Source organism: Microbacterium sp. (genome assembly GCF_047972865.1).
Classification (GTDB): domain Bacteria; phylum Actinomycetota; class Actinomycetes; order Actinomycetales; family Microbacteriaceae; genus Microbacterium.
Genome location: NZ_JBKEAY010000051.1, coordinates 1 through 47,172 on the forward strand (window position 1 = coordinate 1; position 47,172 = coordinate 47,172).

The following is a 47,172-nucleotide window of genomic DNA, read 5'->3' on the forward strand; positions in this document are numbered from 1 at the left end:
CCGGGCAGGGACTCGATGATCTCGGCCTGCGGGTGAGCGCGGAACGTTGAACGGGTCTGAGCGTCGACGCCGCTGACCCGGTCGTCCAGCGCCAGTAGCTGGGCGGCGAGGTCGGCGACGATTCCCGCAGCGACGTGCTCGCCGGGAACACTGGTGTGCTGCAGCTTCGCCGCAGCGACCGCGAGGGCGGCGATGTTCCCCGCGGTGCGCACTTTTCGGCGGGTGAGCCAGCTGGTCAGTCGCGCTGGGCCGAGTCGGCGGATCGCGGCCGGGGTCTGGTAGCCGGTCAGCAACACGGCAGCGCCACGGCTGTGAGCGAAGTCGAACTCCCGCTCCAGCGCTGGGAAGTAGCCGGACAGCACATCTCGGAGCCGGTTCACGATCCGCACCCGATCCGCGATCAGGTCGGCGCGGTGAGTGACCAGCAACCGCAACTCCACCACGAGCTCCGACGGGACGTCGACGTCGGCCAGATCGGTCCGGTGGCGGGCGGTCTCGGCGATCACGAACGCGTCCCGCGCGTCGGTCTTCGCCTCCCCGCGGTAGGCGGTCGCCATCTGGTTCACGACCCGCCCTGGCGCGTACTTCACCTGCTGGACGTGCGCGGCCAGCAACGGCAGCAGCAGCCCAGCCATCGTCCCGGTCACATCAACCGCCCACGTCACGTCGACCGCCACCGACGTGACCCGGGCGATCGCGTCCAGGATCGACTGCTCGTCGTTGACCACTTTCGAGGTCCAGACCGTCGCACCGTCGTCGTCGATGAGACACACCCAGTGGTGCCCCTTTCCGACGTCGACGCCGGACCAGCCGCGAGGGATCGGATCGTTCATCATCGTGCTCTCCTTCGAGTCGTGAACATCGTCAAACGACCCGAAGGGACTCCTCGCCGGCAGATCCGTAAACAGCGACCGAAACGCGCATCTCAATCAGCGGTCAAGGCGCCCCGGAAAGTCGAGCGGCCAGTCCACCGGAGCCACCGAAACAGCAATCAAGGCTCAGCCACACCCGACTCTCCCGGGCCGCTCCCGAGCTTACGGATCAAGGCTCAACGTCAGTCGCTGGTGTCGGTCGGCGGCCGTTCGCGGCGACGGCGGCGGCGCACGACCCACACGATCCCCGCTGCAACGGCGGCGATCGCCAGCCAGGGGAGCGCGAAACCGAGTGCAACGACCAACCCGTTCACCACCGCGATGAGGCCGTTCCAGCCCGCGGTCAGTCCGTCGCCGAAGCGCGCCGGGTCGGCCTGAGAGGCAGGAGCCTTCTCGTTCAGGTTGACCGTCACCGTCGACATCGCGACGGTGCGGTCCAGTTGGGCGAGCTGCTGCCGCGCCGAATCCAGCTCGGCCTGACGCTGCGCGAGCGCCTCCTCGGCGGCCAAGAGGTCGCCGACCGAACCGCTTTCACCCATCAGCTCGGTGAGGCGAGCCACCGAGGTCTCCAACGCGGCCACACGCGCGCGCAGATCGCGCGCACCGTCGGTCACATCCTGACGATCGACCTGCGTCGCCGTGACGGTGCCGAGCTCACCGAGCGCCGCCGTGAACGAATCCAGTTCGCCGGCCGGTACGCGCACCGTCACCCAAGCCGCAACACCCGGCGATTCAACGGTGCTCACCCCGCCGTCCTCGGGAATCGCGTTCTCACCGTCGGCGAGCACGTTCATCGACTCCACGTACCCCCCGACGGCTCGCGCTGCGGACGAGACCTCGTCCGCAGCCGCCGCCGGATCGGTGACCGTGAGCGTCGCCCACGATGTCACGGCGACCTCGCGGCCCCGCGTGTCTGCCGAATCCACCGGCGTCGCGGACGCATCGCCGTCCGCCGCCGCCGAGCCCGGCGCGTCGTACGCGCTCCCTCCCCGGGCGGGGGCGCTCTCCGTGGCGCCACCGGCGGTCGACGACGCCCCGGCGCCTGCCAGAGTGGCCAGCACCGTGGGCCCCGCCAGCGCGACGACGGCCACCGAGGCCGCCGCGACCAGTCCCGCCCACGCTCGCCGATACCGCGACGCTACGCGACGACGCGGCGGGGTGTTGGGGCGAACCGCGGGCGAGAGGGTCGGCCCCGGGGCATGTGCGGCTACGGGGCTCGCTGCAGTCTCCTCGCGAGCGATGGCCGCGAAGATCGCATCCTCCATCGCGGCGACTCGCCGGTCACTGAGCGGGGGCAGATCCACATCATGGCGGGTCATGCTTCCTCCGATCGAACGGTCGTGCGCAACTGATCGCGCACACGGGAGAGTCTGTTGCGGACAGCGCCGTGGGAGATGCCCAGCCGTTGCGCGGCCGACTGGTAGCTGTCGCCCTCGACGGCGCAGAGCCGGAAGATCTCGCGGTCGATCTCGGCGAGGCCGGCCAGCTCGGTCAGGATGCGGTCGGCCAGGCGCGCCGCGATCACCTGTCCCTCCACGTCCGACGTGGCCTGCAGGGTGTCCTCGACCGCCGCGAGCGTGTGCGCACGATCGCGGGCGAGCCGACGGACCCGATTCGCGCTCTGGAAACGGCAGATCGTCACCAGCCAGGGCAGCAACGACTCGCTCTCCAACACCAGCTCCGGCAGTTTCCGCCACGCCGTGAGGAAGGTCTCCTGCGTCACCTCCTCGGCATCGGCGGCCGCCCCGAGCAGCCCGTGGGCGAGCCAATACACCGGGCGCACATACGCGCGGTACAGCGCACGGAAAGCACTCTCGCTCCCGCTCGCGGCGGCGGCGACGAGCTCACGATCGGTGCGTTCTTCGGTGGGGTCCATGATTCCCTCTGCGTGTGGCGCCATCGTTCATGAGTGTCGCCGTCCGCCTCACCGTCTCACACGATTCGCCCGTGCGGTATCTTGGTGCGTGCGAGAGGGAGTATCCCATCCTCGCGCACCCGCCATCACGGGCACCGCGGTCGGAGCCTCGGGTGCGCGCCACGCGTCGCGTGGGGGAGAGACTTTCGAGACCCGCCGTCCCTCCGAAAGGCCTCTATGGACCTCCCCGTCTGGTTCGAGATCGGCTCGCTCGTCGTGCTCACGCTCATCCTCATCGCCGATCTGCTGCTGATCCTGAAGCGTCCCCACATCCCATCGACCCGCGAGTCGACGCTCTGGGTCGTGTTCTACGTCGTGCTGGCACTCATCTTCGCCGCGCTGATGTGGGTGTTCGCTGGCGGCGAGTACGCGGGGCAGTTCGTGGCGGGCTGGCTGACCGAATACAGCCTGTCCATCGACAACCTCTTCGTGTTCGTGCTCATCATGGGCCAGTTCTCGGTACCGCGCCGCTACCAGCAGGAGGTGCTGATGGTGGGCATCATCATCGCGCTGGTGCTGCGTGGGCTGTTCATCCTCGCCGGCGCGGCGATCATCGAGCAGTTCAGCTGGGTTTTCTACATCTTCGGCGCGTTCCTGGTGTGGACCGCGTGGCGACAGGCGTTCCCCGGCGGAGACCACGACAGCGACGTGCAGCGGGAGAACTTCCTGGTGCGGGTGCTGCGGCGCTCCATCGACATCACCGACGAGTACGACGGCGCGAAGATCCGCACCGTCGTCGACGGCAAGAAGATGTTCACCCCCATGATCATCGTGTTCGCCGCGATCGGGATGACGGACCTGCTGTTCGCGCTGGATTCGATCCCGGCGATCTTCGGCATCACCCAGAGCGCGTTCATCGTCTTCACCGCGAACATCTTCGCGCTGATGGGGCTTCGGCAGCTCTACTTCCTGCTCGGCGACCTGCTCGACCGCTTGAAGTATTTGCACTACGGCATCGCATTCATCCTCGCGTTCATCGGCGTCAAGCTCGTGTTCCACGCGATGCACAACAACGAGTTGCCGTTCATCAACGACGGTGAGCACCTCACCTGGGTCCCCGAGATCTCCACTTGGCTCTCGCTCGGGGTCATCGTCGTGTCGATGGTGGTGGCGACCGTCGCGAGCCTCATCTCCTCCCGCCGCGACGAGGCGGCCGCGAAAGCGTCGTCCGCGGCCGAGCCCGCGGACGACGAGGGACACGCCTGAACAACGCCCCGACGGGTGGAGCCGTCGCCCAGCGGGCCGGTGGTAGTCTGGCCCGATGCGGATTGCGTTCCTCCTTCTTGGCAGCCGCGACGAGTGTCACTGAGCCCTCCTCGTCGCGGGGTCTTTCGCGGGCACATCCGACGTCGAGAGAACGAGAGCAATGAGCACGAACATCCCTGATCGCCCGCGCACACTGGCTGAGAAAGTCTGGGACGACCATCTGGTCGTCGCCGGCGAGGACGGCCAACCCGATCTGATCTACATCGACCTGCACCTCGTGCACGAGGTCACCAGCCCGCAAGCGTTCGACGGGCTGCGGGCCGACGGCCGCCCCGTGCGGCGGCTCGACCTCACCATTGCCACCGAAGACCACAACACTCCGACGCTCGACATCGACAAGCCGATCGCCGACATCACCAGCCGCACGCAGATCGACACCCTGCGACGCAACGCGGCGGAGTTCGGCGTGCGGCTGCACTCTCTCGGCGACGCCGAGCAGGGCATCGTCCACGTCGTCGGTCCGCAGCTGGGCCTCACGATGCCGGGGATCACGGTCGTCTGCGGCGACAGTCACACCTCGACTCACGGCGCCTTCGGTGCGATGGCGTTCGGCATCGGCACCAGCGAGGTCGAGCACGTGCTGGCCACCCAGACCCTGCCGCTCAAGCCCTTCAAGACCATGGCGATCACCGTCGAGGGCGAGCTGCGGCCCGGCGTCACCGCAAAAGATGTGATCCTCGCCGTCATCGCCAAGATCGGCACCAACGGCGGCCAAGGCTACGTCCTCGAATACCGCGGTTCCGCGATCCGTTCCCTGTCGATGGAGGGTCGGATGACGATGTGCAACATGTCGATCGAAGCCGGCGCCCGGGCGGGCATGGTCGCCCCCGACGAGACGACGTTCGCCTACCTCAAGGGCCGCCCGCACGCGCCATCCGGCCAGGACTGGGACGATGCAGTCGCCTACTGGCGCACGCTGCCCTCCGATGAGGGCGCCGTCTACGACGCCGAGGTGTACCTCGACGCCAACGAGCTGGAACCCTTCGTCACGTGGGGCACCAACCCTGGCCAAGGCGTCTCACTGAGCGACAGCGTTCCCGACCCGGCATCGTTCAGCGACCCGAACGCACGCGCCGCCGCAGAACGCGCACTGGCCTACATGGACCTGGCCGCCGGAACGCTGATGAAGGAGATCCCGGTGGACGCCGTCTTCATGGGATCGTGCACCAACAGCCGCATCGAGGACCTCCGCCAGTTCGCCGCCGTGATCGAAGGCCGGACGAAGGCCGAGGGCGTCCGCGTCATGGTGGTGCCCGGCTCGGCTCGCGTGCGCCTGGAGGCCGAGGCCGAAGGGCTCGACAAGATCTTCACCGATTTCGGTGCCGAGTGGCGGTTCGCGGGCTGCTCGATGTGCCTGGGCATGAACCCCGACCAGCTCGCGCCGGGGGAGCGGTGCGCCTCGACGAGCAACCGCAACTTCGAGGGCCGCCAGGGCAAGGGCGGCCGCACCCACCTGGTCTCCCCGCTCGTGGCGGCGGCGACGGCGGTGCTGGGCCGCCTCGCCAGTCCCAGCGATCTGCCGGTGACGGCCGGAACGGAGGCCTGACATGGAGAAGTTCACGGCACACACCGGAATCGCGGTCCCGTTCACGCGGTCGGCCGTCGACACCGACCAGATCATTCCGGCCGTGTACCTGAAGCGGGTCACCAAGACCGGATTCGACGACGCCCTGTTCGCCAGCTGGCGCCAGGACCCCGAGTTCATTCTCAATCAGGCCCCCTACCAGGGAGCCTCGATCCTCGTGGCCGGTCCGGACTTCGGCACCGGCTCCAGTCGCGAACACGCCGTATGGGCGCTTCGCGATTACGGCTTCCGCGTCGTGCTGAGCCCCCGCTTCGCGGACATCTTCCGGGGCAACGCCGGCAAGCAGGGCCTGGTGACCGGTGCCGTGACCGAGAGCGACGTCGAGGCGATCTGGGCCGCGCTGTACGCCGCGCCCGGGGCCGAGATGACGGTGGACCTCGAGTCGCGGACGGCGCAGATCGGCGAGCTTCGCGTCGATTTCGAGATCGATGATTACACTAGGTGGCGGCTCCTCGAAGGGCTCGACGACATCGGGCTCACGATGCGCAACGAAGACCGCATCGCAGAATTCGAGCAGCGCCGAGAGGCGTGGCGCCCGCGAACGCTTCCGGTCCGATAGTCGAACGCGCTCACACGGCGCACGAGGCAGGACGCAAGCCCTCTCAAGAACCAGCGAGGTTTATCGGATGGAATCACTCGTGAGCGAATCGTCGATGCCGGCGACCCCCGTCCAGGGGCACTCCCTCGTCATCCGCGGCGGACGCCCGCTGTCGGGAACCGTCGACGTGAAGGGGGCGAAGAACCTGGCCACCAAGGCCATGGTCGCCGCCCTCCTCGGCGACTCGGCGAGCGTCCTGCGTGACGTGCCGGACATCAGCGACGTGTGGGTCGTCCGATCGCTGCTGGAAGCTCACGGTGTGCGCGTCGACGCCGTCGAAGACGGAGCGCTGCGCCTGGACCCCTCCGGCGCGGTCTCCGCGCACATGGAGGAGATCGATGCGCACGCCGGCGCCTCCCGCATCCCGATCCTGTTCTGCGGGCCGCTGCTCCACCTGCTCGGGCAGGCGTTCATCCCCGACCTCGGCGGATGCCGCATCGGCGACCGGCCGATCGATTTCCACCTCGACGCCCTCCGCGCCTTCGGCGCGGTGGTGGAGAAGCTCCCCACCGGGATCCGGCTGTCCGCGCCAGGCGGGCTTCGCGGCGCGAACATCGAGCTGCCGTACCCGAGCGTGGGCGCCACCGAGCAGGTTCTGCTCACCGCGGTGCGGGCCCAGGGCACGACGGAGTTGCGCAACGCGGCCATCGAGCCGGAGATCATGGACCTCATCGGCGTGCTGCAGAAGATGGGTGCGATCATCTCCTACGAGCCGAACCGAGTGGTCTTCATCGAGGGCGTGGACCGTCTCAGCGGCTACGACCACCGGTGCATCTTCGACCGCAACGAAGCCGCGTCGTGGGCGTGTGCGGCGCTGGCCACCGACGGCGACATCTTCGTCGGCGGGGCCAAACAGCAGGAGATGCTCACGTTCTTGAACGTGTACCGCAAGGCCGGCGGCGTCTTCGACATCGCGGAGGACGGCATCCGTTTCCGCCGCGGCCCGGAGCTCAAGCCGGTCGTGGTTGAAACCGACGTGCACCCCGGCTTCATGACCGACTGGCAGCAACCGCTCATCGTGGCTCTGACGCAGGCGCGCGGCACCTCCGTGGTCCACGAGACCGTCTACGAGAACCGGCTTGGTTTCACCCGAGCGCTGGTCCAGATGGGGGCCGACATCGTCGTGCACCCGCAAGGGATCGATGCGCCCGGCCGGCGGGTGCCGCGCCGCAAGCTGGAGCAGGCCGCCGTCATCAACGGGCCCACGCCGCTCCACGGCGCCGACGTGCAGGTGCCCGACCTGCGGGGCGGCTACAGCTACGTGATCGCCGCTCTCGCTGCCGAGGGGGAGTCCACCGTCCGCAACATCGACATCATCCGCCGCGGCTACGCGCGCTTCCTCGACAAGCTCACCGCCCTCGGTGCGGATTTCGACGTCCTGGGCTGACCGCCGTGTCTGCGTCCCCCCGTCGCAGGGCGTCCCCCGAGAAGGCGCGTCCGAGCGCGTTCTGGCCCGCGGCCCTGCTCGTCATCCCCGCCGTCGGGTGGTTCGCGCGGCTGCGCGTCACCGGCGCGGAGCACCTGCCCGCCGACGGCCCGTACGTGCTCGCCCCCAATCATTACAGCGAGTTCGATCCACTCATCCTCGCCGTCGGCACCTGGCGAATCGGCCGGGCTCCACGGTTCCTGGCGAAGGAGAGCCTGTTCCGGGTACCGGCGCTCGGGTTGCTCTTGCGCTCGACCGGCATGGTGCCGGTGCCGAGGGCGTCGACGGCGGCCGGCGCGAAGCAGAGCATCGCGCAGGCCGAGGCGCTCGTCACCCACGGACGCGGCGTGATCGTCTACCCCGAGGGCTCCCTCACCCGCGACCCTGAGCTGTGGCCCATGCGCGGCAAGACCGGAGCGGTGCGGCTCGCGCTGGCCGGTGACATCCCGGTGATCCCGGTCGCGACGTGGGGGGTGCAGCACATCCTGCCGCGGTACGGCAGGCTCCGGCTGTGGCCGCCGCGCAAACGGGTGGAGATGCGGCTTGGCCCCCCGGTCGACCTCGCCCAGTGGAGGGGTCGGACCACTCCGGGAAACCTCGCCGCGGCCACCGACGCGGTCATGGCGGCCATTGCCGACCTCCTCGGCGACCTGCGCGGCCAGACCCCGCCTACGCAGCGGTGGAACCCATCCGTGCACGGGCAGAACGAGACGGGGCGTCTTGAGCCGTAGACAGGATGCCGCGCGCCCGCGCATCGCGGTGATCGGTGCGGGAAGCTGGGGCACCACCTTCGGAAAGGTGCTCGCCGACGGCGGCGCGCACGTGGTGATGTGGGCGCGCCGGGCCGAGCTCGCGCACGAGATCGACGAGGCCAAACGCAACAGCCAGTACCTCCCGGGCGTGAACCTGCCCCGGTCGATGTCGGCGACCCGCCACCTGTCGGAGGCGCTCGAGGGCGCCTCGCAGGTCTACCTCGCAATCTCCAGTCAAGCGCTGCGGCAGAACCTGAAGGCCGTCCGCCCGCTCCTGGCACGCTCCGACGCCCCGGTCGTGTCGCTCATGAAAGGCGTCGAGCGCCGCACCGGTCTGCGCATGAGCCAGGTCATCGAGCAGGAGCTGCACTGCGATCCGGCCCGTATCGCCGTCGCCAGCGGGCCCAACCTCGCGCTGGAGATCGCCCGCGAACAACCGACCGCGGCGGTGATCTCCTCCAGCAGTCAGGACACCGCCGACGCGGTGGCCCGACGGGCCCGCAACGCCTACTTCCGCACGTTCGTGAACACCGATGTCATCGGGACAGAGTTCGGGGGAGTCCTCAAGAACCTGATCGCGGTGGCGATCGGCATCGTCGACGGCGTCGGCTACGGCGAGAACACGAAGGCATCGATCATCACCCGCGGACTCGTGGAGATGACCGACTTCGCGGTCGCGCAGGGGGCCCACCCGGAGACGCTGCAGGGCCTCGCGGGACTGGGTGACCTCATCGCGACGTGCCAGTCGCCACTGAGCCGCAACAATACCGCCGGGCGTTTGCTGGGACAGGGCTACAGCTTCCAAGACGTGGTCAAGCAGATGGACCAGACCGCGGAGGGGCTGGCGTCGGTCGCGCCCGTCCTGCACCTGGCACGCGCCGCCGGTGTGCAGATGCCCATCGTGGAACAGGTGAAGATGGTGTTGGACGGCGCGATGAACCCGCGTGACATCGCGCCTCACCTCACGACGGACGACGACCAGCCCCAGGGCGAGAGGACCCAGAATGGCAGCGACGGTGGTGGTGCTTTTTGGCGGTCGTTCCAGCGAGCACTCGATCAGCTCCGCAACAGCCGGGGGCGTCCTCCGGGCGATTGACCGGGAGCGCTATCGGGTGATCCCGGTGGGCATCACTCGCGACGGCGCCCACGTGCACGAGACGGACGATCCCGACCGGTTCGGCCTCGATCCCGCGCACCTGCCGGAAGTCGCCGACAACGGCACGCGTATCCTGTGGCCCGACTCTGCCGTGTCGCGCGAGCTGCGGGTACAGCACGCCGACGGCACGGTGGCGTCGTTGGGCAACATCGACGTGGTCTTCCCGATTCTGCACGGCCGTTTCGGCGAGGACGGCACGATACAGGGTTTCCTGGAGCTCCTCGACCTCCCCTATGCGGGGGCGGGGTTGCTGATGTCGGCGATCGGCATGGACAAGCACACCACCAAGAGCATCCTGCAGGCGGCGGGGGTGCCGGTCGTTCCGTGGGTCACGGTGACGCGGGGCGGCCTCGCACGTGACGCCGATCGCTGCTACGCCCGCATGCGCGAGCTGGGGCTGCCGGTGTTCGTCAAACCGGCCCGCGCCGGGTCGAGCGTCGGAGTGTCGAAGGTGTCGGACTGGTCTGAGTTGCCCGCGGCGCTGGACATCGCGTTCGCCGAAGACACCACCGTCCTGGTGGAGCAGGCGGTGGTGGGACGTGAGATCGAGTGCGGTGTTCTCGAGGCGTCCGACGGCGGCGCCCCGCGGGTGAGCCTTCCCGGAGAGATCGTCGTCACGGGACGGGAGTTCTACGACTTCGAGGCCAAGTATCTCGACGGCGCCGGGGTCGAACTGGTCTGCCCCGCCGAGCTGGCGCCGCGGGAGCTCGCCGAGATGCAGCGAATCGCGGCCCGCGCGTTCGAGGCGGTCGGCGGACAGGGGCTGTCGCGCGTGGACTTCTTCTTCACCGGCACGCAGTTCTACGTGAACGAGGTGAACACGATGCCCGGGTTCACGCCGATCTCTATGTTCCCGAAGTGCTGGATCGCCTCGGGGGTCCCGTACCCGGAGCTCATCACCGAGCTCATCGAGCTCGGACGTGCGCGGGAGGACGCCTCACGGCGCGGCTAGGTCGGTGCAGGCGGCGCCGGTGACGGGGAGGACCTCGTCCGCCTTTGCGCCGATCGCATCCAGCACATCACGCGAACTGACGATCTCGTAGTCGAGGTAGACCTCGATCGCGGGGGAGCGCCCGAACGAGGTGAACCGATACCGGGGCGCGTCGCTGTCGTCGATGATCCAGTCCACGCCGCCGGCGCTCTGACAGGGAAGCTCCGAGGCGCCCACCACCGGCACCCCGCAGGTCAACAGGACGCTGCTCGGGTCGCCCCACGATGCGGTGGACTGGGCATCGGTCCAGCGGCGGTCCTCACCCGCGATGCGATCGGGCAGACGCACCATGACGTCGGCGCAGGAGGGATCGTTCGCCTCGGCCGCGGCCTCCATGGCCACGGTCGTGGAGCAGCCCGTCATGGTGAGGGCGAGAGCGAGCGGGATCGCGGCGCACAGACGGAGACGGGTCACCCCACCAGGCTACCTGCGCGGCCATGCCGGGCGGACCGGCTAGCGTGGTCGGGTGAGCGTGACGACGGTGGGCGAGCTGAGCGAGGCCGAGGTCCTCGCGGTGATCATGACCGGGCTCAAGGGCAGTTCGAGCGCGCTCGTGGGTCCCGGCGACGACGCCGCCGTGATCGCCGCCCCCGACGGCCGCGTGGTCGCCAGTACCGACACGCTCGTCCACGGTCCCGACTTCCGGCTTGCGTGGTCATCGGGCTACGACCTCGGCTTCAAGGCGGCCGCCGTGAACCTTGCCGACATCGCCGCGATGGGGGCGCGGCCCACGGCGCTGCTGCTGGCGCTGGCGATGCCGACCGAGACGAGCGTCTCGTTCGTGAGCGACCTTGCCGCAGGGCTCCGGGGAGGATGTGATCGGCTCGCACCGGGGTGCGCGGTCGAGGGCGGTGACCTCACGGTGTCCGACACCCTGACGATCGCCGTCACCGCGCTCGGTTCGCTGGACGGACGCGATCCCGTCCGACGTAGCGGGGCGCGACCCGGCGACGTCGTCGCGGTGGCCGGCCGCCTGGGATCGTCGGTACGCGGCCTCGACATCCTGTTCTCTCGCTTCCGTGACGCCGACGGGACACCGGCCCCCGTGGACCTCGCGCTCCTCAGCCCCCAGGAACGGGACGATCTGGCCGCCCACCTGAGGCCCGAACCGCCCATCGCCGCCGGGACCGCCGCCGCAGCGGCGGGCGCGAACGCAATGATGGACGTCTCTGACGGGCTGCTGCTGGATGCCGCACGCATGGCCGATGCCTCGGGTGTCACGATCGATCTCGACCCGCCTCGGGATGCCGTGGCGCTCCGCGGTGGCGAAGACCACGCACTGCTCGCCACGTTTCCGGGTGCGATGCCGAGCGCCTTCCGCGTCATCGGCACGGTGTGCAAGCGCAGCGCACACGCGGTGACGATCGCCGGTCAGGCGCCGGTCGATCGTGCCGGGTGGGATCCGTACCGGGACTGGGACCGCACCGCCGGGTGAGGCCGCTCGGTCAGCCAGCTGTCCACCACGAGAGCGCGGTGTCGCCGTAGCGACGCTCGCGGTCGAGCTGCCAGCCCTCCCCGGCGTCCGGGCGGCTCGATCGAGCGGCGCGTTCAACGATCGCCGTCGCTCCCTCCGGCATCCGTGCGCGAAGCAGTGCCAGCACATCACCGACCGCCGCATCGTCGAGGTCATACGGCGGGTCGAGAAACGCCAGGTCCCACATCGTCGTGGTGTTCTTGAGGAAGTTCTCCGCGGACATCCGATGCACCTGGACGCGGGCATCCGGCACGGCGTGGGCGATCCGACCTGCGTTGGCCGCGGCCACCGCAGCCGCGCGGGGCGCACTTTCGACGAGGTCGACACTCACCGCGCCGCGGCTGGCGGCTTCCAACCCGAGCGCCCCCGAACCGGCGAACAGGTCGATCACGGCAGCCCCCTCGAGCAGACCGTACGCTTCCAAAGATCCGAAAAGCGACTCCCTTACCCGGTCACTGGTCGGGCGGGTACCGGCAGGGGGGACCGAGAGGGTGAGTGAGCCGGCCCGGCCGGCGATGATCCTCGTCACAGCCTCACGATACGCGCGGGCCCGGTGGCCCGGGCGTCACCGAACAGCGAGCCCGTCGATCTCCACGAGCATCTCCTCACGAGGCAACCCCGTGAACACCGTGGTGCGCGCCGGCAGCACGCCGTGCGTCGTGTGCGCTTCGACGAAGGCCCCGTAGGCGTCGTTCATGATCGGGAAGTGCGCGCGATCGGTGAGGTAGACGCGCAGCATGACCACGTCGTCGAACGTCGCGCCGGACGCTTCCACGATCGCTTTCAGGTTCTGGAGGGTCAGGGTGGTCTGGGCGGCCACATCCCCGGGGTGAAGGTACTCGCCTGTCGTCGCGTCGACGGGTCCCTGACCGGACACCTGGACGATCGGTCCTTTGGCAACCCCTTGCGAGAAGGTGTGCGCGGAGGCGGGTGCCTTCTCGGTGAAGACGGCTGTCTTGTCGGTCATGAAAATTCCTTTCGCGGGGAAGCGCCGGCCCAACCGAGGTCGGCGGAGGCTTCGGCGGCGGTGCGCATGACGCGGTGCCGCTGCGCAAAGGCCTCTTCGGCGCTGAGTGAGACGGTCGGTGCCGACATGGACAGGGCGGCCACGACGGCACCGGAGCCGTCGCGTACCGGCGCGGCGATGCAGTTGATGAAGGTTTCGTGCTCCTGGTGGTCGCGCGCGAACCCTTCGGCGCGCACGCGGGCCAGCTCCGCCAGAAACGCCGCCGGTGTGCGGATGGTGTTCTCGGTCATGCGCTCGTAGCGAAGTGCCAAAGCAATGCGTTCGCGCTCGGGTTCGGGGAGCGCGGCGACGAGCACCTTGCCCACGGCGGTGCAGTGCACCGGCGCGCTCAGGCCCACCCGGGAGTACATCCGGATGCCGGCGCGAGCCTCCACCTTGTCGATGTACACGGCCTCACCGGACTCGAGGGCGGCGAGGTGGACGGTCTGTCCGGTTTCTATGTTCAGTCGCTCCAAGTGCGGGCGAACGATGTCACGAACACTGCGCTGGGCGAGCGCCGCGTTGGACAGCTCGAAGATGCGGCTACCGAGCTGATACTGGTGCGTCACGTCGTGCGTGACGAACCGCTGTGCTTCCAAGGTCTGGAGCAAGCGCAGAGCCGTGGACTTGTGCACCCCGAGCAGGTCGGCGCACTCGCCGAGGCTGTGCGGCCCCTGCTCCAGGAAGACAAGGAGCGAGAGTGCGCGGTCAACGCTTTGGCTCACGGGACGCTCACCTTCGGGCTGAGATGGTCGTGACGGACGGTGAGGACCCGCGCTGCCGCGTCGTGGCCCTGCTGGACGGCGTCTGCCAGCGGCAGACCGTGCACGATGCCCGCAAGGGCGCCCGACGCGAACGCGTCGCCCGCCCCGGTCGCCTCGACGACGTCGACCCGCCGCGCGCCGACGGTGACCGGCTCGTCCCGGTCGTAGGCCACGACGGCCGCGCCGTCGTCCTTGACGATGAGCCAGCGTGGTTCGGGGAACGCCTCGCGGATCTGCGCGGGGGTGTCGGTGCCGAAGACGGCGACCGCCTCGCCGACGCCGGTGAGAACGATGTCGGCGCCGTGCATGCACTCCGCAAGAACTGTTCGCGCATCACCGACACGCTTGCGCCAGAGTGCGGGACGCCAGTTGAGATCGAAGGAGATCAGCGACCGGGGGGCCGCCAGCGAGCGCACTGCCCGCTGGGCGGCGGCGGCCGAGGACGACAGCGCCGGTGTGATTCCGCTGGTGTGGATCAGGTCGGCGTCGGCGAGCAGGAGCCCCGCGCGCGGATCGCGGAGGTATGCCAGATCGATGCCGGTCGCCGCCGACCCGCGGCGGTAGTAGTGCATTCGGCTGGCGCCCACGCCGAGGTCGTTGTCGCCCCCGGACGGCCCACCCACTTCTTTGATGTACAGCCCCGTGGGGTGCAGGTCGTCGTCGACACAGATGCCGTCCACGCCCACACCGAGAGTGCTCAGCTGCGAGACGATGTACCGGCCGAATCCGTCGTCGCCGACGCGCGTGAGCATCGAGGTGGGGATCCCATGGGCGACCAGCCCGATCGCGACGTTCGCCTCGGCGCCGCCGAGGGAACGGGTGAAGGTCCTGGCATGCTCCAGGGGTCCGGGCTCGGACTGGACCAGGACGGTCAGTACCTCGCCGAGCGTGACCGCACGAGGGGTCGGTCGGGTTGACGGGGGCATAGCGAGGATACTAACGTTCATAGTGCGTCATTCGCAATTCAAATTGCGCCTACTGCAACACTCTCGAGGTGATCTCATCGCCATCCCGCCGATCCCCCTGTCGGTCCATCACAAGTCCATTCCTCCGACGATGTGGGGGCAGAGGCGTGAGGATGTCCTGCACCGCCGACCCGCTCTCGGCGAGTTCGCGACGCCGTTGCTGACTTTGGACCGAACCGCCTTGGCTCACAATACCGCCGTGATGAGCGAATGGGCACGCTCCCAAGGCGTTCTCCTGGCGCCCCATGGCAAGACGACGATGGCGCCGGCGCTGTGGCGGCAGTTGCTCGACGCGGGAGCTTGGGGGCTCACTCTGGCGACGGTGTGGCAGGCGCAGGTCGCGCGCGCCTCGGGCGTCGTGAGGATCCTCATCGCCAACGCGGTCGTCGATCCGATCGGTCTGGCCTGGCTCTCCCGCGAACTGGACGCCCACCCCGAGGTGGAGATCATCGTGTGGGCCGACGCGCCGGCGACGGTCGTTCTCATGGAGGGGGTGCTCACCGACATCGGGGCCCGGCGCCCCCTCGCGGTGATCGCGGAGCTGGGCGCGCACGGCGGGCGCACCGGCGCGCGCGGCCAGGAACGCGCAACGGCCCTGGCCGCGCAGATTTCCGCGTCGCCGCGACTGCGACTGGCAGGGGTAGGCGGATACGAGGGCGCGCTGGCCCACGACCGCTCACCGGCCTCGCTCGCGCGTGTGGATGCCTACCTGGATGAGATGGTCGGCCTGCACAACGAGGTGTCCGCACGTGGCCTCTACCACGCCCACCCGATCGTGACGGCGGGAGGAAGCGCCTACTTCGACCGGGTGTCGGACCGCCTGGTCGGCTCGGTCGGCACTGCGACAGTGCTCGTGCGCGCCGGTGCGTTCCAGGTCCACGACGACGGCTTCTATGCCGGAATCGGTCCGCTCGGTCGAACGGTCCCGGGGCTGGCGCTGCGTTCGGCAATGCACGCCTGGGTGCGTGTCGTCTCGGCGCCTGAGAGCAGGCTGCGTCTTTTCGATGCAGGAAAACGCGACCTCCCCTTCGACGAGGGCCTTCCGGTTGTCCAAGGGGTGCGCGGACTCAGCGCGGCTGAGACCCGGAACGCGCTCGGCGACAGCCGCGTGAGTGCGCTCAACGACCAGCACGGCTTCTTGCAGTTGGGCGCCGGTGCCGACGCGGGTGCGCTGCCGGTCGGCTCGGTCATCCGCCTCGGTCTCTCGCACCCCTGCACCGCACTCGACAAGTGGCGGTTGATCCCTGTCCTCGACGACGCACATGTCGACGACCCGCGCGTTGTCGACTTTGTCGACACCTTCTTCTGACCGTAGGACCTCATGAGCATCCTCTTCCGCCGCGCGCGGGTCGTCGACGGCACCGGTGCTCCGGCCTATCTCGCCGACGTCCGCGTGGACGGCGACCGGATCTCCCGAGTCGCGCCGGCTCTCGACGGCGACGCCGACGACGTGGTCGATGCCGCCGGACATGTGCTCGCTCCGGGGTTCATCGACATGCACGCGCACTCGGATCTCGCCCTCGTCGCCGACCGCGCGCACGACGCGAAGGTCACCCAGGGCGTGACGACCGAAGTCATCGGGCAGGACGGCCTCGGCTACGCGCCGCTGAGCGACGCTATCCTGCCCGACGTGCGCACGCAGATCGCTGGCTGGAACGGTCACCCCGAACTGCCGATCCCGTGGCGCACGGTGGCCGAATATCTCGACGTGCTCGGCCGGGGGACGGCCACCAACGTCGCGGTACTGGTGCCGCAGGGAAACCTGAGGCTGCTCACGGTGGGGCAGACCGATCGTCCCGCGACCGCCGGTGAGATCGACCGCATGTGCGGGTTGCTCGCCGATGGGATGGCCGCCGGAGCGGTGGGGATGTCGAGCGGACTCACGTACACGCCGGGCATGTTCGCCGACACCGCCGAACTCACCAGGCTGTGCCGTGTGGTCGCTGCGCACGGCGGTTTTTACGCCCCGCACACGCGCTCCTACGGGCGGGGCGCTCTCGATGCCTACGCTGAGGTCATCGCTATCGCGCGCGACAGCGGGTGCGCGTTGCACCTGACCCACGCGACCCTCAACTTCGCCTCCAACGCCGACAGCGCCCCCGCTTTCCTGGGCATGATCGAGGCGGCACTCGCGGACGGTATCGACATCACCCTCGACACGTACCCGTACCTGCCGGGAGCGACGACGCTGGTGGCGCTGCTCCCGAGTGCTCTGGCCGCGGGCGGCCCTCACGTCCTCCGGGAGCGGTTGGCCTCAGGGCGCCACCGCACCGCTCTACGCGACGCCTTCGAGGTGACCGGCTGCGATGGGTTCCATGGAGAGCGAGCCGACTGGTCGGCGATCGAGATCTCCGGTGTCGCCGATCCCGCGCTGGCCCCCTGCGTCGGCCGTACGATCGCCGACATCGCCCAGGCCGAGGACGAGGAGCCCACAGACACGGTTGTGCGGATCCTGCTCGCTGACGATTTCGGCACCGGGGTCCTCATGCATGTCGGCCACGAGCACAACGTACGTGCCGTGATGCGCCATCGCACCCACTGCGGCGGCAGCGACGGCATCCTCGTCGGCGCCCGACCCCACCCCCGCGCGTGGGGCACCTTTCCGCGGTACCTCGGTCACTACGTGAGGGACTGCGGCGTGCTGACGTTGGAGGAGTGCGTGCACCATCTCACCGGGAACGCCGCGCGCCGGCTGGGGCTGGCCGACCGTGGCACCGTTCGAGAAAACTCCTATGCCGATCTGGTTCTCTTCGATCCCGACGGGATCGAAGACCGGGCGACGTTCGCCGAGCCGCGACGGTCGGCCGCGGGAATCGCGGCGGTCATGATCAACGGACGGTTCGCGCTCCGCGACGGCGTCCGCACGGCAGCGGTCGCCGGCCGCGTGCTCTCATCCTCAGGAAAGGACCCATCCCGATGACCGACCTTCTCGAGGTCCTCCGCGCCGATCGCGCGCTGGCGCTGCCACGGCTCGCGGCCGTGCCCGACCCGGTGCCGCTCGTGGCCGCGCTGAGCGCCGGCGGTATCCGCACCGTCGAGTTCGCGTTCACGACTCCCGGCGTCGAAGAGGTCATCGCAGCGGCGGTCGACGCCGCCCCCGAATCGGTGCTGATCGGTGCCGGCACGGTCACCTCGGCCGACCTCGGTCGCCGGGCGGCGGCCGCCGGGGCACAGTTCCTGGTCACCCCCTGCCTCGTGCCGGAGGTCGTCGGGCTCGGGCTTCCCGTCCTTATGGGTGCGCTCACCCCCACAGAGGTCTTCGCCGCCCATCGGGCCGGGGCGGTCGCCGTCAAGGTGTTCCCCGCGCACACAGTCGGCGCGGCGTACTTCCGGCACCTGGCCGGGCCCTTCCCAGAGATTCCGCTGGTCGCTTCCGGAGGGGTGGATCACACCAACGCCGGCGATTTCCTCCGCGCGGGGGCACTGGCGGTGACCGCCGGCTCCAGCGTGATCTCGGCCGCCGACGTCGCGGCGGGGGCATGGGAGGCGGTCTCCGCGCGCGCCCGCGCCTTCACCGCCGGCTGAAGCGGGGGAGGGACCGCGGCGCCCCCGCGCGGCGGCTCAGCGGATGTTCTCGGTCAACCGCGCCATCTCAACCTCCCGTTCGCCGCGGGTCTGCGGCCGGCCCGGGATACCGGGACGCCGTTGCCACGGCAGCGGTCCGTCGGCGGGCCGATATTCGATACCGGCGGCGTCGAGGCGCGCGAGATGGGTCTGCAGCCGCGCTGCGAAGTCGGCGGCATCCCGCTCCGGACCCGACCACAGCACTTCGGCGACGGCGCACAGCCGCGGAAAGGCCATGTAGTCCAGTCGGCGCACCGAATCGATGTGCTCGGTCCACAGGTTCGCCTGCCCGCCCAGGACGAGTGCGGCCTCGTCCTCGGTGAGCGCGTCGGGGATCGGTTCGAACGCGTACACGTCGGCCACCGTCAGGACCGTCCCGACGGGAATCGGCTCGTCGGGCGCATCCGATTGGCGATAGTCCAGGTACACCGAGTCATCGGGACAGAGCACCACCTCGTGGCCGGCGCGCGCCGCGCTGACCGCGCCCACCGTGCCCCGCCACGATGCGACGACGGCGTGGCCCGGGGCGCCGCCGCCCTCCAGGATCTCGTCCCAGCCGTAGAGGATGCGGCCTCGCCGCGTGAGGTGCTCGCCCAGCCGCGCGATGAACCAGTTCTGCAGCTGTTCCTCGTCATCGAGTCCCAGCGCGCGCATCCGCGCCTGGGTGGCGTCGTCGTCGTGCCATTGGGTCTTGACGCATTCGTCACCGCCGATCCCGATGTGCGGTGACGGAAAGATGTCGATCACCTCATCGAGCACGTGACAGAAGAACGCGACGGTGTCGTCGGTCATCGCCAGGGCGTTCGGATTGATGCCCCAGCGCGTCCAGGGTTCCATCGGCTCGCCGATCACGCCGAGGGATGGATAGGCCGCGATGGCGGCTTGCGAGTGACCCGGCAGGTCGATCTCGGGCACGATCGTGATGCCGCGCTCGGCGGCGTAGGCGACGAGTTCGCGCAGCTCGTCCTGGGTGTAGTATCCGCCGTGGGGCTCTGTCGTGAACGCGTCCGGGTGGGTGCCGATCTGCGATGCCGAACGCCACGCGCCGACCTCGGTCAGGCGGGGGTACCGATGGATCTGGATCCGCCATCCTTGATCGTCGGTCAGATGCAGGTGCAGCACGTTCAGGCGGTGCATCGCGAGCTGATCGATGAAACGGCGCAGTTCGGCGGGGGTGCGGAAGTGACGCGCGACATCGAGCATCGCACCGCGCCAGCCGAAACGCGGGGCGTCGGAGATGGCGACGGCGGGCGCGCTCCAGTCCGCGTCGACGCGGGCACGCCGGTAGACCGCAGCGGGGAACAACTGCAGCAGCGTCTGGCCGGCCCAACCAGCACCGCGGGAGCAGGACGCGTCGATGCGCACGCCGGTGTCGGCCACCGCCAGCCGATACTCCTCGGGGGCGAGTGCGGGGTTGTGGTGAAGGAGGATGTCGTCGGGGCCGGCGGTGGCCTCGACGATGGGCAGTGGGAAGCCGGTGGGGGCACGCAGCGATTCCTGCAGGCGAATCGCTGCGGCGATCAGGGCGGTCGGAGCGACCAGCCGGGTGCGGGACGAGAGCGTGAACCGACCGGCACCGGAGAGCAGACGACGAGGACGGGGGATGAGAGTGGTCATTGCTGTCCCTGGGGGGAGAGGACGGGGGTGCAGACACTTTAGCAACCCTGGAGGCGGACGCAGAGCCATTTAGTTGCGCAATGCACAACGGGTCTTGCACATTTAGAAATGAACGCCCTATGGTTGATCATCGCAACAGATCGTTCGCTCCTCGACGACGATCGAGACCATCCCCCCGGTCCCCGACAGACGCTGACGTCTGTTGCGCATAGACACCGCGACCCATTGACCGGGCGGCGGGACCCAACGGCGGGAGCCTCCCGTCGTCACTATCCGATGGGACAGATCATGCGAAAGACAGCAATCGCAGCATTGGCATTCGGAGCGGCAGCGGCCCTGGCGCTGACGGCCTGTTCAGGCGGCGGATCCGCGGGGGGCGACGACATGGTCGATGTCGACTCCGTGGACGGTACGGGCAAGACGATCACCGTGTGGGTCATGAACGGGGATCTCTCCGACGACGCAGTGGCCGCCCTCGTCGACGAGTTCGAGAGCACGACCGGCGCGACCGCCAAGGTCGAGATGCAGCAGTGGGACGGTATCACCACCAAGCTCACCACCGCGCTGGCTGGCAGCACCCCACCGGATGTCATCGACATCGGCAACACGCAGGTGGCCGGTTACGCCGCCACGGGCGGACTCGCCGACCTCACCGCCTACCGCGACGAACTCGCCCAGGGCCAGGAGTGGCTGGGGGGCCTGGTGGATCCGGCGACGATCGACGGCAAGCTCTACGCCGTGCCCTCGTTCGCCGGTGACCGTGCGGTCATCTACAACAAGACGATGTGGGCCGAGGCCGGCGTCACTGCGGCCCCGACCACCTTCGACGAACTCACCGCCGCGCTCGACAAGGTGAAGGCGGCCAACACGGCCTCCGACTTCTCCGCCCTGTATCTGCCCGGTCAGCTCTGGTACGCGGGGATGCAGTTCGTGTGGGACGCCGGCGGGGAGGTCGCCATCAATGACGGCGGGACCTGGAAGGGCGGACTGTCCTCGCCCGAGGCGCAGAAGGGCCTGATGGCGTACCGCGACTTCCAGAACGCCTATTCGTCCGAGGCGTCGCGCACGGTGAACTCCAACTCGCCCGATCAGGACGCGATCCTCGCCAACGGTCAAGCCGGTGCGATTATCAGCACCGCATCACACCTGAAGAAGGTCATCGACGCCGGCAACCTCGCTGAGAGCGACCTGGGCACGTTCCCGTTCCCCGGTGTCTCGGGCGAGAACCAGCCCGTCATGCTCGGTGGCAGCGACTGGGGCATCGCGCAGAAGAGCGACAACAAAGACCTCGCGCTGGCGTGGATCAAGCTCGCCGCGGGCCCGTCGTTCCAGGCCGACCACGTGTTCGGTACCGACGGCTGGATCCCGAACAGCGTCCAGGGCATCGAAGCGGCCCAGACCGCCGGCGTTCCCGACCAGTCCGCCGCGTATTTCACGGCCGCGCTGCGCTCGAAGGCGACCCCGGCCGCGGAGAACTGGCCGGTCGTCGAGGGCGACAAGACGATGGAGCAGTTCTTCCAGGCGATCGCGACCGGCGCCGACCCGGTGCAGACCGCGGCCGACGCCGACGCTCACATCGAGTCCGTTCTCAACGGGAACTGACCCCGCGAACTCGATCCGATGAGTGTCACAACACCGACGCGCTCGTCGGCCGGAGGAACCTCCCCCCGGCCGACGAGCCGCCGTGCCACACCCAAGCCGCGCAGGCGGGCAACCCCTGCCGCGGGGCTCACCTCCAAGGTGGCCCCCTGGTGGCTCCTCACCCCGGGCGGCATCGTCGTCATCGCCCTCCTGGTGGTGCCGATCCTCTTCCTCATCTACACCTCCTTCACGACCTACGACCAGCGGACGCTGTTCACCGGCGAGTACGACTTCACCGGTTTCAGCCAGTACGCCCGCATCTTCACCGACCCCGAGTTCTGGATGGCGTTGGTGCGCACCGTGGTGTTCACCGTCACCATGGTGTTCGGCAGCGTCGTGATCGGGATGGCCATCGCTCAGCTGCTGACCCGCGTCAGTGGCACCATGCGTTACGTCGTCACCGTCGTTCTCGTGATCGCGTGGGCCATGCCGAACGTCGCGTCCTCGCAGGTGTGGTTGTGGCTGTTCCAGCCCGGATATGGCGTCGTCAACTGGCTGATCACCCAGTTGGGTGTCTTCGGTGACTTCACCAACGTGAATTGGGCGCAGGACGCGCGTTTCGCCTTCCTCAGCATCTGGATGCTGGTCGTATGGCAGGCGGTGCCGTTCATCGCCCTGACGTTGTACGCGGCGCAGGCGCAGGTGCCCGCCGACTACATGGAGGCGGCGCGTCTGGACGGCGCGAGCGAGTGGCGCATCTATTGGTCCGTGATGCTCCCCGCTGTGCGTCCCACCCTCCTGCTGGTCATCGTGCTGTCGATCATCTGGGACTTCAACGTGTTCAATCAGATCTGGCTCGTCTCGCAGGGCGGACCGGGCGCGGCGACGACCACGCTGGGCATCTACTCCTACAAGACCGCCTTCATCGGCTTCGACATCGGCGAGGGCGCGGCCGTGGCCCTGGTCACGACCGTCCTCCTGCTGGTGTTCAGCGCCTTGTACATCCGTAGCCTCATTCGATCGGGGGAGGACCTATGAGCTCCGACACCACCGCGGGCCGGCGACGCCGGCGGCCCTGGATCGCCGACGGATTGGCGATTGCGTTCGCCGTCGTGTGGTTCTTCCCGGTGTACTGGATGATCAACACGGCGTTCAAACCTCCGTCCGAGGTCCTGACGCCCACCCCGACGTTCCTGCCCTCCGAGCTGAACTTCGACAACTTTGTGGTCGCGCTCACCCAGACCTCGTTCCTGCAGAACCTCGTCAACAGCGCGATCGTCGTGGTGGCCGCGGTCCTGTTCTCGTTGATCCTTGCCTTCTTCGCGGCGGCGGCGCTGACGCGTTTCCGGTTCCGTGGACGGCGCTCGATCATGATCGGTCTGCTGGCGGCGCAGATGCTGCCCGGCGCGGCACTGCTCATCCCGCAGTATCTGATCTTCAACGATCTGGGCCTGACCGGAACGTACATCGGGCTCATCGTCGTGTACGTCGGCGGCGTCCTGCCGTTCGCAATCTGGACGATGCGTGGGTTCTTCATCGCGATTCCCGTGGAGATCGAGGAGGCCGCGCAGATGGACGGCGCCTCGACGTGGCGGGTGCTGCGCTCGATCCTGTTCCCGCTGGTGCTGCCGGGCGTCATCGCCACGAGCGTGTTCAGCTTCATCCACGCGTGGAACGACTACATCATCGCCTACACGTTCATGAAGAACGAGTCGATGTACACCCTGACCGTGTGGCTGGCCTCGTTCAGCACGGTGACGAAGGGCACTGATTTCGGAGCGCAGATGGCGGCATCGCTGCTGTTCTCGCTGCCGGTGGTCGTGTTCTTCATCATCGTGCAGCGCCGGCTCGTCACCGGCATGACCGCCGGCGCGGTCAAAGGGTGACACAGGCTCCCCCTGGGAGGCATGTGCCCCGGGGCGCGCGGTCGCTGGGAGCTGCGACCCGCCCCGGGGCACGCGCGTGTCGGTGACGCTGCCTAAGATCGTCACATGCCCGTCTCGCTGGATTCCCGCATCGACGGCATCGTCGGGGACAAGACGGCGCGCGCACTGTCCCGTGCGTTCGGCATGTCGACCGTTGGCGACGTTCTGGGACACTACCCGCGGCGCTACGCGCGACGTGGCGAGTTGACGCCCATCGCGTCGCTGCCCGTAGGGGAGCAGGTCACCATCGTTGCCGAGGTCCGGTCCGCGTCCCTCCGGCCGATGCGCCAGCGCCGCGGGACGCTGTTGGAGGTGACGATCAGCGACGGTGACGGGGTGGTCAGCCTCACCTTCTTCAACCAGGCCTGGCGACAGAACGAACTCACGGTCGGGCGGCAGGGAATCTTCTCCGGCAAGGTCGGCGAGTTCAAACACCACAAGCAGTTCGCCCACCCCGACTACGAGCTCTTCGACGACGAGGGGGAGGCACGCGCGAGCGCCGCCGCCCGCCAGCACGTACCGATCCCGATCTACCCGGCCACCAGCGCCGTGACCAGCTGGCAGTTCCAGAAGGTGGTCGCCCTCGTGCTGGGCGCCCTCGACACAGCGCCCGATCCGCTCCCGGACGAGTTGCGGGCGCGCCACGGGCTTCTCGACACGCACACCGCGCTCACACAGATCCACACGCCGTCGTCGTTCGACCGCATCGAACCGGCCCGCGCGACGTTGCGGATGCAGGAAGCGTTCGTCCTGCAGACCGCACTGCTGCAGCAGCGTCACTTCGTCCGCGCGATGTCTGCGACCATACGCGAGCCCGGAACGATCCTGGAGCGGTTCGACGCGCGGCTCGCGTTCGAACGCACGGCAGACCAGGTCTCGGTCGGCGACCTCATCGCCGCCGACCTGCAGGGCGACTGGCCGATGAACCGGTTGGTGCAGGGGGAGGTCGGCTCCGGGAAGACCCTCGTCGCGCTTCGCGCCATGCTCCAGGTCGCCCAGTCCGGCGGCCAGTCCGCGCTGATCGCGCCGACCGAGGTCCTGGCCGCTCAGCACCTGCGCTCCATCGCCGGCATGCTGGGTCCCGACCTCGCCCCCGAGCTCATTCCCACGCTGCTCACCGGGCAGATGGGGGCGGCCGAACGCCGCAAAGCCGCGCTGCGGGTCGCTTCCGGTCAGGCGCTCATCGTCGTGGGCACCCATGCCCTGCTCAGCGAGAAGACGACGTTCGCAGACCTCGGCCTGGTCGTCGTGGACGAACAGCATCGCTTCGGCGTCGACCAGCGCGAGTCGCTGCGCGCCAAGGGATCGACGCCCCACGTCCTGGTGCTGACAGCCACACCGATTCCGCGCACCGTCGCGATGACGGTCTTCGGAGACCTTGACGTGGCGACCATCCGGACGCTCCCGCCGGGTCGTGCCGGAATCGCCACGCACGTGGCCCCGCTCGCCGAGAAGCCCGGTTGGCTATCCCGCGTCTGGGAGCGCGTGACCGAAGAAGTGGCGCAGCAGCGGCAGGTGTTCATCGTGTGTCCGGCGATCGACGCCGATCAGAAGGAGGCCTCGACGGATGCCGAGCCGACCGCCGAGGCGGGCCCGACCCGCTGGGGGGTCGTGCAGGTGGCCGAGTTGCTCGCCCGGCATCCGTCCTTCCGTGACGTGCGGGTGGAGACGCTCCACGGCAAGATGCCCGCGGAACACAAGGATGCCGTCATGCAGGCGTTCTCGCGCGGCCAGATCGATGTGCTCGTGGCGACGACTGTCGTGGAGGTCGGCGTCGACGTTCCGAACGCCTCTACGATGATCATCCTCGAAGCGGATCGCTTCGGTGTGTCGCAACTGCACCAGCTACGCGGGCGTGTCGGCCGCGGTCCCGTCCCGGGCCTGTGTCTGCTGGTGACCGAGGCCCCCGCCAGCAGCCCCGCCCGCGCCCGTGTGGAGGCGGTCGCGGCGACCGGGGACGGGTTCGCCCTCGCCGAGGTGGACCTGGAGCTGCGGGGCGAGGGCGATGTCCTGGGCGACGCGCAATCCGGCTCGCGCTCGTCGCTGCGGCTGCTGCGGGTGGTGGCGGACGCCGACCTGATCGCCGAGGCTCGCGCCGCCGCGGAGCGCGTGATCGACGAAGATCCGCTGCTGGACCGCCACCCGGGGCTCGCCGCGGCCCTGGAACGCCGCGTCGGCCAGGCCGAGCGGGCCGCTCTCGCCAAGAACTGACCCGCACCGCCCTACAATGCTTGTCATGAACAACCGGATCGCGGTCGTCCCGGGTTCCTTCGATCCACCCACGCTCGGTCACATCGACGTCATCCGTCGCGCCGCCGCTCTCTACGACCGTCTCCACGTGCTCGTGGTGCACAACCCGGACAAGGAGGCGATGCTCCCGATCGCGCAGCGGCTGCAGCTGCTGGAACGGTCCATCGCCGCGGCGGGCATTGGCGGTGACATCGTCGTCGCCTCGTGGAGCATGGGGCTGTTGGTGGACTACGCGATCGATGTCGGTGCTGGCGTGCTGGTCAAGGGCATCCGCTCCCAGGTCGACATCACCTACGAGAACCCGATGGCGATCGTCAACCGCCACCTCGCCCAGGTCGAGACCGTCTTCCTGCTGACCGATCCCGCACACGCGATGGTCTCCAGCTCCCTCGTGCGGCAGGTGGCCACGCTCGGCGGCGACATCGCGCCTTTCGTCCCCGCCCCCGTCGCGGAGTTCCTCGACACCGGTGCGCGCGACATCTGAACCTCCCGACCCGCGCGGCGACTACCATGTCGGAGTGACCAGAAAGCATGTGAACGGACCGTTCGTCCTTCCGGTCCGGGACCTGATGCACAGACCCGGCCAGATGCGTGAGTTCACCCTCGACCTGGCCTTGCTGCACGCCTGGGGGGAGGGCCTGGTCGCTGTCCCTGAGGGTACGCCGCTGGACCTCGCCGCGCGACTCGAGTCCGTGCACGAGGGGATCCTGGTGACCGCCGAGGTACGCACACGGTACGAAGGCGTGTGCGGTCGCTGCCTCACCGACATCGCCGAGCCCGTCGAAGTCGAGTTTCAAGAACTCTTCGGGTACCCTGGAGACGAAGCGAGCGACTTTGAAGTCCGTGACGACCACGTGGACCTGGAAGCCGCCGTCAGGGATTCGATCGTCCTGTCGCTTCCTTTCCAGCCGGTGTGTCGGCCGGACTGCGTCGGACTCGACCCGGTCACGGGGGAGAAGCTCACGTCGGACGTGACGCGCGAGGACGAGATCGATCCACGCTGGGCCGCGCTGAAGGCCTACTCAGACCCGGCCGATGCGGACACCGAATGATGTCGGCGAAGCTACAGAGCAGACGAGACAGAGAAGAGTGAGTCATGGCAGGTAACCCCCCGAAGCGGAAAGTCTCCCGTTCGAACACGCGCTCGCGCCGGGCGCAGTGGAAGGCGGAGGCGCCAGCGCTGGTGAAGTCGGTCGAGAACGGCAAGGTCGTCTACAGCCGCCCCCACCAGGCGAAGGTCGTCACCGACTCGCAGGGCACCGAGCTGTTCCTCGAGTACAAGGGGCGCAAGGTCGCCGACATCTGATTCGGCGGCACGTGCGGTGACCGAAGTCCTCCCGGGTGTGCCCGGACTTCTCACCAAACTTGAGATCGGCATCGATCCCGAGTTGCTGACCCTCGCACTCACGCACCGTTCCTACGCGTACGAGAACGGCGGTATCGCGCATAACGAGCGGCTTGAATTCCTCGGCGACTCGATCCTCGGACAAGCGATCACCGTTCACCTCTACACCTGCTTCCCCGAGCTGGAAGAGGGTGCCTTGGCCAAGCGGCGCGCCAGCGTCGTGTCGACGGTCGCGCTGGCCGAAGTCGCCCGCGCGATCGGCCTCGGCGAGCACCTGCTGCTCGGGCGCGGCGAAGACCTCACCGGCGGCCGGGACAAGGACTCGATCCTCGCCGACACCATGGAGGCGATTCTGGGGGCGGCCTACCTGTCCGCCGGGAGCGAGGCCGCGACCGATCTGGTGCTCCGGCTGATGGCACCGCTGCTGGAGGACCCCGAGCGTTTCGGCGCCGCGATGGACCCGAAGACCAGCCTGCAGGAACTCGTCGCCGGGCGCGGTCTGGAACCGCCGCGCTACGTCGTCGAGGCATCCGGACCCGACCACGACCGCGTATTCACCGCGGTGGTGACAGCGGGATCGGTGTCGTGCACCGGCACGGGAACCAGCAAGAAGCAGGCTGAGATGGCAGCGGCACTCGAGGTCTGGCGTACCCTGTCCGCCCGTGCCTGAGCTTCCCGAGGTCGAGGTCGTTCGCGCGGGCCTGGCTCCCGCGGTGACCGGTGCGACGGTACTCGCCGTCGCGGTGTCCGACGAGCGCGCGCTCACCCGCCATGACGGGGACGCCTCCGATTTCGAGGCTCGGGTGACCGGCCGCCGCCTCGGCGCGGCGGTGCGACGTGGCAAGTTCCTCTGGCTGCCCCTGGACGCGGACGGCTCCGGGGGAGCGCACGAGGCCGTCGTCGGTCATCTCGGGATGAGCGGGCAGCTGCTGCTGCGTGTCAGCGGCGCCCCGCCGGAGCGCCATGAGCGCATCCGCATCGATCTGGCCCACCCGGTCCACGGCGAGCTGGCGGTTGTCTTCGCAGACCAGCGCACGTTCGGCTCGCTGGCCGTCGATCCCTTGGTCGCCACCGCCGACGGGGAACCCGGCGGTTTCGGGGCGGATGAGCGGGTCCTTCCCGCACAGGTCGCTCACATCGCCCGCGACGCGCTCGACCCGGCACTCGATGAGGCCCGGGTGCGCGCGCGACTGGCCGCGTCGTCATCCGCCGTCAAGCGACTGCTGCTCGATCAGGGACTGGTCAGCGGCATCGGCAACATCTACGCCGACGAAGCGCTGTGGGCCGCGCGCATCCACCCCGAGACACTCGCGCGAAGCCTGTCCACGCGGGCGGTGACGCGGCTGCTCGCGGAGGTGCGGTCGGTGCTGCACAAGGCCCTCGTCGAAGGCGGCACGAGCTTCGACGCGCAATACGTCAACGTCAACGGGCAGGCCGGGTACTTCGCGCACTCGCTCCACGCGTACGGCCGGGAGGGCGAACCCTGTCACCGCTGCGGCACAGCCATCACCCGCTCTGCGTTCACGAACCGTTCGTCCCACATCTGTCCGCGCTGCCAGCGCATCCGTTGACCGCCTCGCGGGTCGTCGGGGGTGTGGGTGGGCCGTCGGGTACCTTGGGAGCACAGTGGAGCGGAGGCGGATCGAATGCACCTGAAGAGCGTCACGCTCAAGGGCTTCAAGTCGTTCGCCCAACCGACGACCTTCGCCCTCGAGACCGGCGTCACCTGCATCGTCGGTCCGAACGGCTCGGGCAAGTCGAACGTCGTCGATGCCCTTGCCTGGGTGATGGGCGAGCAGGGCGCCAAGACCCTCCGCGGCGGCAAGATGGAGGATGTCATCTTCGCGGGCACCGCGACCCGCGGCCCGCTGGGGCGCGCGGAAGTGCGTCTCACGATCGACAACAGCGACGGCGCGCTGCCCATCGAGTACACCGAAGTGACCATCAGCCGGACGCTGTTCCGCAACGGCAGCAGTGAATACGCGATCAACGGGGAGTCGTGCCGGCTGCTCGACGTGCAGGAGTTGCTCAGTGACTCCGGCCTCGGCCGGGAGATGCACGTCATCGTGGGCCAGGGCAGGCTGGACAGCGTCCTTCAGGCCAGCGCCGAGGACCGCCGCGGGTTCATCGAAGAGGCCGCCGGCATCCTCAAGCATCGCCGCCGCAAAGAGAAGACGCTGCGCAAGCTGGACGCCATGGAGGCCAACCTCACGCGTCTGAGCGACCTCGCCGGTGAGCTGCGCCGACAGCTGAAACCGCTCGGAAAGCAAGCCGAGATCGCGAGAGAGGCCGCGACCATCGCGGCGATCGTCCGGGACGCGAAAGCACGCCTGTACGCGGACGAGTTCGTCACGCTGCGTGCACAGTTGGCCGACGACGTCCGCAACGAACGCGAGCGGCACACCGAACGCGTCGTCCTGCAGGATCAGGCCGACCAGCTCAAAGCGCGGATCGACGAATTGGAGGCGCATCAGCGTTCTGAAGCCGTCGACCGTGCGCGTGCGACGGCCTTCGCCTTGGAACAGGTGCAGGAGCGCCTCCGTGGCCTGTATTCGCTGGCCGGGCAGCGCCTCGCCCTGCTCGAGGACGACGGCCAGCTCGCGCTCGAGGTGGCGACCGTCAGCCAGGAATCGATCGATGCGGCGCGGGCCGAGATCGATGAGGTGGCGGGGGGACTCGGGGCCGCACAGGATGCCGCTGCCGCGGCGTCGCGCGAGGTCATCCGCGCCCGCGCCGAACTCGACGCACTCGACGCGGACATCGCCGAGCAGAGTGCGCTGGTGTCCGAGCACGACATGCGCATCGCGTCGCTGCGCGGCCGCGCGGAGGCCGCCGCGTCGAAGCGTGACGCGCTGCGCGCCGCGGTGGATCGACAGCAGAAGGCGTGGGAGGCCGCGGCGCAGCGGCGCGCCGAGGCGGCGGAGACGCTCGCCGGCATCGACCCGAACCTCGTTCCCGAGGAATCGTCCGCGGAGCACGCCGCCGCGTACGAGGGGGCTCAGCGCGAAGCCGCCGAGGCCGAGTCGCAGGTGGGCGAGTTGCGCGACCGACTGCACGCCGCCGAGCGCGAGGTCGAATCGCTCACCGCCCAGGCCGCCGCCCTCGGCCGCGCGCTGGACGTGCGCAATGCGGCCGCCACCCTGGTGCAGCGGGGCGGCACCGGCGTGCGGGGACTGGTCGGTGACGCCATCAAGGTGACTCCCGGCTACGAGGGCGCCGTCGCCGCCGCGCTCGGCGCCCTTGCGGAAGGCGTTCTCGCGGAGGATGTCGGCACCGCGCTCCGCCTGGTCGAGGTGGTCCGTCACGAGGATCTCGGCACCGTGGACATCGCGCTGGCGGACGGAACGGCTCCGGCCCGGGTCGCCGACACGCCGGCGGGCGTCACCCTCGCCCGCGACGTCGTCAGCGGGCCGGACGGCGTCGTCGCGGCGCTGGCCGACGTCGGCATCGTCGACGACCTTGCCGCCGCCCACGCAGCGCTCGATGCGCTCGCGGCCGAAGACCGGATGACCGTCGTCACACGCACCGGCGAGCTCGTCACGGCCCACAGCGTGCGGGTCGGCTCCGGTGGCGGACGCTCGCGGCTGGAGCTGGCCGCCGAGCGGGACGCCGCAGCCGAGCGGCTCTCCGAGATCACCGTGGTCGCCGACTCGCTGCGGGCGGCTCTGGCCGATTCGCAGCAGGCCTGGGATGCGGCCCGGCGCCGCACCCGGGAGAGCCTGCAGACGTTGCGCGAGCACGACGCCGCGCTGGCCGCGCACACCGAACAGGTCAATCGTGCGACCGTGCGTCACGAGGCCGCGGAGGCCGAGTGCGCCCGCCTGGAGGCGGGACTGCGGCAGGCCTCCGCCGCCGCTGTCGAGGCCGAGACGGGCGCGGCGGCCGCCGAAGCGGCGTTCACCGCTGCCCAGGAGGCCCCGCGACCCATCCTCGACGCGTCGGCGCGCGAAGGACTGCTGGCGGCGCTCGAGGGCGCGCGCGACGGCGAGTTGCGCGCGCGCCTGGACGTGGAGACCCTGCGGGAACGTGTGCGTTCCGGCGAGGCACGCGTCGCCGGCCTAGAACGACAGCGTGAACGCGAACGCGCCGCCGCCGAGGAGGCCGCACGGCGCGCCGTGATCCGTCGCGCTCAGCGCGAGATCGCCGCCGACGTGCATCAGCAGGTGCCACCGCTTTTGGACTCCGTCGACCGGTCGGTGAGCCAGGCCCGCGTCGAGCTGGCCGCCGCCGAGCAGGAGCGGTCCGCGCTCAACGCCGAGCTCACCGACACCCGCGCCCAGGACTCCGCCGTGCGCGAGCGACTCGCACGACTGACCGAGAGCGTGCACGGGATCGAACTGCACATGCACGAACGGCGGTTGCACGTGACCAGCCTGCTCGAGCGGGTCGGCTCGGAACTCGGCCTGGACGAGAACATTCTCGTTCAGGAATACGGTCCCGATGTCGAGATTCCCGGGGACGAGGACGGCGAGCCGACTGCCTTCGACCGCGCCGCCCAGCGCCGTCGGCTGCAGGACGCAGAGCGCAAACTCGGCCAACTGGGGCGGGTGAACCCGCTGGCGCTGGAAGAGTTCACCGCGCTGGAGCAGCGCCACGCGTTCCTGACCGAACAGCTCGCCGACCTGCAGCAGACGCGCCGCGACCTGCTGACGATCATCGATGAGCTCGACGAGCGGATGCAGACGATCTTCCTGGCCGCCTTCGAGGACACCAAGGTCGCGTTCGGGGAGGTCTTCCCGGTCCTGTTCCCTGGGGGGGCCGGCAGTATCTCCCTCACCGACCCGGACAGCCCGCTGACAACCGGAATCGAGGTGTCGGTGCGCCCGGTCGGCAAGAAGATCGAGCGGCTCTCGCTGCTGTCGGGGGGTGAGCGGTCGCTGGCTGCTGTCGCCCTGCTCACCGCGATCTTCAAAGCACGGCCCAGCCCGTTCTACATCCTCGACGAGGTCGAAGCGGCCCTCGACGACGCGAATCTGGGGCGACTGCTCGGCGTGTTCGAGCAATTGCGCGAGTCCAGCCAGTTGATCGTCATCACGCACCAGAAGCGCACGATGGAGATCGCCGACGCGCTGTACGGGGTCTCCATGCGCCAGGACGGGGTCTCTGCGGTCGTGGGGCAACGGGTCCGCGAGAAGGCCACCGCCTAGGCTGGAACCATGGCGGAAAGATCCTGGTCGCTCGGTCGTGCTCTGCGGGGGATGTTCACGGCCCCCACCATAGACGAGACCACATGGGACGACCTGGAGACGGCGTTGTTGTCGGCGGACTTCGGCCCCAACATCACCGAGCGGCTCCTGGACGAACTGCACGAGAAAGTCGATCGGTACCGCACGACCGACCCGCGCGATCTCCAGCGCATGCTGAAGGAGACCCTGGAGGAGCACTTCGCGCGCTTCGACACGACACTCCGGCTGTCCGAGCGTCCCGCGGTCGTCCTCGTGGTGGGGGTCAACGGCGTGGGCAAGACGACGACCATCGGGAAGTTCGCGCATTACCTGAAGCGGTTCGATCGCACGGTGATGGTCGGCGCCGCCGACACCTTCCGCGCGGCGGCCGTCGATCAGCTCGCCACGTGGGCCGAGCGCGGTGGCGCCCGGATCGTGCGCCCGCAGCAGGAGGGTCAGGACCCCGCCTCGGTCGCGTTCCAGACGATCGAAGAGGCCCGCCGCACCGGCACCGAGATCGTGCTGGTGGACACGGCGGGGCGGCTGCACACCAAGGGCGGCCTGATGGACGAGCTCACCAAGATCCGTCGTGTGATCGAAAAGCAGGCACCGATCAGCGAGGTCCTCCTGGTGCTGGACGCGACGACCGGCCAGAACGGGGTCCTGCAGGCACAGGCGTTCCTCGAGCACGCCGGGGTGACCGGCCTCGTGATCACGAAGCTCGACGGGTCGGCCAAGGGCGGGTTCGTGCTGGCGGTGCAGGAGCGCACCGGCATCCCGGTCAAATTGCTCGGTCAGGGCGAGGGGATCGGCGACCTCACCGGATTCACCCCCCACGTTTTCGTCTCGGCGCTCGTGGACTGACCCTCGACACGCGCCGCAAGGGTCGCGGATGCGCCCCGGTACTGGTTTCATATGCCTATGGCGATCGAGCACGACTACTTCGGCTTGCTGGAGAGCGGACCCGACGGGTCGATCTTCTGGTCCGAGGTGGTCGATTTCGGAGACCAGAGCGCGACCGTGGATCTCACGGCCCCCGATCAGGACGACGTGTCGGCCGACGCCCTCGACATCGCGGCGGCGATGATCTCGTCGCTGGAAGAGATCGACCTGCGCTCGCGTGGCGCGATGATCGCCGAACTCGACGACCGCACCAGCGAGGTCATCGAGTACATCTTGCAGCAGCAGGAAGAGTGGGGTGACGAACTGTCGGAGATGCTCGTCGACATTTCCGGCGATGTCCACGTGGACGTCATCCGTTCGCTGCGCCTGGTGAGCATGACGATTCTGGCCGACGAGCACGGCGGCGGGGACCCGTTCGCCGTCTTGGAGTACGCCCTCGATCCGGATGCCACCGAGGAAGTGCTGCTGGTCAACATCACCTCGGACGGCTCGATCCAGTCGGTCACCAGCGCCGAATAGTCCCGCCCGTCACACCGCCTGCGCGAAGGCCCCTTCGACCAGGTGCGCCAGTTCGGCGGGCACCGGACGGCCCTTCGAGACCATCGACTGCGCCCACAGGCGGCCGGCGCGATACGAGGAGCGCACGAGGGGCCCCGCGAGCACACCCAGGAAGCCGATGCGTTCGGCCTCCTCCTTGAATTCGACGAACTCGTCGGGCCGCACCCATCGATCGACCGGCAGGTGGCGCGGCGAGGGGCGCAGGTACTGCGTGATGGTCACGATGTCCGTGCCGGCGTCGTGCAGGTCGTGCAATGCCTGGACGACCTCGTCGGGGGACTCGCCCATGCCGAGGATGAGGTTGGACTTCGTGATGAGGCCGGCCTCGCGCGCCTGGGTGAGCACGCTGAGCGACCGTTCGTAGCGGAAGGCGGGGCGGATGCGCTTGAAGATGCGCGGCACCGTCTCCACGTTGTGCGCGAACACCTCGGGGCGCGAGTCGAAGACCTCGCCCAGCAGTGCCGGGTCGCCGTTGAAGTCGGTGGCGAGGATCTCCACGCCGGTGCCGGGGTTGTCGGCGTGGATGCGGCGGACCGTCTCGGCGTGGAGCCACGCACCGCCGTCGGGCAGATCGTCGCGCGCGACCCCGGTCACCGTCGCGTAGCGCAACTGCATCCGCTGCACGCTCTCGGCCACACGACGCGGCTCGTCCGTGTCGTAGTCGGCGGGCTTTCCGGTGTCGATCTGACAGAAGTCGCACCGTCGGGTGCACTGCGAACCGCCGATGAGAAACGTCGCTTCGCGGTCCTCCCAGCACTCGTAGATGTTCGGGCACCCGGCCTCCTGGCAGACGGTGTGGAGCTCTTCGCTGCGGACGAGCTGTTGCAGCGCCTGGTACTCCGGCCCCATCTTGGCGCGGGTCTTGATCCATTCGGGCTTGCGTTCGATCGGCGTCTGGGCGTTGCGTACCTCCAACCGCAGGAGCTTGCGACCGCCCGGAGCCGAACCGGCCGAATCGACGGAACCGGTGGCTGCGCCGCCGCACGCGCTCACGCCGCGACCTCCGCGGCGTAGACGGCGTGGAAGGCGGCCGTCACGCGGTCGATGACATCGGACGGCTCGATCTCGCGGCCGAGGATTTCGCTCATTGTGGTGACCCCGGCATCCGAGATCCCGCAGGGGACTATCTGACCGAACGGGGCCAACGAGTTGTTGCAGTTGAGTGCGAAGCCGTGCATCGTGACACCGCGCTGCACCCTCACCCCGATCGCGGCGACATTGTCCTCCGAGAGGGGGCGGCGCACCCAGACGCCGCTGCGGCCCTCGACGCGGTAGCCCACCACGTCGTACGTCGCCAGCACGTCGATGAGGATCTGTTCGAGCCGGCGCACATGGGCGACCACGTCGACGGGATCGGGCAACCTCACGATGGGGTACCCGACGAGCTGACCGGGACCGTGCCAGGTGATCTTGCCGCCGCGATCCACGTCGACCACCGGCGTGCCGTCGCTGGGTCGCTCGTGTCGTGCCGTCCGGGCGCCGGCGGTGAACACGGGTTCGTGCTCGACCAGCAGCAGGGTGTCAGGGCGGTCTCCCGCGACCACCTCGGCGTGGATGCGGCGTTGCAGGTCCCACCCTTCGTGGTAGGGGACATACTCGGGCGCGAGGCCCACGGTCTGGATGTCAAGCATCGTCTTCTTCCGCTCGTCGCACTTCTTGGACCGCATCCAACAATACGCCCGCCGCCGCCGGGTACGACGCCTACGCTGTCGGTATGTCCTCAGCACTCGGCAGGCCGCGCTCCTCGTCGCGCGAGATCCTCGCCGAGGCGGCGTGCGAGCTGTTTCTGGAGCAGGGGTTCGCCGCCACGTCCATCACCGACATCGCTGGGCGAGCCGGGGTCAGCCGTTCGAGCTTCTTCAACTACTTCGCTTCGAAGTCCGACGTGCTCTGGGCCTCGCTCGATGAGCGGATCGACGCCTTCGAGGTCGCGATGGCCGGTGCCGGGGACACCGCGTCCCCGAGCATCCGCGACGCCCTCCTCGCTCTCGGGGAGGGCGTCGAACCCGATGCCCTGGCCCTGGCCATCGCGAACGCGGAGCCGATGGCCGTCGCCGAAGACCTCGCGCGGGAAGCCGCCGTACGCCAAGCGCGCATCGCCGCCGCGGTGCGCCGAAGGCTCGCCGCGGCGGGCGCGGACGTGTTGGTGGCGGCCGTCGCAGGGGCGGCGCACGGCGGGGCGGTCCTGGCCGCGATCGAGCACTGGGCGCACGCCGGCGCCGGTTCGTCCGCCCTGGTGCCGATCTACCGCACCGCGCTCGATGCCGCCGCCGCGACCCTCCCGGGCGCAACGCCCGCACTCGGGTCGACAGCGCGGAGACCGCGAAGAGCAGCCGGTTAGAATCGAGGGATCATGGCGACTTTCGGCACTCTCTCCGACCGGCTCACCGAGACTTTCCGCATCCTTCGCACCAAGGGCAAGCTCACGCCCGCCGACGTCGACGGGACGTTTCGCGAGATCCGGCGCGCCCTGCTCGACGCGGACGTCGCGCTCCCGGTCGTCAAGGACTTCACCGCGAAGGTCCGGGAGCGTGCGCTCGGCGACGAGGTCAACCGCGCGCTGAACCCGGCGCAGCAGGTCGTGCAGATCGTCAACGAGGAGCTCATCGCAATCCTCGGCGGACAGCACCGCCGACTGGAGTTCGCGAAGACCCCGCCGACCGTGATCATGCTGGCCGGCTTGCAGGGGTCGGGGAAGACGACCTTTGCCGGCAAGCTCGCCAAACAGCTCGAACGGGACGGGCACACGCCGCTGCTGGTGGCCTGCGATCTGCAGCGTCCCAATGCCGTCACCCAGTTGCGCGTGGTCGCCGAGCAGGCCGGTGCCGCCGTCTACGCGCCCGAGCCCGGCAACGGCGTCGGCGATCCGGTGCGGGTCGCCCGCGACGGGGTCGATACCGCGCGCCGCCAGCAACACGACGTCGTCATCATCGACACCGCCGGACGGCTCGGCGTGGACGCGGACCTCATGAACCAGGCCGCGAAGATCCGCAAGGCCACCGACCCCGACGAGGTCCTGTTCGTCATCGACGCGATGATCGGACAGGATGCCGTCAACACCGCCAAGGCGTTCCAGGACGGCGTCGACTTCACCGGTGTCGTCCTCTCCAAGCTCGACGGCGACGCGCGCGGCGGTGCCGCGCTGTCGGTCGCGTCCGTCACCGGCCGGCCGATCATCTACGCGTCGACGGGGGAGGGGCTCGACGACCTCGAGGCCTTCCACCCCGATCGCATGGCCAGCCGCATCCTCGACCTCGGCGACATCCTCACCCTCATCGAGCAGGCGCAGCAGGCCTTCGATGAGGAGGAAGCCCTCAAGGTCGCCGAAAAGCTGGCCTCCGAGCAGTTCACTCTGGAGGATTTCCTCGAGCAGATGCAACAGATGCGCAAGATGGGCTCGATGAAGAAGATGCTCGGCATGCTGCCGGGCATGGGCCAGATGAAGCAGCAGCTGGAGGACTTCGACGAGCGCGAGATCGACCACACCGAGGCGATCATCCGCTCGATGACCCCGGGGGAGCGGCGCAACCCCAAGGTGCTCAACGGCTCGCGACGACTGCGGATCGCGCGGGGCTCGGGCATGACGGTCACCGACGTCAACCAGCTCGTCCAGCGCTTCGACCAGGCCGCGAAGATGATGAAGACGGTGGCTCGTGGCGGCGTGCCGAACGTCCCGGGGATGGGCCCGATGGGCGGCAAGCCCGGCGCCAGCAGCAAGCGGGGCAAGAAGCAGAAGAAGTCCGGCGGCTCACGGTCGGGAAACCCGGCCAAGCGCGCGGCCGAGAACGCCGGCATCGCCACGCAGACCGCGCCGAGCGGATCCGGCTTCGGTCTGGGCGGCGCTGCACAACCGACGTCGGAAGACCTGGCCGAGATCCAGAAGCTGTTTGGGAACCGCTGATCTCACTCGCCCAGGCTCGCGAGGTGGTCGCGGAGCGTGGGACCGGCGCGGAACTCGCGGATGAGGTGACGGACGACCTCGCCGAGATCACCGTCTGCGGCGTCGGCGACGACCAGTTGGCGGGCGTAACTGGCGCCCTGCGCGAGGATGGCGTGCAGGCCGTCGAATTCGCGGACGCAGCGCAACTCGACGGCGATCGGCCGCAGGCGCTCAGCGAGTTCGCGGACGTGGTCGGAGACGAGTCGCTGCGTGCCGTCCCGGTCCACGATCACGAATGCCCCCAGCCCGTATCGCGCCGCGCGCCACTTGTTCTCCCGGAGGAACCACGGGGGGATCGTCGGCAGCGTCCGGCCTTCGTCCCACTGCCGCGACAGGTGCTCGACGAGCACCTGGACGAACGCGGCGACGGCCGCCAGTTCGGGGAGCGTCGACATGCCGTCGCAGGCACGCACCTCGATCGTTCCCCACCGCGGGGCGGGGCGCACGTCCCACCGCACTTCGGAGACGTCTTCCATGACCCCGGTGCGGACCATGTCGTCGAGGTAGGACTCGAACTGGGCCCAGTCCTCCAACGGCCACGGCAACCCCGCGGTCGGCAACTGCTGGAAGACGAGGGCGCGGTTCGACGCGTACCCGGTGCGCTCGCCCGCCCAGAACGGACTCGACGCCGACAACGCTTGCAGGTGGGGCAGATAGACGCTCAACGCGTTGACGATCGGGAGCACCTTGGCCACGTCCTCCACCCCGACGTGCACGTGGATGCCCCAGATCATCATGTTGCGCCCCCACCACTGGGTCCGCTCGATGAGCTTGTGGTACCGGGTCTTGTCGGTGACCTCCTGGCGGTACCACTGCGCGAACGGATGGCTTCCGGCGCAGAGCAACTCGATGTTCCTCGGATCGGTGGCGGTGCGCACACGGCCCACGGCGTCGGCGATGTCGTGCACGGCGTCGGCGACGGTCGCCCCGACGCCGCTGGTGACCTCGATCGTGTTGGTGAGCAGTTCCCCCGTCACGGTGAACCGCTCGCCGGCGGCGGTTTCCGTCAGTTCAGCGAGCACTTCGCCCGCGCGCGGCGCGAGATCGCCGGTGGCGCCGTCGGCGAGCATCACCTCCCACTCCAGCCCCACGGTCGAGCGGGCGGAGGGAGCAAAGGTCACGGTCACCCGCACAGTCTGACACGGCGGACGCCGTCGTTCGCAGGCGCGTGCGCAATCTGGCAGAATAGAGGTTTGGAGCGCGAGCCCGACCCTCTATCCGGCACGTGATCCTCCCGCAGAGCTCCCGCCGGGCGTGCACCCCACAGCCTGTGGCGACGTTCATCACCTCACAAGACACATTCAGGAGAATCGTGGCTGTCAAGATCCGTCTGAAGCGCTTCGGCAAGATCCGTGCGCCCTACTACCGCATCGTCGTGGCCGACTCGCGCACCAAGCGCGACGGTCGCGTCATCGAAGAGATCGGCAAGTATCACCCCATCGAGAACCCCTCGCTCATCGAGGTCGACTCCGACCGGGCGCAGTACTGGCTGTCGGTCGGCGCGCAGCCGACCGAGCAGGTCGCCGCGATCCTCAAGCTCACCGGTGACTGGGGCCGGTTCACCGGCGACAAGGACGCCGTGTCGACGGTGCAGACCCCGGCCGGCAAGAGCGAGTTCGTCGCCGACACCGCGAAGAAGTCGGTCATCAAGCCGCAGTCCGCGCCGAAGGCCGACCCGGCTCCCGCCGACGACGCTCCGGCGGTGGACGCCCCGGCCGCCGACGCTTCCGCCGACGAGACCGCGGCAGAGTAGACCGGTGCTGGCCGACGCGCTCGAGTATGTCGTCAAGGGGATCGTGGATCACCCCGACGACGTCACCGTCCGTACGTCCACCTCGCCGCGCGGCGAGGTGCTGGAGGTGCGCGTGCACCCCGACGACCGCGGACGGGTCATCGGGCGCGGCGGTCGCACGGCACGCGCACTGCGCACCGTCATCAGCGCACTGGCAGACGGTCAGCGCGTCCGCGTCGACGTCGCCGACGACTGATGCCCTCACCCGAACCGGCCCGCACGCAGCTGCGCGTTGGCCGCCTCGTCAAGGCGCACGGGCTCAAGGGCGCGCTGAAGCTCGAGCTCTACACGGATGAACCGGATCGTCGTTTCGCGCCCGGCGCCGCCTTCACACTCCAGGTGCCGGACACCTCGCCGTGGAGCGGCAAGACCGTCACGGTGCGCGAGTTCCGCTGGATGAACTCGCACCCGGTCGTCTTCCTCGAGGGCATCGACGACCGGACCGCGGCGGAGTCCATCGTCCGGGCGATCCTGTGGATCGATGCCGACCCCGACGCTCCTGCCGAGGACGAAGCCTGGTACGACCACCAGCTTGTCGGCTTGCGGGTCTTCCGCGGCGATGACGAGGTCGGCTCGGTGGTCCGGGTGGACCATCTCCCGGCGCAGGATCTGTTGATCGTCCGGCCCGCCGGCACCGACACCGAGGTGCTGGTGCCGTTCGTGAAGGCTATCGTCCCGCTCGTCGACATCGGCGCCGGGCGCGTCGAGGTCACCCCGCCGCCGGGGCTGTTCGAAGCGGTGCCCGACGACGCACCCCCCGCCGCGGACCACTGACCGCCCCGCCTACACTCGAACTCGTGCGCATCGACATCGTCACGATCTTTCCCGCGTTCTTCGACGTGCTCGATGTGTCGCTGCTGGGAAAGGCGCGCGAGCGGGGGATTCTGCGGGTCGACGTCCACGATCTGCGAGATGCCGCCCACGACCGCCACCGCACGGTCGATGACACGCCCTACGGCGGCGGGGCGGGCATGGTGATGAAACCCGAGCCGTGGGGCGAGACCCTCGACGGCATCCTGACGGGCGAGTCCGTGCTCATCGTCCCGTCTCCGGCGGGGCACCGGTTCACGCAGGCAACGGCGCGCGAACTCGCGCAGGAGTCCCACCTCGTCTTTGCGTGCGGTCGTTACGAGGGCATCGACCAGCGCGTCATCGATCATTACTCGTCGCGCACCCGCGTGCGCCTGCTCAGCCTGGGGGACTACGTCCTCAACGGCGGCGAGGTCGCCGCGATGGCCATGACCGAGGCGATCGGCCGGCTCCTGCCCGGAATGGTCGGCAACCCGGACAGTCTCGTCGAAGAGTCGCATGAGACGGGACTGCTGGAGTACCCGAGCTACACGAAGCCGTCCGTCTGGCGCGGACTGGACGTGCCGCTGGTGCTTCTCAGCGGCAACCACGCGGCGATCGCGACCTGGCGGCAGGAGCAGTCCTGGGAGCGCACCCGCCGGGTCCGACCCGACTTGCTGGCGCGCCTGGACAGCGACGGACCGGCGCGCTGAGCCGGCTCAGTCGACGCCCAGAAACGAGCGGTCGGTCAACACGATCGGGCCGTCGGCGGTGACGGCGACGGTGTGCTCGGAGTGGGCACCTCGTGACCCGTCCGCCGAACGGAGCGTCCATCCGTCGGGGTCGGTGATCAACTCGTCGGTGGTCTGCAGGAACCACGGCTCCAGGGCGACGACCAGCCCCTCGCGCAGCGGGAAGCCGCGTCCGGGCTTGCCGTCGTTGGGCACGTGCGGGTCACCGTGCATCGTCCGGCCCACCCCGTGGCCGCCAAAGTCGGTGTTGATCGACAGGCCGTCCGCACGGGCGATCTCCGCGACGGCGTGGGAGATGTCGCCGATGCGGTTGCCGACCACCGCGGCGTCGATCGCCGCGGTGAGCGCCCGCTGAGACGTGTCGATGAGGGCCAGGTCCTCGTCGCGCGGCGTTCCGACGATGAACGAGATCGCCGAGTCGGCCACCCAGCCGTCGACGCTCACGGCGAAGTCGAGGGTCACCAGGTCACCGTCGCGCAGCACCTGGTCGCGGGGCAGGCCGTGCAGCACTGCGTCGTTGATCGACGTGCAGATGACCTTGCCGAACGGACTCGCGCCGAACGAAGGGTGGTAGTCGATGTAGCAGCTGGTCGCCCCGGCGCGGCGGATCAGATCGTGGGCACGCGCGTCGATGGCCAGCAGGTTCGTGCCGACCTTGGTCTCTTCGCGCAGCGTCGCGAGTGTTTCCGCGACGAACCGGCCGGCCGGCCGCATCGCCTCGATCTCTGCCGGGGTCCGAAGTTCGATCATCCTGGTCCTCTCTTCAGCATCCATTGTGGGGGACGCGCGTACCATCGAGCGCATGTGGCTCCGACGATCCTTCTTCCACTGGTTGCTCCCGGCTGCCTTCCTCCTGCCGCTGTGGCTGGTGGTCGGCTGGATCGTCTTCGACGCGAACGGGTGGGCGCTCGCCCTGGTGCTGTTCATCGCCGCCCCTGCGGTGTTCGTCGCCCAGCTTGTCACGACGCTGCTGGTGCGGGCCCGCAGCACGGTACGCGACGAGCGTGCCGTCTCGTGGTCGGATGTCGCGGGCATCGGCGTGTGGCACGCCCTCACCATTGCGGTCGGGTTCTATCCCGCGGAGCTGTCGTGGATGCTGGTGGTGCTCGCGATCGGGGCGTTCCTGGTGGTGTTCTGGTCTTCGCTGTCGCAGCTGTTCCGCGGGGCCCGGCCGGTCGCGGTCGTGCGTCACACCGCCGACGGCGCCCGCTACGTGTCGCCCGCCCGCCCAGAGCCGGCCGCGACCGAACCCGACGTGTACGTCATCAGCGAGACTCCGCCGGACAGCGAGCGGTAACCGGTTTTGCCCGGCGGGAACGGCATGGCAGAATAGACGATTGTGCCCGCAGCGGTTCTGCCTCGGGGGAACACGGTGCGAACTCCTGCACCGGGGCGCACCACCATCCTTACCCAGCATTCGCGATCGACCTGAGGCGGTCGCAGGAAGTGACGATCATGCAGATCCTCGACTCGGTCGACGCGGCATCGCTGCGCACCGACATCCCCGACTTCGCACCCGGCGACACCGTCAAGGTGCACGTGAACATCACCGAAGGAAACCGTTCGCGCATCCAGGTGTTCCAGGGCGTCGTGCTCGGACGCTCCGGCGACGGCGTGCGCGAGACCTTCACGGTCCGCAAGATCAGCTTCCAGGTGGGCGTCGAGCGCACCTTCCCGGTGCACAGCCCGGTCATCGACCACATCGAGGTCGTGACCCGCGGTGACGTCCGCCGTGCGAAGCTGTACTACCTCCGCGAGCTGCGCGGCAAGAAGGCCAAGATCAAGGAGAAGCGGGAGCGCTGAGCCCCGCGACGAGTCGACGCCCCGAGCCCGCGTGCTCCGGGGCGTCGTTTCGTTACGATCCACCCGGTGCGCTGTCAGGTCGCTACCACTCGGATGTGCGAACCTGGGGGGGTGCCGGCCACCGCGGCGCGAAACGAGACCCGAATGACCCTGGACACACCACCGGCGACGCATCCGCGTCGCTCCCGGCTCTGGCCGTTGCTGCGCGATGTCCTGGTGATCCTGTTGATCGCGGTGCTGGTGTCGTTCCTGGTGAAGACGTTCCTGGTCCGGTCTTTCTACATCCCGTCCGGTTCGATGGAGACGACGCTGCAGATCGACGATCGCATTCTCGTCGATGAGCTGACGCCCCGGTTCACCGGATACGAGCGCGGCGACGTCGTCGTGTTTCGCGACCCGGGCGGGTGGTTGCCGGTCCAGCAGGTCGAGCCGCTGCCGCCGCTCGTCGCGGCCGGCGACTGGCTGCTCTCCCTGGTGGGGCTGTCGGCCTCTGACAGCAAGGAGCATTTGATCAAGCGTGTTATCGGCATCGGGGGCGACCACGTCGTGTGCTGCAACGCGTTGGGCCAGATCACCGTCAACGACGTGCCCATCGACGAGACCGCCTACCTGAACCTGCGTCCGGACCAGACGGCACCGAGCAAAGTGCCCTTCGATGTGACCGTGCCGGAGGGATCTCTCTGGGTGCTGGGCGACAATCGGGATTCATCGCGCGACTCCCGGTACAACATGGACGAGCCCTCGCGGGGCTTCGTCCCCGTCGACAACGCCGTGGGACGCGCCTTCCTGGTGACCTGGCCGTTCAATCGGTTCGGGTTGATCGACGGTCATCACGAGGTGTTCGCGGGCGTTCCCGACCCAGACGGACGATGACCGTTCCGGTTCCTCGGCTGACGACGGAGCGCCGGCTGCTGCGCGAGCATCCGCTCGTGATCGCGTGCGACGAAGTGGGGCGCGGAGCGGTGGCGGGGCCGGTGGCCGTCGGAGCGGCGGCGGTGGATGTCCGCGCGGTCCGGCGACGCATCCCGCCCGGGCTGCGGGACTCGAAGCTGGTGCCGGCCGGCCGTCGCGCCGACGTGGCCGAGCGCACCCGTGACTGGGTCACGGCGGCGGACATCGGGTGGGCGAGCGCCGCCGAGATCGACGAGGTCGGCATCATGCGCGCCCTCGGCCTGGCCGCCCTGCGTGCCGTCGAGGGGCTGCGCGGTGTGGGCATCGACCTGGACGAGGCGGTCATCCTCCTCGATGGGAACATCGACTACATCACTCCGGTCGGAGGTCGCCCGTTGACGGTCGTCCCGATCGTGAAGGCGGATCGGGACTGCGCCAGCGCGGCCGCCGCCTCGGTCGTCGCGAAGGTCGCGCGTGACGCGCTCATGGCCCGGCTGCACGAAGAATCACCGGCCTACCAATGGGTACGGAACAAGGGATACGCGAGCGCCGAACACCGGCACGCGATCCGGGAGTTCGGCCTGACGAGGCACCATCGCGCCTCCTGGGCGATCGCCGACGCTCCGACGCTCTTCTGAGCGCGTGCCGGTGATCAACCGTCCAGGGAGAGCTCTTCGGGAAGCTGGAAATCCCGGCGCTGCAGTTCCTCGACGTTCACGTCTTTGAACGTGAGCACACGCACCGACTTCACGAACCGGTCGGCGCGGTAGATGTCCCAGACCCACACATCGGTCATCGAGATCTCGAAGTAGAAGTCGTGCTCGGTGTCGCGGCGCACCACGTTGACCTCGTTGGCGAGGTAGAACCGCCGTTCGGTCTCGATCACGTACTGGAACTGCACCACGACATCGCGGTATTCGCGGTACAGAGCCAACTCGAGTTCACGGTCGTAGTCGTCGAACACCTCGTCATCCATGGTGCTCCCATCCTAGGTGCGCGTGACCGGTCACGTCGGCCTCCACCGCGGGGTCCGCGGGCGACTTTTCCACATTCGCCCGCTGCTGCCGTCCGCGTGCGGGCGGTATCGGCCACGGTGGCGGTATGGCAGCGAAGGATGAACGCGGACGGGCGGGCGAGAAACGTGCGGCGGAGCATCTCTGCGCCGCGGGATACACGATTCTGGACCGGAACTGGCGATGTGCCCACGGTGAGGTGGACATCGTCGCGGCGCGCGATACGGACCTGGTGGTCGTCGAGGTCAAAACCCGCAGAACCGGGCGCTTCGGGCACCCGTTCGACGCCGTCGACAGCGGCAAGCGGGCGCGGCTCTGGCGCGTGTGTCACGCCTGGCGCGCCGCCCACCCCGAGCACGCGCGCGCGCGCCGCCCGCGGTTGGACGTGATCGGCATCCTCGGGGAGCGGCCCGAAGATGCCGAGCTGGAGCACTGGACGGACCTGCAATGACTCTTCCCCGGACGTGGGCCGTCGCGTTGACGGGCCTGGTCGGAGACCTCGTCGAAGTCGAGGCGGACGTGTCCAGCCAGACCCCCGAGTTCCAGGTGATCGGGTTGGCCGATCGCGCCATCGGTGAGGCGCGGCAACGGGTGCGCGGTGCGTGCGCCAACAGCGACCTGCCCCTGCCGCGTCGGCGGCTGACCGTCAGCCTGACACCGGCAGACCTGCCCAAGCACGGATCGGCGCTCGATCTTGCCATCGCCCTGGCCTCATTGGCGACCGAGCTGCCGCTGGACCGTGCCTCCCTGTTCGAGACCGTCCACATCGGCGAACTGGGACTGGACGGCCGGCTGCGGCCCGTGGCGGGGGTGCTCCCGGCGGTGATGGCCGCCGCGCGGGCAGGATTTCGGCGGGTGATCGTCCCGTACGCCAACGGCTCGGAGGCCGCCCTCGTGGGTGGGATCGAGGTGCTCGCCGCCGTCGGCCTGCGCGAGGTGGCCGCCCGGCACGGACTCGCACTCGACGACGTGCGTCAGGAACCGGTCGCGCCGCCGACACCGTCGGCACCGCCCGCGCCGTCGCAGCTGGACCTCGCCGAGATCGTGGGGCAGCGGGAGGCGGTGGAGGCGCTCGTGGTCGCCGCCGCCGGCGGACATCACCTCATGATGAGCGGACCGCCGGGTGCCGGCAAGACCATGCTCGCGCGGCGCCTGCCCGGCATCCTCCCCGAGCTCGACGATCGTGCGGCGCTTCAGGTCGCAGCGGTGCGCTCGCTGTCCGGCCAGAGCGTGACCGCCCTCCATCGCGAGCCGCCGTTCGAGGCGCCGCACCACACCGCCAGCACGGCCGCTCTCATCGGCGGTGGGAGCCGCACGGCGCGGCCGGGAGCGATCGCGCGGGCCAGTGGCGGCGTGCTGTTCCTCGATGAGGCCGGGGAGTACTCGGCTCAGGCGCTGGATGCGCTTCGCCAACCCCTCGAGTCCGGGTCCATCGAGATTCACCGGGCCGGGTTCCGGGCATCGTTTCCGGCACGGTTCCAGTTGGTGCTGGCCACCAACCCGTGCCCGTGCGGCAACTACGGGGTGACCGGGAGCGTGTGCGAGTGCGCGCCGTACGCGATCCGCCGCTACGCGGCGCGGCTGTCGGGGCCGCTGCGCGATCGCATCGACATCGAGCTGGGGTTGCGTCCGGTCAGCAGCGCCGCTCCCACCGCCGGTCCGGGTCAGTCCAGCGCGCACGCCCGGGAGCGGGTCGCGAACGCGCGCCGCTGCGCCGCCGCCCGGCTCCGGGACACACCGTGGCGGCTCAATGTCGACGTGCCCGGGTCGTGGTTGCGCGCCGGGCCGTGCGCGCCCCCCGCCGAGGTGCGGCGACCGCTCGACGACGCCCTGCGCCGCGGCGCCCTCACGCTCCGCGGATACGACCGCGTCCTGCGGGTGGCGTGGTCGTGCGTCGACCTCGACGGACGCGAGCGGCTGAGCCTCGACGACGTGGGCCGGGCCCTCTACCTCAAAAAGGGGATCGCCGCATGATCGATCCAGACGAAGACCGTCATATCCGGGGCCTGTGGTCCGCCGTCCTCGAGCCGGGCGACGGTGTCGCGGGGGTGCTGATCGCTGGGGTCGGTGCACCCGAGGCGTGGCGGATCACCGCCGCCGGAGACACCGCCGCCGCGGAGCGGGCCGGCGTGGCGGCGCCGCGTTTCCGCGCCGGTCGTGAACGGTGGCTGCCACGGGCAGCAGGCGCACCGGCGGTGTGGCGGGATGCCCGGCGCGCCGGCGCCCGCCTGCTGATCCCTTCCGACCCGGCTTGGCCGCTCCGGCTCGACGGCCTCGGACCGCACGCGCCGATCGCACTGTGGGTGCGTGGCGACCCGACCGTACTGGCCCCGGAGGGACCGGCCGTCGCGGTGGTCGGGGCGCGAGCGGCGACGGGGTACGGCGAACACGTGACCGGCGAGCTCGTGGCGGGACTAGTCGCCGAGGGGGTGACGGTCGTCTCGGGGGCGGCCTACGGCATCGACGCGGCCGCGCATCGGGGCGCGCTGGCCGCCGGCGGCCGCACGGCCGCCG

General features: G+C 69.3%; 50 protein-coding genes. 36 read left to right on the plus strand and 14 right to left on the minus strand.

Translation table 11 applies throughout. The features are described 5' to 3' along the window. The 3 genes from ACK5KK_RS02780 to ACK5KK_RS02790 all read right to left on the minus strand — a co-directional run. Window positions 1–836: IS110 family transposase (locus ACK5KK_RS02780; protein WP_416888568.1), on the minus strand; the 836-nt coding region annotated here is incomplete at its 3' end. A gap of 218 nt (window positions 837–1,054) precedes the next feature. Then, window positions 1,055–2,191: a DUF4349 domain-containing protein gene (locus ACK5KK_RS02785; RefSeq protein ID WP_416888569.1), complete on the minus strand. Its 1,137-nt coding sequence runs from the start codon at window positions 2,189–2,191 to the stop codon at window positions 1,055–1,057. Then, a complete protein-coding gene (locus ACK5KK_RS02790) occupies window positions 2,188–2,748 on the minus strand; it encodes an RNA polymerase sigma factor (RefSeq protein ID WP_416888570.1) in 561 nt (186 codons plus the stop codon). Before ACK5KK_RS02790 ends, ACK5KK_RS02785 begins: the two co-directional genes overlap by 4 nt. A 216-nt stretch (window positions 2,749–2,964) precedes the next feature. On the opposite strand from ACK5KK_RS02790, the gene ACK5KK_RS02795 reads away from it, so the two are divergent. The 7 genes from ACK5KK_RS02795 to ACK5KK_RS02825 all read left to right on the plus strand — a co-directional run bounded on the left by ACK5KK_RS02795 (window position 2,965) and on the right by ACK5KK_RS02825 (window position 10,522). Further along, a complete protein-coding gene (locus ACK5KK_RS02795) occupies window positions 2,965–3,993 on the plus strand; it encodes a TerC family protein (RefSeq protein ID WP_416888571.1) in 1,029 nt (342 codons plus the stop codon). A 160-nt stretch (window positions 3,994–4,153) separates the two neighbouring features. Further along, a complete protein-coding gene (leuC, locus tag ACK5KK_RS02800; protein WP_416888572.1) occupies window positions 4,154–5,599 on the plus strand; it encodes a 3-isopropylmalate dehydratase large subunit in 1,446 nt (481 codons plus the stop codon). Between the two features lies 1 nt (window position 5,600). Then, window positions 5,601–6,197, plus strand: coding sequence for a 3-isopropylmalate dehydratase small subunit (gene leuD, locus ACK5KK_RS02805; protein WP_416888573.1), 597 nt, complete (start codon window positions 5,601–5,603; stop codon window positions 6,195–6,197). A gap of 67 nt (window positions 6,198–6,264) precedes the next feature. After that, window positions 6,265–7,623, plus strand: a complete 1,359-nt coding sequence (gene murA, locus ACK5KK_RS02810) for a UDP-N-acetylglucosamine 1-carboxyvinyltransferase (RefSeq protein WP_416888574.1) — start codon at window positions 6,265–6,267, stop codon at window positions 7,621–7,623. Continuing rightward, entirely contained in the window at window positions 7,620–8,393 is a 774-nt protein-coding gene (locus tag ACK5KK_RS02815) for a lysophospholipid acyltransferase family protein (protein ID WP_416888615.1), read from the plus strand. The genes murA and ACK5KK_RS02815 overlap by 4 nt, the downstream gene beginning before the upstream one ends. Continuing rightward, a complete protein-coding gene (locus tag ACK5KK_RS02820; RefSeq protein WP_416888575.1) occupies window positions 8,383–9,510 on the plus strand; it encodes an NAD(P)H-dependent glycerol-3-phosphate dehydrogenase in 1,128 nt (375 codons plus the stop codon). Before ACK5KK_RS02815 ends, ACK5KK_RS02820 begins: the two co-directional genes overlap by 11 nt. Beyond that, the gene (locus tag ACK5KK_RS02825) at window positions 9,419–10,522 is read left to right on the plus strand and encodes a D-alanine--D-alanine ligase family protein (RefSeq protein WP_416888576.1); all 1,104 of its coding nucleotides are present in this window, start codon (window positions 9,419–9,421) and stop codon (window positions 10,520–10,522) included. Before ACK5KK_RS02820 ends, ACK5KK_RS02825 begins: the two co-directional genes overlap by 92 nt. On the opposite strand, the gene ACK5KK_RS02830 is transcribed toward ACK5KK_RS02825, so the two are convergent. After that, window positions 10,508–10,975, minus strand: a complete 468-nt coding sequence (locus ACK5KK_RS02830; RefSeq protein WP_416888577.1) for a DUF3515 family protein — start codon at window positions 10,973–10,975, stop codon at window positions 10,508–10,510. The two genes, ACK5KK_RS02825 and ACK5KK_RS02830, sit on opposite strands and share 15 nt — an antisense overlap. 52 nt (window positions 10,976–11,027) lie before the next feature. Here ACK5KK_RS02830 and thiL point away from each other — a divergent pair, with 52 nt between their 5' ends. Next, window positions 11,028–11,996, plus strand: a complete 969-nt coding sequence (gene thiL / locus ACK5KK_RS02835; protein ID WP_416888578.1) for a thiamine-phosphate kinase — start codon at window positions 11,028–11,030, stop codon at window positions 11,994–11,996. A gap of 10 nt (window positions 11,997–12,006) precedes the next feature. Here thiL and rsmD read toward each other — a convergent pair whose 3' ends face one another. The 4 genes from rsmD to ACK5KK_RS02855 are packed head-to-tail and all read right to left on the minus strand — an operon-like array spanning window position 12,007 to window position 14,731. Continuing rightward, a complete protein-coding gene (gene rsmD / locus ACK5KK_RS02840) occupies window positions 12,007–12,564 on the minus strand; it encodes a 16S rRNA (guanine(966)-N(2))-methyltransferase RsmD (RefSeq protein WP_416888579.1) in 558 nt (185 codons plus the stop codon). A gap of 36 nt (window positions 12,565–12,600) precedes the next feature. Beyond that, entirely contained in the window at window positions 12,601–13,002 is a 402-nt protein-coding gene (locus ACK5KK_RS02845; RefSeq protein ID WP_416888580.1) for a RidA family protein, read from the minus strand. After that, complete coding sequence (locus ACK5KK_RS02850) at window positions 12,999–13,766, minus strand: IclR family transcriptional regulator (RefSeq protein WP_416888581.1); 768 nt, start codon at window positions 13,764–13,766, stop codon at window positions 12,999–13,001. Before ACK5KK_RS02850 ends, ACK5KK_RS02845 begins: the two co-directional genes overlap by 4 nt. Beyond that, window positions 13,763–14,731 (minus strand): sugar kinase, encoded by a 969-nt coding sequence (locus tag ACK5KK_RS02855; protein ID WP_416888582.1) that lies wholly within the window; start codon window positions 14,729–14,731, stop codon window positions 13,763–13,765. The genes ACK5KK_RS02850 and ACK5KK_RS02855 overlap by 4 nt, the downstream gene beginning before the upstream one ends. Before the next feature lie 130 nt (window positions 14,732–14,861). On the opposite strand from ACK5KK_RS02855, the gene ACK5KK_RS02860 reads away from it, so the two are divergent. Genes ACK5KK_RS02860 through ACK5KK_RS02870 form a run of 3 tightly spaced genes read left to right on the plus strand, consistent with a single transcriptional unit; the run spans window position 14,862 to window position 18,295 of the window. After that, on the plus strand, window positions 14,862–16,079 hold the full coding sequence (locus ACK5KK_RS02860) for an alanine racemase (protein ID WP_416888583.1): 1,218 nt from the start codon (window positions 14,862–14,864) through the stop codon (window positions 16,077–16,079). A 12-nt stretch (window positions 16,080–16,091) separates the two neighbouring features. Continuing rightward, window positions 16,092–17,690: an N-acyl-D-amino-acid deacylase family protein gene (locus tag ACK5KK_RS02865; protein ID WP_416888584.1), complete on the plus strand. Its 1,599-nt coding sequence runs from the start codon at window positions 16,092–16,094 to the stop codon at window positions 17,688–17,690. Next, window positions 17,687–18,295 (plus strand): bifunctional 4-hydroxy-2-oxoglutarate aldolase/2-dehydro-3-deoxy-phosphogluconate aldolase, encoded by a 609-nt coding sequence (locus tag ACK5KK_RS02870; protein ID WP_416888585.1) that lies wholly within the window; start codon window positions 17,687–17,689, stop codon window positions 18,293–18,295. Before ACK5KK_RS02865 ends, ACK5KK_RS02870 begins: the two co-directional genes overlap by 4 nt. A 36-nt stretch (window positions 18,296–18,331) precedes the next feature. On the opposite strand, the gene ACK5KK_RS02875 is transcribed toward ACK5KK_RS02870, so the two are convergent. Beyond that, complete coding sequence (locus ACK5KK_RS02875) at window positions 18,332–19,951, minus strand: beta-N-acetylhexosaminidase (RefSeq protein WP_416888586.1); 1,620 nt, start codon at window positions 19,949–19,951, stop codon at window positions 18,332–18,334. Window positions 19,952–20,239: 288 nt separating this feature from the next. Between ACK5KK_RS02875 and ACK5KK_RS02880 the strand changes: the two genes are divergently transcribed. The 12 genes from ACK5KK_RS02880 (at window position 20,240) to ACK5KK_RS02935 (ending at window position 33,639) form a co-directional block, all read left to right on the plus strand. After that, on the plus strand, window positions 20,240–21,553 hold the full coding sequence (locus ACK5KK_RS02880; RefSeq protein WP_416888587.1) for an extracellular solute-binding protein: 1,314 nt from the start codon (window positions 20,240–20,242) through the stop codon (window positions 21,551–21,553). A gap of 18 nt (window positions 21,554–21,571) precedes the next feature. Beyond that, on the plus strand, window positions 21,572–22,570 hold the full coding sequence (locus ACK5KK_RS02885; protein ID WP_416888588.1) for a carbohydrate ABC transporter permease: 999 nt from the start codon (window positions 21,572–21,574) through the stop codon (window positions 22,568–22,570). Further along, complete coding sequence (locus tag ACK5KK_RS02890; protein WP_416888589.1) at window positions 22,567–23,418, plus strand: carbohydrate ABC transporter permease; 852 nt, start codon at window positions 22,567–22,569, stop codon at window positions 23,416–23,418. Before ACK5KK_RS02885 ends, ACK5KK_RS02890 begins: the two co-directional genes overlap by 4 nt. A gap of 105 nt (window positions 23,419–23,523) precedes the next feature. After that, on the plus strand, window positions 23,524–25,668 hold the full coding sequence (locus tag ACK5KK_RS02895; RefSeq protein ID WP_416888590.1) for an ATP-dependent DNA helicase RecG: 2,145 nt from the start codon (window positions 23,524–23,526) through the stop codon (window positions 25,666–25,668). A 25-nt stretch (window positions 25,669–25,693) separates the two neighbouring features. Next, a complete protein-coding gene (coaD, locus tag ACK5KK_RS02900) occupies window positions 25,694–26,191 on the plus strand; it encodes a pantetheine-phosphate adenylyltransferase (protein WP_416888591.1) in 498 nt (165 codons plus the stop codon). A gap of 49 nt (window positions 26,192–26,240) precedes the next feature. After that, complete coding sequence (locus ACK5KK_RS02905; RefSeq protein ID WP_416888616.1) at window positions 26,241–26,759, plus strand: YceD family protein; 519 nt, start codon at window positions 26,241–26,243, stop codon at window positions 26,757–26,759. A gap of 44 nt (window positions 26,760–26,803) precedes the next feature. Continuing rightward, window positions 26,804–27,013, plus strand: a complete 210-nt coding sequence (gene rpmF / locus ACK5KK_RS02910; protein WP_347344213.1) for a 50S ribosomal protein L32 — start codon at window positions 26,804–26,806, stop codon at window positions 27,011–27,013. A gap of 16 nt (window positions 27,014–27,029) precedes the next feature. Next, window positions 27,030–27,722 (plus strand): ribonuclease III, encoded by a 693-nt coding sequence (gene rnc / locus ACK5KK_RS02915; protein WP_416888592.1) that lies wholly within the window; start codon window positions 27,030–27,032, stop codon window positions 27,720–27,722. Then, a complete protein-coding gene (mutM, locus tag ACK5KK_RS02920) occupies window positions 27,715–28,623 on the plus strand; it encodes a bifunctional DNA-formamidopyrimidine glycosylase/DNA-(apurinic or apyrimidinic site) lyase (RefSeq protein ID WP_416888593.1) in 909 nt (302 codons plus the stop codon). The genes rnc and mutM overlap by 8 nt, the downstream gene beginning before the upstream one ends. Window positions 28,624–28,698: 75 nt before the next feature. Then, the gene (smc, locus tag ACK5KK_RS02925; RefSeq protein WP_416888594.1) at window positions 28,699–32,199 is read left to right on the plus strand and encodes a chromosome segregation protein SMC; all 3,501 of its coding nucleotides are present in this window, start codon (window positions 28,699–28,701) and stop codon (window positions 32,197–32,199) included. Between the two features lie 9 nt (window positions 32,200–32,208). Next, window positions 32,209–33,081: a signal recognition particle-docking protein FtsY gene (ftsY, locus tag ACK5KK_RS02930; RefSeq protein ID WP_416888595.1), complete on the plus strand. Its 873-nt coding sequence runs from the start codon at window positions 32,209–32,211 to the stop codon at window positions 33,079–33,081. Window positions 33,082–33,138: 57 nt separating this feature from the next. Then, window positions 33,139–33,639: a DUF2004 domain-containing protein gene (locus ACK5KK_RS02935; protein WP_416888596.1), complete on the plus strand. Its 501-nt coding sequence runs from the start codon at window positions 33,139–33,141 to the stop codon at window positions 33,637–33,639. Window positions 33,640–33,648: 9 nt separating this feature from the next. Here ACK5KK_RS02935 and lipA read toward each other — a convergent pair whose 3' ends face one another. Both lipA and lipB read right to left on the minus strand, forming a co-directional pair. Next, on the minus strand, window positions 33,649–34,671 hold the full coding sequence (gene lipA, locus ACK5KK_RS02940; RefSeq protein WP_416888597.1) for a lipoyl synthase: 1,023 nt from the start codon (window positions 34,669–34,671) through the stop codon (window positions 33,649–33,651). Beyond that, window positions 34,668–35,345 carry a lipoyl(octanoyl) transferase LipB gene (gene lipB / locus ACK5KK_RS02945; protein WP_416888598.1) on the minus strand — a complete coding sequence of 226 codons (678 nt, stop codon included), beginning with the start codon at window positions 35,343–35,345 and terminating at the stop codon, window positions 34,668–34,670. Before lipB ends, lipA begins: the two co-directional genes overlap by 4 nt. A 47-nt stretch (window positions 35,346–35,392) precedes the next feature. Here lipB and ACK5KK_RS02950 point away from each other — a divergent pair, with 47 nt between their 5' ends. Both ACK5KK_RS02950 and ffh read left to right on the plus strand, forming a co-directional pair. After that, entirely contained in the window at window positions 35,393–36,019 is a 627-nt protein-coding gene (locus tag ACK5KK_RS02950; protein ID WP_416888599.1) for a TetR/AcrR family transcriptional regulator, read from the plus strand. Between the two features lie 12 nt (window positions 36,020–36,031). Next, the gene (ffh, locus tag ACK5KK_RS02955) at window positions 36,032–37,579 is read left to right on the plus strand and encodes a signal recognition particle protein (RefSeq protein WP_416888600.1); all 1,548 of its coding nucleotides are present in this window, start codon (window positions 36,032–36,034) and stop codon (window positions 37,577–37,579) included. Window positions 37,580–37,581: 2 nt separating this feature from the next. On the opposite strand, the gene ACK5KK_RS02960 is transcribed toward ffh, so the two are convergent. Continuing rightward, a complete protein-coding gene (locus tag ACK5KK_RS02960) occupies window positions 37,582–38,745 on the minus strand; it encodes a glutamate--cysteine ligase (protein ID WP_416888601.1) in 1,164 nt (387 codons plus the stop codon). Between the two features lie 185 nt (window positions 38,746–38,930). Between ACK5KK_RS02960 and rpsP the strand changes: the two genes are divergently transcribed. Genes rpsP through trmD form a run of 4 tightly spaced genes read left to right on the plus strand, consistent with a single transcriptional unit; the run spans window position 38,931 to window position 40,912 of the window. After that, window positions 38,931–39,371, plus strand: a complete 441-nt coding sequence (rpsP, locus tag ACK5KK_RS02965; RefSeq protein WP_416888602.1) for a 30S ribosomal protein S16 — start codon at window positions 38,931–38,933, stop codon at window positions 39,369–39,371. A gap of 4 nt (window positions 39,372–39,375) precedes the next feature. Beyond that, a complete protein-coding gene (locus tag ACK5KK_RS02970) occupies window positions 39,376–39,606 on the plus strand; it encodes an RNA-binding protein (RefSeq protein WP_416888603.1) in 231 nt (76 codons plus the stop codon). After that, the gene (rimM, locus tag ACK5KK_RS02975) at window positions 39,606–40,184 is read left to right on the plus strand and encodes a ribosome maturation factor RimM (protein WP_416888604.1); all 579 of its coding nucleotides are present in this window, start codon (window positions 39,606–39,608) and stop codon (window positions 40,182–40,184) included. Before ACK5KK_RS02970 ends, rimM begins: the two co-directional genes overlap by 1 nt. A gap of 23 nt (window positions 40,185–40,207) precedes the next feature. Further along, window positions 40,208–40,912, plus strand: coding sequence for a tRNA (guanosine(37)-N1)-methyltransferase TrmD (gene trmD, locus ACK5KK_RS02980; protein WP_416888605.1), 705 nt, complete (start codon window positions 40,208–40,210; stop codon window positions 40,910–40,912). Between the two features lie 6 nt (window positions 40,913–40,918). On the opposite strand, the gene map is transcribed toward trmD, so the two are convergent. After that, complete coding sequence (gene map, locus ACK5KK_RS02985) at window positions 40,919–41,701, minus strand: type I methionyl aminopeptidase (RefSeq protein ID WP_416888606.1); 783 nt, start codon at window positions 41,699–41,701, stop codon at window positions 40,919–40,921. A 52-nt stretch (window positions 41,702–41,753) separates the two neighbouring features. Between map and ACK5KK_RS02990 the strand changes: the two genes are divergently transcribed. The 4 genes from ACK5KK_RS02990 (at window position 41,754) to ACK5KK_RS03005 (ending at window position 44,283) form a co-directional block, all read left to right on the plus strand. Then, window positions 41,754–42,248, plus strand: a complete 495-nt coding sequence (locus ACK5KK_RS02990; protein WP_416888607.1) for an MFS transporter permease — start codon at window positions 41,754–41,756, stop codon at window positions 42,246–42,248. 158 nt (window positions 42,249–42,406) lie between these two features. Continuing rightward, a complete protein-coding gene (rplS, locus tag ACK5KK_RS02995) occupies window positions 42,407–42,754 on the plus strand; it encodes a 50S ribosomal protein L19 (RefSeq protein ID WP_416888608.1) in 348 nt (115 codons plus the stop codon). 144 nt (window positions 42,755–42,898) lie between these two features. After that, window positions 42,899–43,627 (plus strand): signal peptidase I, encoded by a 729-nt coding sequence (gene lepB / locus ACK5KK_RS03000; protein WP_416888609.1) that lies wholly within the window; start codon window positions 42,899–42,901, stop codon window positions 43,625–43,627. Further along, window positions 43,624–44,283: a ribonuclease HII gene (locus ACK5KK_RS03005; RefSeq protein WP_416888610.1), complete on the plus strand. Its 660-nt coding sequence runs from the start codon at window positions 43,624–43,626 to the stop codon at window positions 44,281–44,283. The genes lepB and ACK5KK_RS03005 overlap by 4 nt, the downstream gene beginning before the upstream one ends. A 14-nt stretch (window positions 44,284–44,297) precedes the next feature. Here ACK5KK_RS03005 and ACK5KK_RS03010 read toward each other — a convergent pair whose 3' ends face one another. Further along, window positions 44,298–44,621, minus strand: a complete 324-nt coding sequence (locus ACK5KK_RS03010; RefSeq protein ID WP_416888611.1) for a DUF2469 family protein — start codon at window positions 44,619–44,621, stop codon at window positions 44,298–44,300. Between the two features lie 125 nt (window positions 44,622–44,746). Here ACK5KK_RS03010 and ACK5KK_RS03015 point away from each other — a divergent pair, with 125 nt between their 5' ends. The 3 genes from ACK5KK_RS03015 to ACK5KK_RS03025 form a co-directional block, all read left to right on the plus strand. Next, entirely contained in the window at window positions 44,747–45,109 is a 363-nt protein-coding gene (locus ACK5KK_RS03015) for a YraN family protein (RefSeq protein WP_416888612.1), read from the plus strand. After that, window positions 45,106–46,632 carry a YifB family Mg chelatase-like AAA ATPase gene (locus tag ACK5KK_RS03020; protein ID WP_416888613.1) on the plus strand — a complete coding sequence of 509 codons (1,527 nt, stop codon included), beginning with the start codon at window positions 45,106–45,108 and terminating at the stop codon, window positions 46,630–46,632. Before ACK5KK_RS03015 ends, ACK5KK_RS03020 begins: the two co-directional genes overlap by 4 nt. Continuing rightward, a partial coding sequence (locus ACK5KK_RS03025; protein ID WP_416888614.1) for a DNA-processing protein DprA occupies window positions 46,629–47,172 on the plus strand: 544 nt, incomplete at its 3' end. The genes ACK5KK_RS03020 and ACK5KK_RS03025, both read left to right, overlap by 4 nt.

Excerpts from the sequence above, each read along its gene's own strand:
- ACK5KK_RS02895 (WP_416888590.1), top strand. The coding sequence starts at position 23,524 with ATGCCCGTCTCGCTGGATTCCCGCATCGACGGCATCGTCGGGGACAAG.
- coaD (WP_416888591.1), top strand. The coding sequence starts at position 25,694 with ATGAACAACCGGATCGCGGTCGTCCCGGGTTCCTTCGATCCACCCACG.
- ACK5KK_RS03005 (WP_416888610.1), top strand. The coding sequence starts at position 43,624 with ATGACCGTTCCGGTTCCTCGGCTGACGACGGAGCGCCGGCTGCTGCGC.
- leuC (WP_416888572.1), top strand. The coding sequence starts at position 4,154 with ATGAGCACGAACATCCCTGATCGCCCGCGCACACTGGCTGAGAAAGTC.
- ACK5KK_RS02880 (WP_416888587.1), top strand. The coding sequence starts at position 20,240 with ATGCGAAAGACAGCAATCGCAGCATTGGCATTCGGAGCGGCAGCGGCC.
- rplS (WP_416888608.1), top strand. The coding sequence starts at position 42,407 with ATGCAGATCCTCGACTCGGTCGACGCGGCATCGCTGCGCACCGACATC.
- rimM (WP_416888604.1), top strand. The coding sequence starts at position 39,606 with ATGCCCTCACCCGAACCGGCCCGCACGCAGCTGCGCGTTGGCCGCCTC.
- ACK5KK_RS02790 (WP_416888570.1), bottom strand. The coding sequence starts at position 2,748 with ATGGACCCCACCGAAGAACGCACCGATCGTGAGCTCGTCGCCGCCGCC.
- ACK5KK_RS02990 (WP_416888607.1), top strand. The coding sequence starts at position 41,754 with ATGTGGCTCCGACGATCCTTCTTCCACTGGTTGCTCCCGGCTGCCTTC.
- leuD (WP_416888573.1), top strand. The coding sequence starts at position 5,601 with ATGGAGAAGTTCACGGCACACACCGGAATCGCGGTCCCGTTCACGCGG.
- ACK5KK_RS02865 (WP_416888584.1), top strand. The coding sequence starts at position 16,092 with ATGAGCATCCTCTTCCGCCGCGCGCGGGTCGTCGACGGCACCGGTGCT.
- ACK5KK_RS02950 (WP_416888599.1), top strand. The coding sequence starts at position 35,393 with ATGTCCTCAGCACTCGGCAGGCCGCGCTCCTCGTCGCGCGAGATCCTC.
- lipB (WP_416888598.1), bottom strand. The coding sequence starts at position 35,345 with ATGCGGTCCAAGAAGTGCGACGAGCGGAAGAAGACGATGCTTGACATC.
- rpmF (WP_347344213.1), top strand. The coding sequence starts at position 26,804 with ATGGCAGGTAACCCCCCGAAGCGGAAAGTCTCCCGTTCGAACACGCGC.
- lepB (WP_416888609.1), top strand. The coding sequence starts at position 42,899 with ATGACCCTGGACACACCACCGGCGACGCATCCGCGTCGCTCCCGGCTC.
- ACK5KK_RS02795 (WP_416888571.1), top strand. The coding sequence starts at position 2,965 with ATGGACCTCCCCGTCTGGTTCGAGATCGGCTCGCTCGTCGTGCTCACG.
- ftsY (WP_416888595.1), top strand. The coding sequence starts at position 32,209 with ATGGCGGAAAGATCCTGGTCGCTCGGTCGTGCTCTGCGGGGGATGTTC.
- ACK5KK_RS02935 (WP_416888596.1), top strand. The coding sequence starts at position 33,139 with ATGGCGATCGAGCACGACTACTTCGGCTTGCTGGAGAGCGGACCCGAC.
- ACK5KK_RS02845 (WP_416888580.1), bottom strand. The coding sequence starts at position 13,002 with ATGACCGACAAGACAGCCGTCTTCACCGAGAAGGCACCCGCCTCCGCG.
- ACK5KK_RS03020 (WP_416888613.1), top strand. The coding sequence starts at position 45,106 with ATGACTCTTCCCCGGACGTGGGCCGTCGCGTTGACGGGCCTGGTCGGA.
- map (WP_416888606.1), bottom strand. The coding sequence starts at position 41,701 with ATGATCGAACTTCGGACCCCGGCAGAGATCGAGGCGATGCGGCCGGCC.
- ffh (WP_416888600.1), top strand. The coding sequence starts at position 36,032 with ATGGCGACTTTCGGCACTCTCTCCGACCGGCTCACCGAGACTTTCCGC.
- ACK5KK_RS02855 (WP_416888582.1), bottom strand. The coding sequence starts at position 14,731 with ATGCCCCCGTCAACCCGACCGACCCCTCGTGCGGTCACGCTCGGCGAG.
- ACK5KK_RS02890 (WP_416888589.1), top strand. The coding sequence starts at position 22,567 with ATGAGCTCCGACACCACCGCGGGCCGGCGACGCCGGCGGCCCTGGATC.
- smc (WP_416888594.1), top strand. The coding sequence starts at position 28,699 with ATGCACCTGAAGAGCGTCACGCTCAAGGGCTTCAAGTCGTTCGCCCAA.
- ACK5KK_RS02825 (WP_416888576.1), top strand. The coding sequence starts at position 9,419 with ATGGCAGCGACGGTGGTGGTGCTTTTTGGCGGTCGTTCCAGCGAGCAC.
- ACK5KK_RS02860 (WP_416888583.1), top strand. The coding sequence starts at position 14,862 with ATGTGGGGGCAGAGGCGTGAGGATGTCCTGCACCGCCGACCCGCTCTC.
- ACK5KK_RS02785 (WP_416888569.1), bottom strand. The coding sequence starts at position 2,191 with ATGACCCGCCATGATGTGGATCTGCCCCCGCTCAGTGACCGGCGAGTC.
- ACK5KK_RS03015 (WP_416888612.1), top strand. The coding sequence starts at position 44,747 with ATGGCAGCGAAGGATGAACGCGGACGGGCGGGCGAGAAACGTGCGGCG.
- murA (WP_416888574.1), top strand. The coding sequence starts at position 6,265 with ATGGAATCACTCGTGAGCGAATCGTCGATGCCGGCGACCCCCGTCCAG.
- ACK5KK_RS03010 (WP_416888611.1), bottom strand. The coding sequence starts at position 44,621 with ATGGATGACGAGGTGTTCGACGACTACGACCGTGAACTCGAGTTGGCT.
- ACK5KK_RS02885 (WP_416888588.1), top strand. The coding sequence starts at position 21,572 with ATGAGTGTCACAACACCGACGCGCTCGTCGGCCGGAGGAACCTCCCCC.
- ACK5KK_RS02870 (WP_416888585.1), top strand. The coding sequence starts at position 17,687 with ATGACCGACCTTCTCGAGGTCCTCCGCGCCGATCGCGCGCTGGCGCTG.
- ACK5KK_RS02875 (WP_416888586.1), bottom strand. The coding sequence starts at position 19,951 with ATGACCACTCTCATCCCCCGTCCTCGTCGTCTGCTCTCCGGTGCCGGT.